The sequence below is a fragment of the Rhodococcus sp. NPDC019050 genome (assembly GCF_055664235.1).
The window spans coordinates 19,945-77,615 of record NZ_JBVOON010000001.1; the positions used below are offsets into that span (position 1 = coordinate 19,945).

Here is a 57,671-nt window from a genome sequence, read left to right on the forward strand (position 1 = left end):
TCGGATCGCACGGACCGGGCACTCCGGAGGGACAGTTGGTGTCGTAGTAGCCGAGTATGCCGACGAGATCTCCGTTGAGCGGTCCGCCGGGCCGGCCACTGTGGATGAACGTGCAGCTTGTGGATCGTTTCCCGATTACATGTCCGAGATCGCCTCCAGCGGCGGTGTCTTCGCCGCGCGGTTGCCGGGCCAGAGAGCAGCGAGAACACCGATGAAGGCGGAGGCCACCAGCATGCCCACGACCTGCGCCCACGGCACCGAGATGATGTCGAGCCCCTGGTCTGCAAGGGTACGCACGAATGCCCATCCGAACGAAAGACCCAGCACCACACCGACGATCGCACCGAAGACCGCGATCAGGAGGGACTCGAGATAGATCGTGCGCCGCACCTGCATGCGTTGCATTCCCACAGCACGCAGCATGCCGATCTCACGTCGCCGTTCGACCACCGACAAGGCAAGAGTGTTGACGATGCCGAGGATCGCGATGACCACTGCGAGAGCGAGCAACCCGTACAGGATGGCGAGCAGCATATCGATCTGCTGTGCCTGCTGGCCCTTGAACTGCTCACGGTCGAGAACCTGGACGATCACGTATTCCTTGGTGGCGGCCTCGAGCCCGGCCCGCACGGCACTCGGGTCCGCCCCGTCCGCGACGTTCATCAGCACGACGATCGCCGACCGGGTCGCCGGGGGCGTGAACTGCTCGTAGATCTGCTGGGACATCACCCAGGGGCCGATGATCTGACTGTCGTTGTAGATACCGGTCACGGTCGCGTCCACGGTGTTGCCGTCACGGCTCGTGACCGGGACCGTCGAGCCGACCGTCCAGCCCTTCTCACTCGCGGTGCTCTGGTTCACGAGCATTTCGTTGCCCGTGGCCTCCGGCGCCCCTGCCACCATCTGCAGATCGATCACATCGTCGAGCACGCCCGTCACCGCCGTGCCGAAACCGTCCTCTCCGTCGAGGTTCGCCCGCACGCCGTGGACCGGCACCACCTCGACCACACCCTCGACCCCTTGCGCCGCATCGGCTGCCGGGAGCGGAACGCCGAACATCTGCGGTCCGGTGAGCATGAAGTCGGCTTGGACACCGTTGTCGACGGCAGCGTCCACGCTGGCCTTCGCCGACGAGCCGAAGACACCGATCACGGACACGAGCATCAGGCCCAGCGTGAGAGCGAATGCGGTGGCTGCGGTGCGGCGCGGGTTGCGCGTCGCGTTGGTGCGTGCCAACCGGCCGACGGCGCCGAACGGGCGGGCGAACACCGCACCGAGAGCACCCACGACTGGCCGCGACAGCGCCGGTGAGGCAAGCATGACCGCGACGACGAGCAGGAACGCCCCACCGCCCACGGCGGAGGCCGCCCCTCCACCGGTGCCCTGCGCGCCGAACACGACGAGCACGACACCCACGACCGCCGCGACAATGCCCACGATCGTGCGTACCCGGAGGCCTTCGACGGTCCCGGTGGACTCCTCCCGCATCGCGGCGACAGGCGGCACCCGGGTCGCGCGGCGTGCCGGGGCATACGCGCTGATCGCGGTGACAACGACCCCGACGATCAGGGCCACGAGGACCGTGCGCGGCGCCAGTTGCAGCGGACCGGACGGCAATCCGAGGTCCGCGGCGTTCAGTGCGGCACGCAGGCCGTACGCGAGCGCGACACCCGCGGCGATACCGATGACGCTGCCGATCAGTCCGACGACGAGCGCCTCGAGCGTGACGGAGCGGCCGACCTGTTTCCGGCTGGCCCCGACGGCTCGGAGCAACGCGAGTTCGCGGAGTCGCTGCGCGACGATCATCGAGAAGGTGTTGTAGATGATGAACGTTCCCACCAGCAACGCGATCGCACCGAACGCGAGCAGGAAGTAGTTGAGGAAGTTCAGCGCTTCCGAGACCTCCGACTTGGTCTCTTCGGTGACCTCCGCCCCGGTCTGCACCTTCATGCCCGGCACAGCGGCCGCGACCTCGTCCCGCAGTTCGTCCGGGGACAGGGAGCCATCGCCCGCGATGTTGAGGAATCCGACGTGCCGGCCATCGGTGAACAGCGACGACGCCTGCGATTCGGTGAACATCGCCCCGACGTAGCCGCCGGTATCGGTCTCGAGGTTGTAGATGCCGCTCACCGTCACGGGGACCATGCCCTGCGCGATGGAGAGGATCGAGGTCTGGTCTCCGACCTCGAGGCCGCCGCGCTCGGCGGCGCTGGCGTTGAGCGCGATCTGGCCATCTTCGGCGGGCGGAGTGCCCTCGATGAACTCCTGCGATTCGCCGACGAATTCCTCGGGCGGGAAGTACGCGTAGCCCTCCACCGGGGCGCCCCCGGTCTGGATCGCGGCACCGTCGGAGCCGAGAAGGACGAGCGTACCGCCGATGTACGGGGTGGTTCGGTCGACGGCCGGAAGCGCCTCGACCGCCGCGATGTCCTCGACCGGCACGCCGCTCGAACCGGATTCCTCGGCGCTCACGCGAACATCGACGCCCTGCGCGACGTCGCCGAAGATACCGTCGAACGTGCGCTGCAGCGTGTCGGTGAAGACGAACGAACCGGTGATGAACGCCGTGCCGAGCACGACGGACAGCACGGTCAGCGCAAGTCTCACCTTGTGCGCGGCAAGGTTGCGCAATGCCACCTTGCGGATGGGGTTTCCACTCATGCTCGGAACGCTCCTACTTCGCCAGAGGTGACATGGCGGCAGGATCGAACTGCTTCATGCGATCCAGGACCGAGTCGGCGGTGGGGTCGCGCATCTCGTCGACGACACGGCCGTCGGAGAGGAACACGACCCGGTCGGCATACCCCGCAGCACGCGGGTCGTGCGTGACGATCACGACCGTCTGCCCGAACTCGTCCACCGAGGCGCGGAGGATCGACATCACCTCTCCGGACGAACGGGAATCGAGGTTGCCGGTGGGCTCGTCGCCGAAGATGATCTCGGGACGGCCGGCAAGTGCGCGGGCGCACGCGACACGCTGCTGCTGTCCACCGGACAATTCGCCAGGGCGGTGGCCGAGACGGTCGCCGAGACCGAGACGCCCGACGATGGTGTCGAGCCACTCCTGGTCGACTTTCCGTCCGGCGATGTCGACGGGCAGCGTGATGTTCTCGAGCGCGGTGAGCGTCGGGACGAGGTTGAACGCCTGGAAGACGAAGCCGACGCGGTCGCGCCGCAACTGCGTCATCTCCTTGTCGGACAAGGTCGTCAGATCGGTGTCACCGATGAACACCTGCCCGGAGGTCGCGCTGTCGAGACCGGCGAGGCAATGCATCAACGTCGACTTGCCCGATCCGGACGGGCCCATGATGGCGGTGAATTCACCGGCGGCAAATTCCACCGTGACACCGTCGAGTGCGTGAACGGCGGTTTCGCCGGTTCCGTAGATTTTCTTGAGATCCTGGGATCGGGCTGCGGGAGCCGAGTTCGATGGCATGTAACCATCTTCCTCGGCCGGACCCGCTCGCACCATCGGGGAGGACCCTGATCCCCATTTGAGGGATTCTGCGGATATAGCGCCTCGCGCCGGCGGGCGGATCAGGCCCAGCGCGCCTGGCCACCGTCGAGCGGCACCGTCGCGCCGGTCAGGTAACGGGCGTCGTCGCTGACGATCCACGCGATCGCCCGGCCGATGTCTTCCTCGCAGTCGCCGATACGACCCAACGGGATGGTCGCGACGAACTCCGCGGCTTCTTCGGGCCGGTTCTCCGTCCACCACGCCAATCCCGGCGACATGGCGTGAGGTGCGACGGCGTTGACGCGGATACCGTCGACGCCCCATTCGGATGCGGCGGCCCGGGTCAGCGACCTGAGTGCCTCCTTGACCGAGGCATATCCGCCGTATCCGGACATATCCCAGCGCACGGCCGCGGAGCTGACCATGTTGACGATCGAACCCCCTCCACGCGCCTTCATCAGGGGATACACGGTCTGCATCGCGTGCAGGGAGGCTACGGGACCGGTGCGGTAGGCCTTCTCCATCACCTTCGCGGTGAGGTCGAGAACCGGTCCGAGCGGGTTGAGACTCGCGTTGTTCACGAGGATGTCGACGCCCCCGAGCAACTCGGCTGTCCGCTCCACCGTGGCGGTGATCTGGTCGAGGTCGGCGATGTCGCATCGGAGAGGCTCGGCGGTGCCGCCCACCTCCCGGATCAACCGGACCGTGTCGTCGAGTTTGCTCTCGGTGCGGCCGGTGACCGCGACAGCGGCGCCCTCGCGGGCGAGAGCCAGCGCGACGCCCTGCCCGATTCCCTGCCCGGCACCGGTAATCAGTGCAACCTTCCCGTCCAGCTTGCCCATCAGATCTCCCTGTCGTCGGCGGTCGCCCCGAATCAAGCAGATCCCCCGACCGCACGCGGCAATGCCGTCCCGGTGACCGGGAAGCTCCCCTACCCTGGGTCCATGCGGATAGGCGCGCACGTCCGTCAGGACGACGACCCCATCGGACAGGGTGAGCGGCTCGGCGCCGACCTGGTGCAGCTGTTCCTCTCGGACCCACAGAAATGGGACACCCCGGGTGAGCACCCGAAGAGGGACCAAATTCTCGCCTCGGACATCGACGTGGTCGTGCATTCGCCGTACGTCGTCAACGTCGCGAGCCTCAACAACAGGTTGCGGATGCCGTCCCGCAAGGCCGTCGCCGAGCATGCCGAGGCCGCATCGCAGATCGGTGCGTTCGGACTGGTGGTGCACGGTGGTCACGTGCGCGACGGTGAGAACGTCGCCGCGGGTGTCGAGAACTGGCGGAAGCTGTTCGAACGCCAGGAGGACAAGGGCGGGTTCCCGGTTCCGATTCTGGTGGAGAACACCGCCGGTGGTGACTTCGCGATGGCCCGGTACATCGACGCGATCGGCCGACTGTGGGACGCGATCGGCGACTACGGCGCCGGCTTCTGTCTCGACACGTGCCATGCGTGGGCGGCCGGGGAAGATCTCGTCGGTGTGGTCGATCGGGTCAAAGCCGTCACCGGCCGAATCGATCTGGTGCACCTGAACAACTCGCGGGACGAATTCGATTCCGCGCGCGACCGGCACGCGAACCTCGCCGACGGCACCATCGACCCGCAGTTGCTCGCCGACGTCGCCGTCGCGGCCGGGGCGCCCGTCGTCCTGGAAACGCCCGGCGACGGTATCGCCGACGACATCGCGTACCTGCGCGAACACACCGGCTAGGACGACGCGGGATCGCTGCTCCATTGCCCGATGCCGACCACTCGCAGCAGCGCGAGGGCTTCCGCTGCGGGCGTGCCGGGAGCCGCGGAGTAGACCAGCACCGACTGGTCCACGTCCGGCACATGCAGCGTGTCGCAGTCGAGCACGATCGGACCCAACTCGGGGTGATGCACCGTCTTGGTGTGGCTGCGCCAGCCGCCCGCCTGCGCTGTCGACCACAGCGCGTCGAATTCCGGTGAGCCCGCCCGGAGATCGTCGACCAGACGCCGCAGTGCGGAGTCGCGGGGATACCGTGCGGACGTCGCCCGGAGGCTCGCGACGGACTGCTCCGCGGTGGCGGCCCGTTCCTCGTCGGAAGCACCGACCGTACTGCGGGGAGGATCCGCGGGGTCGGGCAGGAACAGCAACCGGTTGATGTTCCGCCGCGCCGGCGGCAGCGCGGCCCAATCCCCGTGCAGCGCAGAGGCCATCGCGTTCCACGCCAGCACGTCCCCTTTGGCGCTGGTGACCACGACGGGCAGGTCCGCGAACCGATCGATGAGCCGCAGCACGCTCGGCCGCACGTGGACGTCGATGGTGCCGGGCGCCGGTGGCGCGGCCCCCGCGAGATGGAACAGTTCGTCCCGGCCGGCCAGGTCGAACCGGAGCGCCCGGGCGAGCGCACCGAGGACCTGCGCCGACGGCACCGGGCCACGACCCTGTTCGAGGCGCACGACGTAGTCGACGCTGATTCCGGCGAGCATCGCTACTTCTTCACGCCGCAGACCCGGCGTCCGCCGATGCGGACCGTTCGCCAGTCCGACGTCACCCGGCCGCACCCGCTCACGGGCCCGCCGCAGCACCCGGGCCAGTTCGGTGCGATCGATACTCATGCACCCAGCATCGCGCAGACAGCCGTCGTGTGGATAGGACCGCCGATCCCACGATCGTCCGGTCCTGGTGCGAACGCGCTCGCACGCCGAACCTGGATACATGACAACACAGCAACAGAAACCGCTCACCGTTCTCGTCACCGGCGCCACGGGAGGTCTCGGTGCCGAAACCGCACGTCGCCTCGCCGATGCCGGGCACATCGTCTGGATGGGTGCTCGCGACATCGCGGCGGGGAACGAGACTGCAGCGAAGATCCGTGCCGACCTACCCGACGCGGACCTGCGGGTGGTGCGCCTGGACGTCACCGACAACGAATCCGTGGACCTCGCGTGCAACCTCGTCTCCGAATCGGGCACCGGTCTCGACGTCCTCGTCAACAACGCCGGGATCGCCGGCAGCGCCAAGCCACCGGCAGATACGGTCGCCGAGGATTTCCTGCCGGTGTTCGGGGTGAACCTCCTCGGTCCGGTGCGCGTGACCCACGCTTTCCTCCCGCTGCTTTCCGCATCGGCGTCTCCCCGGCTGGTCATGGTGTCGAGCGGGATGGGCTCGTTCGGAATCACCAACGATCCGTCACGGCTCGAGTCCACCCTGCACGGTCTCGTGTACTCGTCGTCGAAGGCGGCCCTGAACATGGTGACCTCCGTCTACGCCAAGAGCCTCCCCGGCGTCCGCGTGGTCGCCGTCGATCCCGGTTACACGGCCACCGGGCTGAACGGATTCTCGGGCACCCAATCCGTGAAGGAAGGCACCGACGCGATCGTCGGGGCGTGCCTCGACGACACGGTGGACGGTGTTTTCGTCGACCGCTTCGGGAAACTGCCGTGGTGACCCGGCCGGGGTCATCCGGTCGGGGTCAGCCGATCGGCAGCGCACCCGTCAGGTACCGCTGGAGTGTGGGACCGACGATCTCCACGACCTGCTCGGTGGGGAGCGACGCCAGCGGTTCGAACGCGAGGATGTAGCGGATAAGCATGACGCCGGTCATCTGCGTCGCGACGAGTTCCGCACGCAACCGTCCGGTTCCCGCGGGTCGGTCGATGCGCGGGATCAGCGGTTCGAGCGCGACCTCGAGGAGAAACGCTCGGATCAGTCCTCCTTCGCCGCCCGCGATCTCGGAGCGGAACATCGCCACGGCGGCGTCACGGTGCGGGGAGTCCCACACCCCGAGGACCGCGGTGGCGAGGGCGCGGCCGAGGTCGTCGTCGCGCGCCGCGTACACGGGTGCGAGGACCTCGCGCGGATCGACCGGCAAGGCGATCGACGCGGTGAACAGGTCGACCTTGGTACCGAAGTAGTGGTGCACGAGGGCAGGGTCCACCTCGGCCCGGGCTGCGACTACGCGAATGGTGGTCTTGTCGAATCCGTTGGATGCGAACAGCTCTCGCGCAGCACCCAGGATGGCGTCGCGCGCGCCGGAGGTTCCCGGCCGCCGCCCCGGCCGCGGACTCACCGCGTACGAAGACGGAGGGTCGCCGCCCCGAGTGCCAACGCCACCGCGACGAAGCCCACGACGACGAGAAGATCGCGGATCATCAGGCCCGTGGTGCCCGGATGATCGGCCACCTGCTGCAGCGCTTCGACCGCGTAACTGAGCGGAAGAACGTTGCTGATCCAGCGAAGCCAGTCCGGGAGATCCTCACGCGCGACGAGCAGGCCGCACAGCAGGAACTGCGGGATCACGAGCACCGGCATGAATTGGACGGCCTGGAACTCGGTGCGGGCGAACGCGCTGCACAACAATCCGAGCGAGACCCCGAGGACCGCAACGAGGATCGCGATCACCAGCACCCAGACGAGAGGTCCTGTCGCGCCGACCCCGAGGAGTCCGAACGCGACGACACATGCCAGGCCGGCCTGCACGACCGCCGCCGCGGAGAACGCGCTCCCGTATCCGGCGAGGAGATCGAGTTTCGCGAGCGGGGTGGCGAGAATCCGCTCCAGAGTTCCGGAGACTCGTTCGCGTTGCATCGCAATGGAAGTCACGAGAAACATGACCACGAACGGCAGTATCCCGAGCATGACGATCGCGATGCGATCGAACAGGGTCCGGCCGTCGGGGCCGGCCGGGGTGTTCTGGTACATGAAGTAGAGCAGGATCATCAGAAGGCTCGGTACCAGGGCGATCATCACGACGGTGCGGTGATCCGCCTTCAACTGCCGCAGGATTCGTTCGGTGGTCGCCGCATACGCAACCGCATTCATGACGGTGCCTCCGTGCTCGTACGGATCAACCGGAGAAACGCGTCCTCGAGGCGGGTTTCGCCGGTCCGGTCGCGCAACTGCGCAGGGGTGAGTTGACCGACGAGTCGGCCTTCGCGCAACAACAGCAGGTCGTCGCAGCGGTCGGCCTCGTCCATCACATGACTGGATACGAGCACGGTGACGCCACGTCGCGCGAGTGAGCGGAAGTGTTCCCACAGTTCGACTCTCAGCAGCGGGTCGAGCCCTACGGTCGGTTCGTCGAGCACCAGGAGTTCGGGATCCCCGACGAGCGCGCACGCGAGCGACACGCGTCCGAGTTGCCCACCGGACAGCGCGTCGGCGCGCGTACGCGCATGACCGGTGAGCCCTACCGCGTCGATGGTGGCGCCTACCGTGGCACGAGATCGGCCGTAGAGGGACGCGAAGTAGGAGACGTTCTCGGTGACGGTGAGGTCCTGATAGACGCTCGCCGCTTGCGTGACGTATCCGACCCGGCGGCGCAGTTCGGCGGTCCCGGCGGGGAGATCGAGCACGGTCACGGTGCCGGATTCGATGATCTGGCTCCCCACGATCGAGCGCATCAGCGTGGTCTTTCCGCATCCCGACGGGCCGAGCAATCCGGTGATCGACCCGCGCTGCGCGGTGAAGTCGACCCCGTCGAGGGCGAGGTGCGGTCCGCGGCGGACAGACAATCCGCGCACGTTCACGGCAGGGGAACTCGATGGTGAGTTCATGGATACTCAATTCATCGAGCGTTGAAATGTGCGTAGGGATCACTGTCCGCCGTGATCGGATCGACGTCAAGCCCTCCCGAGCGCCTGCCCGATCTGCAGCATTCGACGCCGTACCATGTGCCCCATGATTCGCACCCGTATCAGCCTCGCCGTCACAGCCGCCGCGTTGGTCCTCGCGGGTTGCTCCGCCTCGGACGGCGACCCGGCGCCCGCGCCGGCCGTGTCGGTGAACACGCCGACCTCGCAGGCAGCCGAGCCGGAATCCGCGAACCTCCCCACCGACACGGCCGACAAGGTCTCGCCCGCGGGCGCGGAAGCGAAACTCACGGTCACCGACATCCGCACCGGAGTGCACGAGAACTTCGACAGGGTGGTCTACGAACTCGACGGTGAAGGCACACCGGGCTGGCGGGTCGGCTACGTCGACGAAGCCGTCCAGGACGGGAGCGGTAACGAGGTCACCGTCGCCGGCGACGCCGTCCTGCAGGTACTGATCGATGGATCCGCCTACCCGTTCGACAGCGGCGTCGAGCAGTACGACGGGCCCGATCCCGTCCTCGCCGCGCCCGGCGGTTCCGTGGTCGAGGTCAGCGGCTCCGGCGTCTTCGAAGGCGTCACCCAATCGTTCGTCGGTGTCTCCGAAGCCGGCACCCCGTTCGCGGTCTATTCGCTCGCCGATCCGACGCGTGTGGTGATCGACGTCGCCCGCTGAGGCGGAGTGAGCAAAAACGATTGGGTCTCCCATCTCCCGTAACCCTAGGCTTGACCTCTAGCGCACTCGAGGTTCTACCGTCGGGTGCGAGCTGAGGAGGCCCCGTCCATGAGCATGGAAATCACCGCGTGGAACGCGATGTACAACGCGATGCACGCAGAGAGCGATCGACGCCCGTTCTCGCGGGCCACGCTGAAGCGGATCGCGGCGTTCGCCCGCCCGCACCGGCGGAACATCACGATCTATCTCATCCTCAGCGTCACGATCGCCGCGCTCGGCGTCGCGACCCCGGTGCTCGCCGGGCGCGTCGTCGACGCGATCGTCGACAACGCCGCGTTGTCGGTGGTCGTGTGGCTCGCCGTGATCATCGCCGCGATCGCCCTCGTCGAGGCCGGACTCGGGATCGCCAATCGGTGGTTGTCGTCGAGCATCGGTGAAGATCTGATTCTGGATCTGCGCACCACGGTGTTCGACCACGTGCAGCGCATGCCGATCGCCTTCTTCACCCGCACGCGTACCGGTGCCCTCGTGTCCCGGCTGAACAACGACGTGATCGGTGCGCAGCGCGCATTCAGCGACACGCTCTCCGGCGTCGTCGGCAACCTCGTCACCCTCGTCATCACGCTCGTGGTGATGCTCGGAATCTCCTGGCAGATCACGCTGCTCGCGTTGCTGCTGCTTCCCATCTTCATCGTGCCCGCCCGCCACATGGGCGCCCGGTTGGCGCAGCTCAGCCGTGAAGCGGCAAACCACAATTCGGTGATGAACACTCAGATGACCGAGCGGTTCTCGGCACCCGGCGCCACGTTGATCAAGCTGTTCGGCCGGCCCGCCCAGGAGTCCACCGAGTTCGCCGTCCGGGCGCGCCGGGTGCGCAACATCGGCGTGCGTACCGCAATGCTCCAGAGCGTGTTCGTCACCGCGCTGACCCTGGTGTCCGCGCTCGCGCTCGCGCTCGTCTACGGGCTCGGCGGCTTCTACGCGCTGCGCGACCAACTGGACCCCGGATCGGTCGTCGCGATGGCCATGCTGCTCACGCGTCTCTACTCGCCACTGACCGCTCTGGCCAGCGCCCGCATGGACGTGATGAGCGCGATGGTCAGCTTCGAGCGGGTCTTCGAAATCCTCGATCTCGAACCTCTCATCAAGCAGTCCCCCGACGCCCGCGATGTGCCGAAGGGACCGGTGTCGGTGGAGTTCCGCGACGTGAGCTTCGCGTATCCGTCGGCCGACAAGGTGTCGCTCGCATCGCTCGAGGAGGTCGCGGTGCTCGACTCCCGGGGCGGCGACACCGTCCTGCACGACGTGTCGTTCCGAGTGGAACCCGGGCAGATGGTCGCACTGGTCGGATCCTCCGGCGCCGGAAAATCCACAGTGGCCCAGTTGATTCCGCGGCTCTACGACGTGGACTCCGGGGCCGTGTCACTGGGCGGGATCGACGTACGCGAACTCACCTCGGACTCCATCCGTGCGACCGTCGGACTCGTCACCCAGGACGGGCATCTGTTCCATGACAGCGTGCGCGCGAACCTGCTGCTCGCCCGGCCGGACGCGACCGACGAGCAACTGTTCGACGCACTGCGCCGGGCCCGTCTGGCCGACCTGATCGCGTCGCTGCCCAACGGACTCGACACCGTGGTGGGCGAACGCGGATACCGGCTCTCCGGCGGGGAGAGGCAACGGCTCACGATCGCACGGTTGCTGCTCGCCCATCCCCAGGTCGTGATCCTCGACGAAGCGACGGCCCACCTCGATTCCACCTCCGAGGCCGCCGTGCAGGAGGCGCTCACCGAAGCTCTCGCGGGACGCACGTCGGTGGTCATCGCGCACAGGCTGTCCACCATTCGGGCCGCCGATCAGATCCTGGTGGTCGAGGACGGCCGGATCGTCGAGCGGGGTACGCACGCCGAGTTGCTGGCGGCGGGAGGCCGGTACGAGGAATTGCACCGGACCCAGTTCGCGGATTCAGGACCGCACTCGTCCGCATTGGTTCCGACACTGGAGTCATGACCACAAACGAAACAGAACTCATCCTCTCGCTGCTCGACAACCAGTACGCCGCGGTGCGAAACACCGTGGCCGACCTGAGCGAAGATCAGGTGCGCAGTGTGCCCAGTGCGTCGTCCATGAGCCTCGCGTCGCTGTTCAACCACCTCGTGTACGGGAACATCTCCGGCGCGGACCGAATCGCGGGCACCCAGACCCGCGACCGTGATCCCGTCGCGGAGTGGCAGGCGGCCTGGCTGGTCGATGAGGGCGACAGCGCGGCCGGCCGTCTCGCACGACTCGACGCCGCCGTCGACCGGTTCGCGGCGGTGCTGCGCGCCGAGCCCGACCTCGATCGCGTCGTGGATCTACCGCCGGAGGTCGCCCGGTGGCTGGTACACGACGGCCCGCTCACCGTCCGGTTCCTGGCTCTGCACCACCTGGAGGAGTGGGCGCGCCATGCCGGCCACGCCGACGTGCTTCGCGAATCCATCGACGGCGCGACCGCCGACAAGCTCAGCGGCGCAACCTGGTGATCCGGCCGCCGGACACGACGATGCCCCGGCAGCCGAGGGCTGCCGGGGCATCGAGGTAGTTCAGCGTCGGATCATCGACGGTCAGTCGCGACGGCCGCGGAATCCACCGCCGCCGTGCTCGCGACGATCGCCGCCGCGATCCTTGCGGTGGGTGAAGTCGCCGCTGCGGCGTTCTCCGCCTCCACGACGGTCGCCGCCGCGGTCTCCACGATCGTCACGGCCGCGGTAGTTGCTGCTCGGGCGGCCTCCGGGGGCACCCGAATCGGGCTGCAACTGGATGAGAACACCCGAGATCCGGGTGGCACGCAGTGCTTCGAGAGTCTGCGGCGACAGATCCTTGGGGAGTTCCACCAGGCTGTGATCGGCACGGATGCTGATGTGCCCGAAGTCGCCGCGGCGGAGGCCACCCTCGTTGGCGATGGCTCCGACGATCGCACCCGGCTGGACGCGGTGCCGCTTGCCCACGGAGATCCGGTAGGTGGTCAGCTCCTGGCCGTCGCGGCCCACCTTCGGGCCGTCGTCGAATCGACGTGCCGGGCGCTCACGCGGCTCGCGCGCGTCGCGCTCGCGGCGCGGCTGTGCGACCGGTTCGGGCTCGACCTCCATGAGGAACGACTCACCGTCGCGGGACATCACGGCAAGTGCTGCCGCGATGTCGGCGAGCGGTACGTCGTGCTCACGCTCGTAGTCCTCGATGAAGGTCCGGAACAGTTGGAGGTTCTCGGACGCGAGCGCCTCGGTGATCGCGTCGTAGAACTTGGAGACGCGCTGCGCGTTGACGTCGTCGACGCTGGGCAACTGCATCTCGGCGACCGGCTGCCGGGTGGCGCGCTCGATCGACTTGAGCAGGTGGCGCTCGCGAGGGGTGACGAACAGCAACGCGTCACCGGTGCGACCGGCGCGACCGGTACGGCCGATGCGGTGCACGTACGACTCGGTGTCGTGCGGGATGTCGTAGTTCACCACGTGGCTGATGCGTTCGACGTCGAGGCCGCGCGCCGCCACGTCTGTCGCCACGAGGATGTCGAGCGCACCGCTCTTGAGCTGGCCGATGGTGCGCTCACGCTGCGCCTGGACGATGTCACCGTTGATGGCGGCAGCGGAGAATCCACGGGCCCGCAGTTTCTCGGCGAGATCTTCGGTGGCCTGCTTCGTGCGGACGAAGATGATCATCGCCTCGAACGACTCGACCTCGAGGATGCGGGTCAGGGCGTCGAGCTTGCGCTGGTGGGATACCGACACCCAGCGCTGGGTGGTGTTCGCCGAAGTCGTCGTCTTCGACTTGACGGTGATTTCCTGCGGGTTCTTCAGGTACTGCTTCGACAGGCGGCGGATCGCGCCCGGCATGGTCGCCGAGAACAACGCGACCTGCTTGGTGTCCGGGGTATCGGCGAGGATGCGCTCGACGTCTTCCTGGAAGCCCATCGTGAGCATCTCGTCGGCCTCGTCGAGGACGAGGTAATCGAGTTCCGAGATGTCGAGGGTGCCCTTGGCAAGGTGATCGATCACACGTCCGGGCGTACCGACGATGACCTGTGCGCCGCGGCGCAATCCTGCCAGCTGAACACCGTATGCCTGGCCGCCGTAGATGGGCAGCACGTGCAGCCCGGGGATGTGCGTGGAGTACTTGCCGAAAGCTTCCGCGACCTGCAGCGCGAGCTCGCGGGTCGGCGCGAGGATCAGCGCCTGCGGGCGCTTCTTCGAGGTGTCGATCCGGGAGAGGATCGGCACCGCGAATGCGGCCGTCTTGCCGGTGCCGGTCTGTGCGAGACCGACGACGTCCCGTCCCTCCAGCAGTGGGGGTATGGTCGCCGCCTGGATCGGCGACGGGGTCTCGTAACCCACATCCGAAAGGGCCTGCAGCACACGGGGGTCGATGTCGAGATCGGCAAACGTGATAGCTGCGGTCTCCTGATTGGGGGCGTCTTCGATTTCACTCATTTGACCAGCAGTTTATCGGATCGGGGACCCGGGCCGCGCCATACCCCTGCTATGAGAGTGCTTTCACCTCGTGTCCAGGGCGTGTTCGCTCACACCCACGGGCACACTGATGGCGTTTCACTCCACGACGAGAGGACCCTGCTGTGCCGGACTCCCAGTCCATCCCGACCCACTGGTACAACATCGCCGGAGACCTGGACGTCGCGCCTCCACCGCACCTCCACCCCGGCACCCGGGAACCCGTCACCGCCGACGATCTCGCGCCGCTGTTCGCCAAAGGGCTGATCGAACAGGAGTTGTCCACCGAGACGGACATCGCGATCCCCGAACCCGTCCGCGAGGCATATGCGAGTTACCGCACCACTCCCCTGATCCGTGCGCGCTCGTTCGAGAAGGCGCTCGGCACCCCGGCGCGCATCTACGTCAAGTACGAGGGTGTCAGCCCCGTCGGCAGTCACAAGGTCAACTCGGCACTCGCGCAGGCCTATTACAACTCGCTCGACGGGGTGACCCGCCTCACCACCGAGACGGGCGCCGGGCAGTGGGGGTCGGCCCTCGCGTTCGCGTGCGCGAAGTTCGGTATCGATCTCGAGGTGTGGCAGGTGCGGGCCTCGTACGACGGGAAGCCGTATCGGCGCTTCCTCATCGAAACGTACGGCGGCACAGTGCATGCGAGCCCGTCCGAACTGACCGAGGCAGGACGTGCGGTACTCGCCCGCGATCCCGGGACGCCCGGTTCGCTCGGCATCGCAGTCTCCGAGGCCGTCGAGGTCGCGGTGAAGGACCCGCAGGCCCGCTACACCCTCGGCAGCGTCCTCAATCACGTGGTGCTGCACCAGACTGTGATCGGCCTCGAGGCGGTACAGCAACTCCGCGCCGCAGGCGAGGACAACGCCGACATCGTGTTCGGTTGCGCGGGAGGAGGTTCCAACCTGGCCGGTCTGGCCTTCCCCTTCATCCGCGAGGTTCTCCACGACCGCGCGAAGACGCGCGTCGTCGCCGCCGAACCCACCGCGTGCCCGTCCATCACGCAGGGCACGTACCGGTACGACCACGGCGACATCGCCGGGCTGACGCCGCTGCTGAAGATGCACACCCTCGGGCAGGACTTCATTCCCGATCCGATCCATGCCGGTGGACTCAGGTACCACGGCATGGCGCCGCTGCTCAGCCACACCGTCGAACTCGGATACGTGGAGGGCACGGCGGTCCGCCAGACCGACGCCTTCGCCGCCGCGGTGGAGTTCGCCCGGAACGAGGGCATCGTGCCGGCACCCGAGGCGTCGCATGCGATCGCGGCGGCCGCGGAGTACGCACGGGGACTCACCGAGCCGGAGGTGATCGTGATCGGACTGTCCGGCCACGGACAGCTCGACCTGCCCGCCTACGACGCCTATCTCTCCGGACGTCTCACCTGATCGATACCGCCTCACCTGATCGATACGTTCGGGTGTCGGCCGAAGACGTACCCCTCGGCCCATACTGAGGAGGTGCGGTATGCCTCCCGTGAGGACGCCGGGCGACACCTCGCCCGGGTGGCATCGCACCTGCGCAATGCGCCCCGCCCCCTCGTGCTCGCTCTCCCGCGCGGCGGGATCCCCGTCGCGCGGGAACTCGCCCTCGCCCTGGACGCTCCCCTCGACGTCCTGGTGGTGCGCAAGCTGGGGGTGCCGTGGCATCCCGAACTCGCGATGGGTGCCATCGCGGAGGGCGGTTTCCGGGTGCTCAACGAAGATGTCGTCCGCAGGGGCGGGATCGGGGACGACGCGATCGAAGCGGTCGAGGCGCGGGAGCGCCGCGAACTCGCGCGACGCGCCACATTGCTGCGTGCCGGGGCGGCGCGCATCGAACTGCCGGGCCGCACGGCAGTGATCGTCGACGACGGCATGGCCACCGGCGCGACGGTTGCGGTCGCCTGTGCAGCCGCCCGGGCCGGCGGTGCCGAGAGCGTGATCGTGGCGGTGCCCGTCGCGTCCCCCGAGGCCGCCCGCCGGGTCGCTCCCGTGGCCGACGAGCTGCTCTGCCCGTGGATACCGCGAGACACCGACAGTGTGGGAGCGGCGTACGAAGACTTCCATCAACTCGAGGACGACGAGGCCGTCCGGATCCTTCACGACCGCCGCCTGTGATCTGTACCTCATCCGCCATGTAGGATCGTGGCCATTACCCGGCATTGGGACATGTAGCGCACATCACGCTTATCGGACTGTAAATTATTCGCAAATCGGACACCCGGGTAATGCGAATTCAAATGAACTGTGATGCAATGCACACTGAAAGTTCAAAAAGATGGAGGGGTCACAGTGAGTGAGATTGCCGTGCCGCAGACGTTCTCGATTCCGGAGAACGTCTCGATGGCCGATTCGGTGTTCCGGCACGAGAAGGAGTCCCCGGACTTCGTCGCCTTCGAGCGGCCCGTCGACGGCCAGTGGGTGAAGGTCTCGGCACGAGAGTTCGCCGACCAGGTCCGCAGTGTCGCGAAGGGCCTGATGGCTTCGGGCATCGAACTCGGCGACCGCGTCGCGATCCTGTCGGGGACCCGCTACGAATGGGTTCTGCTCGACTACGCGATCTGGACCGCGGGCGGCGTCACGGTGGCCATCTACGAGACCTCTGCCGCCGACCAGTCCAAGTGGATCCTCGAGGACTCGGCCACGTCGATGCTCGTCGTCGAGAAGGACGAGTACGCCGACGTCGTCCGTGAGGTCGCCGACGCCGCACCCGCACTCCGCGAGATGCTCACGATCGAGCCCGGCTCCGGCGGCAAGAGCGCCGTCGACGAGCTCATCGCCCGTGGCGCCGCGATCACCGACGAGCAGGTCGAGGAACGCCGGGCGCAGGTCGTCGCAGAATCCGGCGCGACCCTGATCTACACCTCGGGCACCACCGGCCGCCCGAAGGGTGTGCTGCTCAAGCATCGTCACCTCTACGCAGAGGCGACAGCCTGCGCCATCGCCCTGCCCGAGAGCATGCAGGCCGGCCGTCGCACGCTGCTCTTCCTGCCGCTCGCGCACGTCTTCGCACGCCTGATCTCCTTCTCGGCCTTCGACAGCCGGGTGACGGTCGCGCACACCTCGGACCTGACCACCCTGCTCGACAAGTTCGCCGAGTTCCAGCCCGACTTCATCCTGTCGGTGCCCCGGGTCTTCGAGAAGGTCTACAACTCCGCGAAGCAGAAGGCCTACGACGGCGGCAAGGGCAAGATCTTCGAGAAGGCCTCCGACGTCGCGATCCAGTACAGCCAGGCGCTCGAGACGGGCGGACCGGGCCTGGGCCTGAAGATCAAGCACGCAGTCTTCGACCGGCTCGTCTACGGCAAGCTGCGTGCTGCCCTCGGCGGCAAGGCCAACATGGCCGTCGCCGGTGGTGCCGCACTCGGCGCTCGCCTCGGACACTTCTTCCGCGGCGTCGGCGTCAACGTGCTCGAGGGTTACGGACTGACCGAGACCACGGGCGGCATCATCATGAACACCCCCGCCGCGCAGAAGGTCGGCAGCGTCGGCAAGCCCTTCGACGGGTGCGCCGCGAAGATCGCCGAAGACGGCGAACTGCTGCTCAAGGGCCCCCAGGTCTTCGAGGGCTACTGGCAGAACGACGAAGCCACCAAGGACGCGATCCGCGAGGGCTGGTTCCACACCGGCGACATCGGAGCGATCGACGAGAACGGCTTCGTCTCGATCACGGGCCGCAAGAAGGAACTCATCGTCACCGCGGGCGGCAAGAACGTCGCTCCGGCGATCCTCGAGGATTCGCTGCGTGCACACCCGCTGATCAGCCAGGTGCTCGTCGTCGGCGACTCGAAGCCGTTCATCGGTGCGCTGATCACGATCGATCAGGAGGCGCTGCCGGGCTGGCTCGAGCGCCACGACCTGCCGGCCGGCACGCCCATCGGCGACCTGATCAAGAACGCAGATCTGATCGCCGAGATCGACACCGCCGTCGCCGAGACCAACAACAAGGTCTCGAAGGCCGAAGCGATCAAGAAGTACCGGATCCTCGATACCGACTTCAGCATCGAGACAGGCGAACTGACGCCCACGCTCAAGCTCAAGCGGAACATCATCCACGAGAAGCACGGCTCGGAGATCGCGTCGATCTACAACTGACCCGACTCGTCCCTGTCACGCACACTGCGCCCCTCGCCCACACGGCGAGGGGCGCAGTTCGTTCTATCCCCGGTGCCCTTGGGACATCTCGAGCACGAACTCGGCGATGTCGCCGGTCACCTGCCCGTGCACCCGCTCGTGGAGTAGGTCGTGCCCCGCGTCGGCATACTCGCGCCATCGCAGCGCGGGCACCGACCCGGCCCACGCCCGTACCGGCTCGACGGGTGAGATCCGGTCGTCGACCCCGTGGACAGCCAGCACCGACAGCCCGGTCGCGGTGAGCACGGCGGCGGTCTCCGGTACGGCGGCACCCTGCGGCGTGCCGCACAGCACGGCCCCATCGAACCGCCGGGCATCGGACCGCACCAACGCGAGCGACGCCACCGCGCCGAGGGAATGCCCCATGAGCACCAGCGGGACTCCGCTCGTCTCGGCGATATCCGTGAGGGCCGCGAGATCCGCTGCGTAGTCCGCGATGCTCCCGGGTTGTCCCGGAGTGCCTTCCGACAAGCCGTGCCCGGCGAGGTCGATCCCCCACATCGCGACACCGTGCGCGGCGAGACCGCGGGCGAACCGGTGGTAGTGCCCGGTGTGCTGACCCATTCCGTGGGCGAAGACCACCCCGGCTCGGGGTGCGGCGACGGGCCGGTGCCGCCAGTGGATCCGGCCCCCGGCGCCCGGGAAGAACGGCGCGGCTCAGACCCCCGCGGCGGGGGTCACCAGCACCGGCCCTCGCCGCGATAGGTCGGTGCTTCCACGCAGGTGTCGCCGTCCACGAGGTACAGCCGGTCGAAACGTTCACACAGTTCACCGGCCTTCGCGTGCCGGAACCAGACCCTGCCGCCGATCGGAACGTCTGCGGCGCCGCGACCGGTGACGGGTGTCTGTACTTCTCCGGCGCCCTCGTTGCGCAGCAACTTCAGTCCGGCCGGCCGCACCGGACGGGGAACTCGCGACGCCGACGCCGGACCGGAAGCGATGTACCCACCGCCGAACAAGGTCGTGATCGCCGCCGAGGGTTTCCGCACGGCGGGCAGGGCGAAGAAGATCGACGGGTGGGCGGTGAAGGCACGGTAGTCGTCGAACAGCGTGGGCATATAGAGACCGGATCCCGCGGTGACCTCGGTGACGACCGGATCGGCGGAACTCACTTCGAGAGAGCCGGTTCCGCCGCTGTTGACGATTTCGAGGTCGCCGGTGACGGACCGTACCGCGTCGACCACGGCACCACGCCGGGTCGCGAGTTCGGACGCGGACGCGCGCTTGACCCAGCGCACCGGCGCGGAAGAGTCAGGGAGACCTGCGATCTGGGCCTCGTAGAACATCACGCCCACTACGGCGAATCCGGCGGCTTCGGCGCTGCGTGCCAGCGCGGCAACCTGGTCCGGGGTACGCAGCGGGGAGCGCCGCACCCCTAGATGCACCCGCCCGACACGTAGAGAGGCGTCCACATCCAGGCACACCCGGACCCGTATATTCGCTGACCCCAATGCATTTCGGATCAAACTCAGGTGATCGACGGAATCGATCATCAGGGTGACGGATTCGAGAGCGGTGGGATGAGCGCCCAATTCGGCGAGTGCGCCGCGATCGACGGTGGGATAGCCCAGCAGGACGTCGCGGGCGCCGAGGTCGACGAGCCACAAGGCCTCGCGCAGGGAATACGCCATGATCCCGCGAAATCCTTCTCCGCCGGTCAGCGTGGTACCGAGGGCCTCTTCCAGGATTGCGCGGCAGCGCACCGACTTGCTCGCGATCCGGACGGGTGTTCCCCCTGCGCGACGAAGCAGATCCTGCGCGTTACCACGCAGGGTCGGCAGGTCGACTGCGGCGAAAGGCGGATCGAGCGCGGCGGTGGCGGCGGAAAGTCGGTCGAGGGCGGCGTCGAGGGCAGCGTGGGGCAAGGCACATCCCATTCGGTTGTCGGTCGGGAACGTCGGGCGGTAGGTCAGGGTCGTTCTGTGGCGTGGGAAGCGATGATCCCCGCCAGGTTGTCGAGTTCGATGATCACCGCGTCGCTGTCCTGATCGACGAGCCAGCGGAGTACCAGTCCGTCGAGCAGCGCCAGCGACAGTCGCGACAGACTGGACACCGGTTCGATCCACTCCGTCCCCGAGCGTTCGGCACACGCCAGCAGGAATCGTCCCGCGTGCTCGTCCATCCGCTGGTATTGCAGCCTTGCGATGTCGCCGCTCGTGACCTGACCGTCCGCGCCGGCCGACTCCGTACCGGGGGCCCGGTGCCGCAACGAGTACGCGGTGATCTCGTAGGTGAGCAACTGGCGCCCGTACCCGAACTCGAGAGCCGGCCACATCGCGGTGAGACCGGCATGGAGCAGTTGCCGCAGTCCGGTCAGCCCTTGCGGGGCGGGGCCGTCGTCGGGAAGGTCGAAGGCGGCGTTCATGGCCTCGCCGAGTTGGTCGATGAGCGTTTCCGCCATGGCCACCACGAGCGCTTCCTTGCTGTCGAAGCAGTAGTGCACCACACCGAGGGAGACACCGGCGTGCTCCGCGACGGCGCGGACGGTCACCGCCCCCACTCCTCCACGCTCGGCCAGCGCGAGCGCCGATTCGACGAGTTGCGCCCGCCGCTCGTCCGCAGGCAACCGGTTCAACATGATTCGATCGTAGAACGCGAGGGCGGTCCGGTGGCACTATTGACCTGGACGGCCGTCCAAGATCATGATGTTTCCATGGCAACGTGGCGCAACTGGGCGCGAACCGAAACGGCGTCTCCTCGGCGATTCGACACCCCGAGCACCGTCGACGAACTCGTCGCCGTGGTCACGGGCGCCTCCCGGCGCGGCGAACGCGTGAAGGCGGTGGGCGCAGGCCATTCGTTCACGGGTGTCGCCGTCACCGACGGCACGCTGGTGTCGCTCGACGCGATGTCCGGAATCGTCTCGGCGGAACCGACTGCCACCGGGGCTCTCGTCACCGTCCACGCGGGCACCCGCCTGCACGACCTGAGTGCGCTGCTGTGGACCATGGGCCTGGCGCTCCCCAACCTCGGCGACATCGACGTCCAGTCGATCGCGGGTGCCGTCTCGACCGGAACCCACGGCACCGGAGCGCAGTTCAGCGGCCTCGCGGCGTCGGTCCGGGCGTTGACCCTGGTGCTCGCAGACGGAAGTGTCGCCGAATGTTCACCCGAGCACGATCCGGCACTGTTCGAAGCGGCACGACTCGGCCTCGGCGCCCTGGGCGTGCTGGCCACCCTCACCCTCGAATGCGTACCGGCGTTCCGTCTACATGCGCACGAAGCACCGTCGTCGTTGCGAGAAACCCTCGCCGACCTCGACTCCTTCCGGGCCGGCGTCGACCACTTCGAGTTCTACTGGTTTCCCCATACCGACGGGGTATTGACCAAACACAACACGAGACTCGAAGGGCCGTCACCGGTCCGGCCGGTCGGCCGGATTCGGGGCCTGGTCGACGACGAACTGCTCTCCAACGGTGTGTTCTCGGCTGTGCAGCAGGTCGGTACCCGCGCACCCGGCCTGATTCCCCCGCTCAACAGGGTGGCGTCGCGCGCCCTGTCCGAACGCACCTACGTCGACCGCAGCTACAGGGTATTCGCGTCCACCCGGCGCGTCCGGTTCCGTGAAATGGAATATGCCGTACCCGTCGAGGCACTCGAGGACGTGATCCGGGAGATCGAATCCTGGCTGCAGGCCGGTGACACGCGGATCGGTTTTCCCGTCGAAGTCCGCTTCGCCGCACCGGACGACGTCTGGTTGTCCACCGCATACGGTCGTGAGACTGCCTACGTCGCCGTGCACCAATATCACCGGCGCGACCACCGCGCGTACTTCGACGCGGTCGAGTCGATCATGCGCGCGGTGGACGGCCGTCCGCACTGGGGAAAGATGCACGGACGCGCCGCCGCCGACCTGCGTGCGGCCTACCCACGATTCGACGATTTCCTGGCTGTCCGCGATCGCGTGGACCCCGCCCGCATGTTCGCCAATCCGTATCTCGACCGAGTGCTCGGCGCATGACCGGCGCCGCCGCGCTCAGGTGAACGCGGCTCGGATCGAATTGCGGGCGAGGAGCTTCCGCTCCTCTTCGGTGAGACCGAGCTCGTCGTGCAAGGCAGCGAACACGTCGTCGACGTAACCGCCGAAGTACGCCGGATCGTCCGAATTGATGGTCACCGCCAGGCCTGCATCGAGCATCCGGTGCAACGGATGCACTGACAGCGACTCGACGACGTGCAACCTCACGTTCGACAACGGGCAGGTGGTGAGCGGGATCTGCTCCTCGACGAGGCGCTCGACGAGAGCAGGGTCTTCCAGCGAACGAATCCCGTGGTCGATGCGTTCGGCCCCGAGCAGATCGAGTGCCTGCCACACGTACTCGGGCGGCCCCTCTTCGCCGGCGTGCACAGTGATGTGCAAACCCTCCGCCCGGGCGCGCGCGAAGACGTCTTCGAAGAGTGACGGCGGGTACCCGACCTCCGCCGAATCGAGGCCGAGCGCGACGATCGGGGCCTGAAGCCGCATCAGCTCGCCGAACATCGCGTGGGCGTCCGGTACCGGATGGTCGCGCACGATCGAGGCGATCATGGCCGCGTCGACACCGAACTCCCGGCGGGACACCGCGACGGCATCGGACAGTCCCTCCACCACGTCCTCGAGCGGGACTCCGCGCACCACATGCGCCTGCGGATCGAAGAAGAACTCGGCGTGGGTGATCCCGGCGCGTGCAGCGCGCGCAAGGTAGCCGCGCGCGAGATCGGAGAAGTCCTCGGCGGTACGGAGAACCTCCATGTTCGCGTAGTACAGATCGAGAAACGACTGCAACCCCGAGAACTCGTGCCCGGACAGAAGGTAGTCGACGTCTCCGTGCGGCAACGTCACGTGGTTGCGTTCGGCCAGTTCGAGCATCAGTTCCGGCTCGAGCGTGCCCTCGATGTGCACGTGCAGTTCGGCCAGTGCATCTTCCGGCGACGCGTGCCGATCCACGTCGCCGAGATCGTCTCTCGATGTCACGGGCGTGTCCTCTCTGTCGGCTCTTCCGGCCCTGCTCAGGGCACTAGCGGCCCTGCCACACGGGTGGCCGCTTTTCCGCGAATGCCGTCGCACCTTCGCGCGCATCTTCGGAGACGAACACGGGAGCGGCCAGCTCCATCTGCTTCGAGAACGCTTCGTCCGCCGCCCAGTCCACCGACTTGGCGATGATCTCCTTGGTCACCGCCACCGCGAGCGGACCGTTCGCGGTGATGCGCTCGGCGAGTGCCAGCGCGCCCTCGAGGGCGCCACCGGGCTCGGTCAGCGTGTTGACGAAACCGAATCCGTGGGCTTCTTCCGCGGTGAAGGAGTCACCGGTCAGGGCCAGTTCCATAGCCTTCTGGTACGGAATGCGCGACGGCAGGCGCAGGAGTCCACCACCGGCCGCCACCAGGCCTCGTTTGACCTCGGGGATACCGAACTTGGCGTTCCGCGCCGCGACCACCAGGTCGGTGGAGAGAACCAGTTCGGTGCCGCCGGCCAGCGCGAAACCCTCGACGGCGGCGATGAGCGGCTTGCGAGGCGGAGCCTCGGTGAAGCCGAGTCCCTTGCCGGGAATCGCTACATTCTCGCCCGCGACGAATGCTTTGAGGTCCATTCCCGCGCAGAAGTTCCCGCCGGCACCGGTCAGCACGCCGACCGACAATCCGGCGTCCTCGTCGAGGATGTCGACCGCGTCGGCAAGGCCCCGGCTGACCGCCGCGTTCACCGCGTTGCGCGCGTCGGGCCGGTTGATGGTGATGACGAGGACTCGGCCACGACGCTCGAGCAGGACTTCGTCGGACATGCAGACATCCTTCTGTTGTGGGGCGCGGACGGTCGCCGCTCGCCCGGCCGGAGATTTCGGTTATCGGGTGTATACCCGACCTCCGCTCGTGTGGCAGTTCCTCGGTCCCACCGGTCAGGCCACTCGCACTGCCACCGGATAGACGAACCCTTCGTCGTCGATGTACACCTGGTCGCCGGTACGGAACCACCCGGCGTCGGAGAACGTCTCGGCCGTCGCCACCGGGTCGTTCCAGTACCGCCTCGCGACGCTGGGGCCGCGGCACAGCAACTCACCGACACCGTCCTCGGCGCCGGGGCCGAGCAGCGCGACTTCGATTCCCCCGAAGGGAACCCCCACGCTGCGCGGATGCTCTTTCCGGCACTCGGTGGGCAACAGCAGTCCGATCCCACCGGTCTCGGCCACACCCCACCCGCGGACGCACTGCGCCGACGGGAAGGACGCGCGCGGATGCCGCCACGGCACCCTGATACCGCGCGATCCCGACGCGACGACCGTGCCGCCGAACGCCAACGTGGGCAGCAACTGCACACTGCATCCCACCGCCGTCGACAGAGGCGCTGTGATGACGGTGCGTGCGCTCTCCCCCGCGAGGTTCATCGCGTGTGCGACGGCTTCGATGGTCGAGAGGACGTTGGTGTTCGTCAGTTCGACGCCGTGCATGCCGCCACCCCACCTGCGCACGTAGTACAGCAGGGCGAGTTCGTCGGGCGAGGCTCCGCCGTCGAGAAATGCGAGACCGTCGGGCAGCGTGTCCTGCAGGCAGAGCACGGCACCGCTGTCGGAGACGATCCAGTCGAGTTCGGTATCGCTGCACGTCGGATCGGGCAGAACGGGAACGGCACCGGCCAGGACGACACCGAGAAAGCCTCTCAGCCACTCGAAGCCGTTGCAGTAGTGCACGACGACACGGTCGGCCGGTCCGACACCTTGGTCGAGCAGACCTCCCGCGACCCTCGCCGCGGCCGTCCACAATTCGCGATACGTTACGGCGCAACCCGAACGATCAATGGCTGCAACGTTGTTCGAGAATCTCAGCGCACTGCGATCGAGAAGTTCTGCCAGGCACGACTCCAGTCCTTCGTACTGCAGGATGCCGCCGGACCGGCGCGTGACACGCTCGTCCCTCAACCATCCGACCCCAGCGGGAATCTCCACCACCGCCAATGACATGCCACCTCCCACGGCTGCGCGTGGTTGCACTATATGGCGTGCGTCACAGTCGGGGGGCACGAACGACAAAGCAGCAGAGAACGCATCCGCGGGTCAGAAAGAAGCACTTTCCGGGGCCGTCGCGCGGGGGGCCTCGCGTCGCCGAATCTGGCTCCGCGGACGTTCGAAAGCCAGCGATGCGACGAGGCCCACCAGCAGAACCGACATCGGCAACCACATCGACTCCGCCATCGCGGTCGCGAACGGCTCGCGCAGGAATAGAGGTAGTTCGAGGGCATCCATTCCGGAAGATCCACCGCTCCCCAACCCGTTTGCCGACAATCGTGCTGCCATCAGCGACCCCAGGGCCGCACTCCCGAGCACGGCTCCGACCTGTCGCGTGGTGTTGTACACGCCGGACCCGGCACCCGCGAGGTCCGGCGGGAGGTGGTTGGTGGCCGTCGCGGACAACGGCGACCAGATCGCGGAACTCGCGATACCCATCAGCCCGATGGGCAGAAGCAACTGGAGAGTGGAGGCCTCGGGAGTCATGACCAGGGACAACCAGGCGAAGGCGACGGCCAGGAGCAAGAACCCACCGGACGCGATCACTCTCGGATGCACCCGGTCGACGAGGCGGCCCACGCCCGGTGCGAGCACCCCACTGAGCACCGCCATCGGAATCATGAGCACCGCTGCGCCGGTCGGGCTCAGCCCCCGCACCGCCTGCGCATAGAACATGAACGGCAACATCACGGACGTGATCGCGAACCCGATCGAGGCGATCCCGACGTTGGCGAGACAGAAGTTCCGGTCCCGGAACAGGACCAGCGGCACGAGCGGCTCACCGCGGGTGACCGCCTGATATCGGACGAACACCACCAGCAACGCGACGCCTGCACCGATCAGCCACCACACCCTCGCGGACCAGTCGTACGAGTTGGCTTCCTGGATACCGAACACCAGACAGAACAAGCCCAGCCCGCTCAGGACCACGCCCGCGATGTCGAGCCTGTGCGCATGCGTGGGCAGGACGGGGACATACCGGAGGGCGAGCAGGAATGCCACGACGCCGACGGGCACGTTCACGAAGAAGATCCATTCCCAGCCGAGGGAATCCACCAGAACACCACCGGCGAGCGGGCCGGCGAGCGTCGCGATGCCCGCCACCGCACCCCACAGCCCCATCGCGCTGCCGCGCCGGTCCGGCGGAAAGATTCTCGTGATCACGGCCATCGTCTGCGGCGACATCATCGCCGCGCCGAACCCTTGGAACACCCGCGCCACGATGAGCATCTCCACCGTCGACGACATTCCGCACCACAGCGACGCGGCGGTGAAGACCACCAGCCCGCCGAGGTACATCCGCCGGGGTCCGAGCTGATCACCGAGGCGACCGGTGACGAGCAACGGCACCGCATATGCGAGCAGGTAGGCGCTGGTGACCCACACGACGCTGTCGATGTCGGTCTCGAACGCGTGCATGATCGCCGGGTTCGCGACAGCGACGATGGTGCTGTCGACGAGGATCATGAAGAACCCCAGACACAACGCGGCCAGCGCCGCCCACTGCCCTCCGGTCTCCCCCGACCGTGGCGCCTCGGCTCGCTCGGTAACACCACTCACGAAAACCCCTCCGCTCCTCGAAGGACTACGGTAGCCCGGTGGACCCGCATCTCTCGAGCATCGCGACATTGGCCTGGTGCCGGGTACTCGGACTCGCCGACGACGCACTCACGACCCCGGGTTCGGTACTGCGCGTGGACCCCACGACCCGGACCCTGCGCATCCTGCGCGTGGGCGACGCCGTCGCTGTGGTGGGCCCGGAGTCCGCGGTGTCGGCGATCGAAGACCTTCCACCCGAACGCATCGACGAAACATCGGTGGGCGCCGCGACCGGCGGGCACGCGGTGCGTATCGAGAAGCTCGGGCTGTGTGCCGACTGGGTGGACGCGACCCGCGTGCGTGATCCGCTGATCTCCCACAGCACCGAAGACCTCGCCGAACTGCTGCGGCACTGTCCGCCCGACGACGTCACGGAAACCGACCTGTCGCTCGCGCGCCCGGCCCGCTCGTTCGTTCTGCTGGACCCCGATCATCGACCCCTGGCCGGAGCCGGCTACCGCGAGCTGCATTCGCTGCTCGCCGATGTCCGCGTGATCTCCACACCGGAGAACCGCAGACTCGGCCTCGCCGCCACGGTGGCAACTCTTGCGACACACGACGCGCTCGACGCGGGTCTGATCCCCATGTCGCGCGTGCGCCGCGACAATCTCGCCGCGCGCGGGCTCGCGGCGGTGTCGGGGTACACCGAATGGGGAACACAGATGACCGTGCGACTCCCCGCCTGCCCGTGAACCCGGCGCCGGCCCGAAATCGAAGTGAAGGTACGCCCGTGACCGACCGACGCGAACACGAGAACAAGACCGGCGGCACCTACGTCGAGCCCGGTTCCGGCTTCACGCGTGACACCCGGTACATCGACACCCGCATCACCGCCGACGGCCGCGACGGCTACCCCGTCGAGGCCGGACGCTATCGGCTCGTCGCGGCGCGCGCATGCCCGTGGGCGAACCGCGCCATGATCGTCCGGCGGCTCCTGGGGCTCGAAGACGCACTGTCGCTCGGGTTGTGCGGCCCCACCCACGACGAGCGCAGCTGGACCTTCGATCTCGATCCGGGCGGCGTCGACCCGGTACTGGGCATTCCGCGTCTGCAGGACGCGTACTTCGCCCGGTTTCCCGGATACGACCGGGGCATCACCGTTCCCGCGATCGTCGACATCCCGACCGGCGCAGTCGTCACCAACGACTACGCGCAGATGACACTGGACTTCTCGACGGAGTGGACGCGGTATCACCGCGAGGGAGCGCCCGACCTGTATCCGGAGAAATTGCGCGGCGAGATCGACGAAGTTGCAGACGCCGTGTACCGCGACGTGAACAACGGTGTGTACCGATGCGGGTTCGCGGGGTCGCAGGCGTCGTACGACCAGTCGTTCGACAGATTGTTCGCGCGCCTCGATCAACTCGAGGAGCGGTTGGGCACCCGCCGCTACCTGGTGGGCGACTCGATCACCGAGGCCGACGTCAGGCTGTTCACCACGCTCGTTCGCTTCGACCCGGTGTATCACGGGCATTTCAAATGCAACCGCAATCCGCTCACGGCGTTCCCGGCGCTGTGGGGTTTCGCCCGGGACCTGTTCCAGACGCCCGGTTTCGGTGACACCGTCGACTTCGTGCAGATCAAGCAGCACTACTACCTGGTGCACACCGACGTGAATCCCACCCGGATCGTGCCGAAGGGACCCGACCTGTCGAACTGGTCGAGTCCCCACGGCAGGGAAGCGCTGGGCGGAAGGCCCTTCGGCGACGGCACTCCTCCGCCGCCGCCGCGTGCGGCCGAGAGGGTACCTCCCGGCCACACGCCGCTCCGTTACTCGGCGGAACCGTGACCCCGGTAGGTGCCGATGCTGAAGAACACCCCGTGCGGGTCGCGGCAGGTGAACCCGTGCGACCCGTAGTCCTCGTCGCGTAGTTCGATGGTGACGGTCGCGTCCGAGGCCACCACCTTGCGATGGAGATCGTCGGCGACGGAGTCCTCCGGTACGACGAGGTACACCGAACCGACGTCGGGGTGTGCGCTCAGCGGGCTGTCCGGTTTGCCGGACCCGAGCATGAGTCCGCCGCCGTACGGCCATGCCAGTTCGGCGTGGTCGACGCGTTCGCCCTCCCCGTACACGGCGCTCTCGGTGAATCCGAGGGTGTCGACGAGGAATCGGATCGCGGCGCGCGCGTCGCTGTAGATCAGGCAGGGCCACACTCCGGGGGCGTTTCCGAGGGAGGCACTGCCGGTGGTTGTCGGATTTGCTGTGGTCTGCGATGTGTTCGTCATGGCACCGAGTCTCCGCGTGCCGGGCTCACTCGTCTTGGACAATTGGGAACAGTTCTTCAGCCATCCACACGGACGGGGGCACACCCGCGAGGGCGCGCCAGTCCCGGGCCAGATGCGCCTGGTCGTAGTAGCCGCACACGGCTGCGACGTCCGAAAGGCGGTGCGATCCTGCGGTACGCAACAGGGTTCGCGAGCGGTGGAAACGCGCGACCCGCGCGACCTCTTTCGGCGCGAGGCCGAATTCCGCGACGAACCGTCCCGTGAGATGTCTTCGGCTCCAGCCGATTTCGTCGGCCACCGCCCGCACCGGGCGTCCGGGATCGGACACCAGCATCCGCCACGCCTGCGAGAGTGAGCCCTCTATTTCCGTGTCGCCGCTCGCCGCGAGCCGTCGGGCGAGGACGCGATCGAGAATCGCGAATCTCTCCGGCCACGTGGGCGCACCGGACAGAGAGTCGTTCAATTCCCGATAGTCAACCCCCAGCACGTCCTCGAGATCGACAGCCCACGATCCCAGTGCGGCGGCGGGTACGCCGAGCAGCGCGCGGGCGCCCGAGGGCGTGAGCGACAACTGGATCCCGTGCTGGAAACCGGTGTGCGCGATGATCACCGGCACGGACGACAAACCACTCGCGAGTGCATCGAAGGTGGCGGGCGGTCCGGCGTCGGGAAGCAGGTTGATCGGCTCGCCAAACGTGATAATTACCGTAACTTCCGGTGACGGCATACCGCGATGGATTCCGGGTGGGAAGCCCGAGAGCCGATATCCTTCGTACCAACGCACAAACGGTCTCAGCAGCGGCGCGGGCCGCTGCCGAGCACCTTGGGAAACCCCGACTGCTCCAGATGAGCCGGTCACCCGACAAGCGTAACCAGCTCCCGCGGGAAAGAGGACAGAAGCCGAATGAAGGACACCACGGGACCCGTCGAGAAGATGCTCGTGCCGTTGCTCGACAACGGCAGCAGGCTGCAGGGACCCGCAGTTGCGAAATACGTCGATCTCCTGCGTCGTGCGCACCCGGACGAATCCCCCGCGCAGATCATCACTCGTCTCGAGAAGCAGTTCCTGCTCGGCGTCACGGGCAGCGGATCCGCGGTGGGCGCGACCGCCGCGTTCCCCGGCGTGGGCACCGTCGCGGCGATCGGCGCAGTGGGCGCGGAGACGATGTTCTTCCTCGAAGCGTCGGCGCTGCTGACCTTGGCGATCGCTGCCGTACACGGCATCGAGCCCCACGATCACGACCAGCGACGGGCACTGGTGCTGTCCGTCGCGCTCGGCGACACCGGCAAGGAGATCGTCGCCGCAGCCACCGGCACCTCCATGAAGAACTGGCCGAAGGCACTGACCGGCCAGCTCGACAACAAGCAGTTGAAGGTCGTGAACAACTCGCTCGTGAAGGGGTTCGTTCGCAAGTACCTGGCCAAACGGAGCGCACTGGTGCTGGGCAAACTGGTCCCCGCCGGAATCGGTGCGGCGATCGGTGGCGCGGGCAACCGCGCTATCGGCAAACGCACCATCGCGAACGCGCGGGACGCCTTCGGCCCGCCGCCCGCGACGTGGAGCGAACTCCGGACAGTGCCCCCCGTGGTCTGACGGTCGATGTTCCGACGGTGAACGGAAGCGCGGGATACGGCCGGGATCAGCTGCGCACGAGAGATACCGAAACCTCGCTGAACCCGCCGGCCGGATAGGTGGCGTAGACCGACCGGGTGCCCTCGGCCGCGGTCAGCGAAATCGTGGCAGCGAGCAGTTCCTCGACGAGCACGGTCAGTTCGAGTCGCGCGAGCGGTGCCCCGGGACACGCATGGACGGCACGTTTCCGTTCACCCGTACGAATATCGCCGGTCTGCCGAGCGATGAACGATGTGGACGTCCTGAGCGGTCGCGGGTCCTGCACGTAAGCTCACGAAGGCTCGTGGCGCCGTGCCGCGGAGTCGCGACGAAGGGGGTTCCCACCAGTGACAACACCGTCAGCGCAGACGCCGTACGGCGGGGCCGAATACGGTGGGCAGCCGCCCACGCGGCCCGCGGGAATCGTCGTGCAGGGGCTGACCAAGATGTTCGGGAACCACCCCGCGGTGACCGACCTGAGTTTCACGGTGTCGCCCGGGTCGATCACAGGCTTCCTCGGTCCCAACGGTTCCGGTAAGACGACCACGCTGGGAATGCTCCTCGGTCTCATCCGTCCGACCTCCGGCGGCGCCTACGTCGACGGTGTGCGGTTCACCGACCTCGAGCACCCCGCACAAGTTGTGGGTGCGGTGCTCGAGGCACGCAGCGCGCATCCGAAGCACACGGCGCTGACACACCTTCGTGTGTACTGCGCGGCGATCGGGGTTCCGGATGCTCGCGCCACCCAGATGCTCGACCTCGTCGGGCTGACACCCGCCGCGAAGCGTCGGATCGGCGAATTCTCGTTGGGTATGCGGCAGCGTCTCGCGCTCGCGACCGCCCTGCTGGGCCAACCGCGGTACCTGGTACTCGACGAACCGGCCAACGGTCTCGACCCCGAAGGCATGGCGTGGCTGCGCGACTTCCTCGTCGCCTACGCCCGCAACGGCGGGACCGTCCTGATCTCGAGCCACATCCTGCGCGAGGTCGAGCAGATGGCCGATCACCTGGTCATCATCAGCAACGGAACACTCGTGGCCGCGAACAGCATGGACGACCTCCGCGCGGCGTACCGGCCGCGGGTGCTGGTTGCAGCGTCGGACCCGGCCCGCCTCGCCACGGCCCTCGCCGCGGCGGGACACACCGACGCGCAGGTGCAGCCCGACGGTCGTCTGGCGGTCGTGGGGGCGAATGCGGAACAGATCACCGCGATCGCCGCGGACAGCGGCGTCACGCTCTTCGGTACGACTGTCGAGAGTGTCGACCTCGAGCAGGTGTACCTGTCGATGACGGCTGGTCGTTACGCGGCGACGCCACCGGGTCCCGGTGGTCCGTGGAGCGGTCCCGGCTGGGGGCCGGGCGGGCAACCACCCGGGCAGTATCCGTCGCAGCCCCAGTATCCGTCCCAGCCGTACTCCGGCCCCCAGCAGTACCCCGGACAGCAATACCCCGGACCCCAGCACCCCGGGCCGCAACAGCAGCAACACCCCCAGCAGCCCTACTACGGTCCCCCGCAGCAGTACGGCCCACCACAGCAGTACGGCCCACCGCAGCAGTACGGGCCGCCTCAGCAGTACTACGGCCCACAGCAGCAACAGCCGACCGGATCCGAAGGACCCTCCGCATGACCGCGCTCCTGACCGCCGAGTTCCGCAAAGTGCTGAGCCTGCGCTACTGGTGGATCCTCGGCATCGCGCCGCTGCTCGTCGGACTGTTCTGCGGTGCCCTGACGTTGCCGGTGATGCGCCAACTCGAGGACGTCGTCGGCGAGGACTTCGCGGAAGCCGCCGCGGCCGCGGTCGGAATCTCGCTGGCGCTGGCCCTGGTGTTCCTGTTCTCCGCGTTGTTCGGCGTCGTCAACACCGGCAGCGAGTTCCAGCACCGCACCGTGATCACGACGCTTCTTACTACGCGGGGACGCGACCGGATACTGGCGACGAAACTGGCGGTCGCCACGATCTTCGGTCTGGCGTACTGCCTCATCGCAGAGGTCGTCTCCGCGCTGACCATCTTGATGTTCGGCGGCGGGTTCAGCGGCGCCGACTTCGGAACCGTCGGTGCGGTACTCGGCACCGGCCTGCTCTGCGCCGCACTGTGGGCGCTGATCGGCGCGGGCCTCGGACTGCTGACCGGCTCGATGACTGGAAGCGTCCTCGCGATCTGCGCATGGATCCCGTTCGGTGAACTCATCGTGTCCCTGGTCCTGCACGGGATCGGATTGGGCGCCATCGCGCAGTACCTGCCCGGACAGGTCACCTGGTACACGCTGTTCTCGGTGGTCGAGATGCCGGACGACGTCGAAATGGCCGTACGGTGGCCGCTCGCGCCGCTGGTGCTGATCTTCTGGACCGTGCTGTTCTGCGGGCTCGGCTGGTGGCGGACCCGTACCCGCGACTTCGTCTGACCCCCTGCGCGACCACCGGTGTCACCGGGCGGCGATAGTGTCGATCGAATGGCACACGTCACCGCATCGGAGTCACCTGCGGCGGGCTGGATTCGCCGGCTCGGCGGCGAAGCGCTGCGCCACCGCAAAGAAGCCTTCGGTGCGCTTGCGGTCACCGTCGTCGCGGCCCTGATCGACATCGCGTTCCCACTGCTGACGAAGGTCGCGCTCGATACCGCGACCGGGGAGGGCGACGTCGCCCCGGACGACACGCGGCTGATCGGTCTCGCCGCGGCCGCGATCGCCGTCGGCGCCGTCGTCCGGTTCGGATGTCAGTACGGCCGGCGGATGATGGCCGGAAGGCTGTCGCTCAACGTTCAGCACGATCTGCGGCTGCGCCTGCTCGGATCGTTGCAGCGGCTCGACGGGCACGGCCAGGACCGGATCCGAACCGGTCAAGTCGTCTCGCGCTCGATCACCGACCTGCAACTCGTCCAGGGACTCCTCGCGCTCGTGCCGATGTCTGCGGGTGCGCTGCTGCAGTTCGTCCTCACGATCGTGATCATGACCGTGCTGTCCCCGTTGCTGACGCTCGTCGCGGTGGTGACGGTGCCGATCATCGTCGCGGTCGTGCGCGTCGTGCGCCCCAAACTGTTCGCGGCCACCTGGTCGGCGCAACAGCGGGCGGCCGACCTCGCTCAGCACGTCGAGGAAACCGTCACCGGCGTCCGGGTGGTCAAAGGATTCGGCCAGGAGAGCCGCGCGGTCGACCAACTCGAGAGCCACGGGCGCCGCCTGTATTCCGAGCGGCTGCGGGCGGCGCGCGTGAACTCCCGGTTCGCCGCGCCGATGGGAGCGATCCCCCAGCTCGGACTGGTCGCGACCATCGCGCTCGGCGGATGGCTGGCGCTCGAGGGCACCGTCACCGTGGGCACGTTCGTGGCGTTCACCGCCTATGTCGCCACGATGACCGGGACCACGCGAACCCTCGCGCAGGTGGTGATCATGGCGCAACTGTCCCGCGCCGCGGTCGAGCGCGTCTACGAGGTGATCGACACGGAGCCCGACGTGGCAGATCCTCCGCACCCGGCGCCACTGCCCGACGGACCGCTGGGACTCGCCTTCCGCCATGTCACCTTCGGATTCGAACCGGGCCGCGATGTGCTCCGCGGCGTCGACCTCGAACTCTCCCCCGGTGAAACCGTCGCGGTGGTCGGGCCGGCCGGGTCCGGAAAGACGGCCATGTCGCTGCTCGTGCCGCGTTTCTACACACCTCACACCGGATCGGTGTGCCTGACGTCCGACGGCGTCGACTACGACGTCGCATCCCTGTGCGCCACGCAGTTGCGCGCGGCGGTGAGCCCGGTCTTCGACGAGCCGTTCCTGTTCTCCGACACCGTCGCGTCCAACATCGCACTGGGCCGCCCCGACGCCACCGACGCGGAGATCCGCGCGGCCGCGGTCGCGGCCCGGGCCGACGAATTCATCGAGGCGCTGCCCGACGGTCACGACACGGTCGTCGGGGAACGGGGCCTGACCTTGTCGGGCGGACAACGTCAGCGGGTCGCGCTCGCGCGGGCCCTGCTCGTCGACCCGCGGGTGCTCATCCTCGACGACGCGACGTCGGCGGTGGACGCCGAGACCGAAGGTGCCATCTACGCGGCGCTGCGGGCACAACCACAGCGCACCACGCTCGTGCTCGCCCACCGGCGGTCCACGCTGGCGCTCGCCGACCGCGTCGCGGTTCTCGACGGCGGCCGGATCGTGGACGTCGGCACCGCGGAGGAACTCGACGCGCGCAGTCCCGTCTTCCGTCGTCTGCTGTCGGGTAACGATGTGCTCGAGGAAGACCGGCCCGACGAGCCCGAGTCCCTCGACGGTCACGTGCTCTGGCCCGCCGACTTCGAGTCGGAGGGCGAGGGCGGCGGTGCGCGCACCGCCGGATCGCCCCCTGCTGCCCCGCGCGGACCCGGTGGCGGCGGCCCGGCAAGCGGGGCGCTCGGTGCGGTCGCACCGACTCCGGAATTGCGGAAGGCGGTGGCCGCGCTGCCACCGGCCACCGAGACGCCCGGCGATGCACCGGCGTTGCAGTCCGCCGCGCTCCGCCGTCCCGATCCCGAATTCCGCCTGTGGACCACGCTGCAACCGGTGCGGTTGCTACTCGCCGCCGTGGCCCTGTGCCTGACGGTCGAATCGCTCGTCGGCATCGCGTTCCCGTCGATCGTCCGGTTCGCCGTCGACCGCGGCGTGACCCCCGGCAACACCGGTGCGCTGTGGGAGGCCGCGGCCGCGGGCGTCGCCCTGGCCCTCGTGGGCTGGGCCGCGGTCGCGGTCTTGACGGTCCTCACGGCCCGCGCCGGTGAACGGGTCCTGTTCGGCCTGCGCGTCCGCAGCTATGCGCATCTGCAGCGCCTCGGCCTCGACTACTACGAACGGGAACTGTCGGGCCGGATCATGACCCGGATGACGACGGACGTGGACGCACTGTCGCAATTCATCCAGACGGGGTTGTCGACCGCGGTGGTCAGTGTGCTGACGTTGACGGGCATCTCCGTCGCGCTGATCGCGACCGACCAGTCGCTGGCACTGGTGGTCCTGGCTGCGATTCCGATCCTCGTCGCGGTGACGTTCTGGTTCAGGTCGGTCTCGCGTGATGCCTACGCCCAGTCGCGCGAGCGCATCTCCCAGGTCAACGCGATGTTCCAGGAGAACGTGACCGGTCTGCGCGCCGCGCAGGCGTATCGCCGCGAGGAGAACGCCGCCCGGTTGTTCGCCGAGCGTGCCGACTCGTACCGTCGCAGCCGCATGCGGTCGCAGCGCGCGATCTCGCTGTACTTCCCGTTCATCTCCCTGTTGTCCGACCTGGCGCTGGCGGCGGTCGTGTTCGTGGGCGCACGGGAAGTCGCGTCGGGTTCGGCCACCCCGGGTGTGCTCATTGCCTTCGTCCTCTACCTGAACCTGCTGTTCGCGCCCATCCAGCAGTTGTCCCAGGTCTTCGACGGCTACCAGCAGGCCCGCGTCGGTCTGCGCCGGATCGGCGATCTCCTGCGCACCGAGAGTTCCCTCGAAACCGGACCGACCGGCGACATCCCCGTCCCGGGTCGTCTGCGCGGCGACGTGAATCTTCGCGAGGTCGGGTTCCGGTACAGCGGTGCGGACAGCGACGCGCTCACCGATGTCGATCTGGAGATCCCCGCCGGTGCGACCGTCGCCCTGGTCGGCCGCACCGGTGCGGGGAAGTCGACGGTGGTCAAACTGCTGGCACGGTTCTACGACCCGACCTCGGGGTCGGTGCGCGTGGACGGCACGGATCTGCGGCGATACCGCCTTCCGGAGTATCGCGCGAGGCTGGGTGTCGTCCCGCAGGAGGCGCACCTGTTCACGGGGACCGTCGCGAGCAACATCGGGTACGGCCGTCCCGACTCGAGCCGGGAACGCATCGAGGACGCAGCGCGGGCGGTGGGTGCGCTGGACATGATCGCCGGCCTCAGCGGCGGCATGCACCATCCCGTCGGCGAGCGCGGCCAAGGCCTGTCCGCAGGGCAACGACAGCTCATCGCACTCGCACGCGCCGAACTGGTCGATCCCGACCTGCTGTTGCTCGACGAGGCGACCGCCACGCTGGACCCCGCGACCGAGCGCGCTGTGCTCGAAGCCGGCGCGACGGTGACGCGATCGCGGACCGCGGTGATCGTCGCGCACCGTCTGGCGACCGCTGCGCGCGCCGACCTGATCGTGGTCGTGGACGGCGGAAGGATCGTCGAAACGGGCCACCACGAGACGCTGCGACGCGCCGGCGGTCTGTACACCACATTGTGGCAACTGGCCAGCGGAGCACTCGTCCCGGACAATGCGGAGGACGCACTGCCGGAACCTGCCGCCGCACGAATCACACGTCAGTCCTCGCATTTGTAACGGGGTCCGTGCTGCAGCGATGCACGATTGAGGGAATAATCGGCGGTCGAGAACCGTCGTCGATGGTGACCCCGTCGACTCAAACTGTGAGGTGGCTCTCGGGTATGGATGATCAGTTCGGATCGTCACACGCCCACCAGCTAGCCTCATATACATAGGCGCTCCGATCGGGTACCGAAGAAAGAAACGAGGCGAACAACTGCCGTGAGCAGCAGCTCTACATCACAGTTCGGACAGAACCAGTGGTTGGTTGACGAGATGTACCAGCGGTTCCAGGACGATCCGTCGTCCGTGGATGCGAGCTGGCACGAGTTCCTCACCGACTACTCTCCCGAGGCAGCCGCGGCCGGAGGCTCGAACGGAGCCGAGGTGAAGACCACGGAGAAGTCCACCCAGTCCTCCACCAAGACGCCCCCGGCTACTGCGACTGCAGCGCCGAAGGCTTCCGCCTCGTCCACCACAACTCCGGCGAACTCTGCCGCGAAGCCGGCTGCTGCGCCGGCGAAGGCGAAGCCGGCTACCAACAACGAGCCGGCCGGCAAGACCACCACGGCCGCCAAGCCCGCACCCAAGGCCGCGCCGAAGCCGGCGAGCGGATCTTCGGACAAGAACGGCTCCGAAGAGACCAAGGTCCTCCGGGGCGCGGCCGCTGCCGTGGCAAAGAACATGAACGCCTCGTTGTCGATCCCGACGGCCACCAGCGTTCGCGCGGTTCCCGCGAAGCTGATGTTCGACAACCGCATCGTCATCAACAACCACCTCGCCCGTACCCGGGGCGGCAAGGTGTCGTTCACGCATCTGCTCGGCTACGCGATCGTCCAGGCGGTCAAGGCGTACCCGAACATGAACAACCACTACGCCGAGATCGACGGGAAGCCGAACCTCGTCACTCCGGCGCACACCAACCTCGGTCTCGCGATCGACCTGCCCGGCAAGAACGGTTCCCGTTCGCTCGTCGTCGCCGCGATCCGCAACTGCGAGACGATGAACTTCGCGCAGTTCTACGCGGCATACGAGGACATCGTCCGGCGGGCACGCGACGGCAAGCTCACCGGTGAGGACTTCTCGGGCGTCACCATCTCGCTGACCAACCCGGGCGGCATCGGCACCGTGCATTCGGTTCCGCGCCTGATGGGCGGCCAGGGCGCGATCATCGGCGCCGGCGCGATGGAATACCCCGCCGAGTTCCAGGGCGCGTCCGATGCCCGGATCGCCGAGATGGGCATCGGCAAGCTGCTGACCCTGACCTCGACCTACGACCACCGGGTCATCCAGGGCGCCGAATCGGGTGAGTTCCTCAAGACCATCCATCAGCTGCTGATCTCCGACGAGTTCTACGACGAGATCTTCCACACCCTGCACATTCCTCACGAGCCGGTCCGCTGGCGCAAGGACGTGCCCGAGGGCCTCGTCGACAAGAGCACCCGTGTGCTCGAGCTGATCGCCGCCTACCGCAGCCGCGGCCACCTCATGGCCGATACCGATCCGCTGCAGTTCGTGCGCGACAAGTTCCGCTCGCACCCGGATCTCGACGTGACGACCCACGATCTGACGCTGTGGGACCTCGACCGCGAGTTCAACGTCGGCGGCTTCCACGGCAAGCAGAAGATGAAGCTGCGCGACGTCCTGTCGGTGCTGCGCGACGCGTACTGCCGCCACGTCGGCGTCGAGTACACGCACATCCTCGAGCCCGAGCAGCAGCGCTGGATCCAGGAACGCGTCGAGGCGCACCACGTCAAGCCGACGGTCGCCGAGCAGAAGTACATCCTGAGCCGCCTCAACGCCGCCGAGGCGTTCGAGACGTTCCTGCAGACCAAGTACGTCGGCCAGAAGCGTTTCTCGCTCGAGGGGTCCGAGTCGGTCATCCCGATGATGGACGCCATCATCGATCAGGCCGCCGAGCACCAGCTCGACGAGGTCGCCATCGCGATGCCGCACCGCGGCCGCCTCAACGTGCTCGCCAACATCGTGGGCAAGCCGTACTCGCAGATCTTCACCGAGTTCGAGGGCAACCTGAATCCGGCTGCCGCACACGGCTCCGGCGACGTGAAGTACCACCTCGGCGCCGAGGGCACCTACATCCAGATGTTCGGCGAGAACGACATCAAGGTGTCGCTCACCGCGAACCCGTCGCACCTCGAAGCCGTCAACCCGGTCCTCGAGGGCCTGGTCCGCGCCAAGCAGGACATCCTCGACAAGGGTGAGGGCGGCTTCACGGTTCTCCCGCTGCTGCTCCACGGCGACGCCGCGTTCGCCGGTCAGGGTGTCGTGGCCGAGACGCTCAACCTCGCGTTGCTGCGCGGGTACCGCACCGGCGGCACCGTGCACATCGTGGTCAACAACCAGGTCGGCTTCACCACCGCGCCGGAGCACTCGCGGTCGTCGGAGTACTGCACCGACGTCGCGAAGATGATCGGCGCGCCGATCTTCCACGTCAACGGTGACGACCCCGAGGCCTGTGTGTGGGTTGCACAGCTCGCCGTGGACTTCCGCGAGAAGTTCCACAAGGACGTCGTGATCGACATGATCTGCTACCGCCGCCGCGGCCACAACGAGGGCGACGACCCGTCGATGACGCAGCCGGCGATGTACGACGTCATCGACACCAAGCGCAGTGTCCGCAAGAGTTACACCGAGGCACTGATCGGCCGCGGGGACATCTCGCTCAAGGAAGCCGAAGACGCCCTGCGCGACTACCAGGGTCAGCTTGAGCGGGTCTTCAACGAGGTACGTGAACTCGAGAAGTACCAGCCGGAGCCGTCCGAATCGGTCGAGCTGGACCAGACCCCGCCGACGCGTCTGAAGACCGCCGTCGACAAAGAGGTGCTCGAACGGATCGGCGACGCCTTCGCCGACGTGCCGGAGGGCTTCAGCGTGCACCCGCGCGTCAAGCCCGTCATCGAGAAGCGCCGCACGATGTCCCGCGAGGGTCACATCGACTGGGCCTACGCCGAACTGCTCGCCTTCGGTTCGCTCGTCGAGCAGGGCGCACTCGTGCGTCTGGCCGGCCAGGACTCGCGCCGCGGCACCTTCACGCAGCGGCACTCGGTCCTGATCGACCGCAAGACGGGCGAGGACTACAGCCCGCTCGCAGCGGTGGCAGCCGAAGCCGGCAACGGTGGACGCTTCATGGTGTACGACTCGGCGCTGACCGAGTTCGCAGGCCTGGGCTTCGAGTACGGCTACTCGGTGGGCAACCCCGACGCGCTCGTGCTGTGGGAAGCGCAGTTCGGTGACTTCGTCAACGGCGCGCAGTCCATCATCGACGAGTTCATCTCGTCGGGTGAGGCCAAGTGGGGTCAGCTCTCCGACGTCGTGCTGCTGCTGCCGCACGGCCACGAGGGCCAGGGCCCGGACCACACGTCGGGTCGTATCGAGCGCTGGCTGCAGCTGTGCGCCGAGGGCTCGATGACCGTGGCCATGCCGTCGACCCCTGCAAGCTACTTCCACCTGCTGCGGCGTCACCACCTGGACGGCATCCGTCGCCCGCTGGTGGTCTTCACGCCGAAGTCGATGCTGCGCAACAAGGCTGCGGTCAGCAACATCGAGGACTTCACCGAGGGCAAGTTCCGGTCGGTTCTCGAGGAGATCCCGTTCGAGAACAACGAGGCGGACCGCTCGAAGGTCAAGCGCGTCCTGCTGACCTCCGGCAAGATCTACTGGGAACTGCTGGCCAAGAAACAGAAGGAAGGCCGCGACGACGTCGCGCTCCTGCGTGTCGAGCAGCTGTACCCGGTGCCGCGTCGCCGGATCGCCGAGACGCTGGAGATGTACCCGAACGCGTCGGAGTTCTTCTGGGTCCAGGAGGAGCCGGCTAACCAGGGTGCATGGCCGTTCCTGGGTCTGGCGCTGCCCGAGATGCTCCCGGAGAAGCTGGCCGGGATCAAGCGGATCTCGCGGCGTGCGATGTCGGCGCCGTCTTCGGGTTCGAGCAAGGTCCACGCTGTCGAACAGCAGGAGATCCTCGAGAAGGCCTTCGCACAGTAGAAGCCCCGTTTCGGTCCCTCACGGGGGCCTGACGGTTCTCATGCGAGCCGGGTCGGTTCGTCCTACGGGACGACCGGCCCGGCTCGCGGCGTTCCGGGGCGCGACCGGCCGCCGGTGGAACTAGCCGCTGGAGGCGAGCTGAGCGGACGCCACCACCGCCGGCAGAGCGGCGACCGCGAGGTCGACGAACTGTTCGCGTGTGAGTGCGGTGGCGCCCTCCGGTGAGGCCTGCGAGTCCGTTCCCGGCGTCAGCGATATCCCCTGCTGTTGCAGCCACGCGATGGTGATGTCCTCGACGAACGCCACCCAGCCGCGGACCGCGAGCCGGACCGCGGCGTCGGGTTCGATGCCGATGCTGGGCAGATGGGTGACGGTGCGCTCGACCAGCACGCGCCGGGTGTCTTCGAAGACCGCCCGCATGTCCGGGTCGGCGCCGGCCGAGCCCCGCAGCATCGACACGTACGTGTCGGGGCGCTCGGTGACGTAGTCGACGTACGCGACGACGGTGCCGCGCAGCATCTCCATCGGGTCGAGGTCCTCGTCGGGCGCGGTGCGTTCGATCATGTCGCGACTGATGTGCTGCGCGACTGCGACGTGGAAGTCGTGCTTGGACGCGAAGTAGTGGAACAGCAGTCCGCGCGACACTCCGGCCCGGTCGGCGATGTCTTCGACGGAGATCTGATCGAGCGAGCGACTCGCGAGGAGTTCCACCCCGAGTTCGATCAGTTGCGCGCGGCGTCGCTGCGGGCTCAGGCGGGTACGCCGCCCTCCTTTCCCGGAACTGTTGCCGCTCACGGTTCCCATGCAAGCATCCTTATTGAATAATCGTCAACAAAGTGTTGACCACACCCCCTCGACGCCTTAACCTCAAATACATGAGTCTTCCGGTTACAGACACCTCCGCCGGTGATACCACGCGCCGGATCGATACGCTGATCATCGGCAGCGGGTTCGCCGGACTCGGCGCCGCCATCAAACTTTCCAAGGCCGGGAAGGAATTCCTCGTCCTCGAACGCGCGGACGAGGTGGGTGGCACCTGGCGCGACAACACCTATCCCGGCGCAGCGTGCGACGTCCCCTCGAACCTGTACTCCTACTCGTTCGCCCTCAATCCCGGCTGGACCCGCTCGTTCTCGCCCCAGCCCGAGATCCAGGCGTACATCACCTCGGTTGCCGACAAGTACGACGTCCGCCGGCGGACCGTCTTCGGCTGCGACGTGCAGGACGCACGCTGGAACGAGGCCACGCACCGCTGGGACGTCCGCAGCACTCGCGGCAACTTCAGCGCCAAGAACCTCGTGTCCGCGGTCGGCGCTCTCTGCGAGCCCGCACTTCCCGACATCGCGGGCATCGAGAGTTTCGGCGGCGAGATCTTCCATTCCGCCCGCTGGAATCACGACGCAGACCTCGCGGGCAAGCGAGTCGCCGTGATCGGTACCGGCGCGTCGGCGATCCAGATCGTGCCGGCCATCGCCGGCAAGGTCGCGCACCTCGACGTCTACCAGCGCACCGCGCCGTGGGTGCTCCCGCGCGCCGACCGCGAGTACACGAAGGCGGAGAAGTTCGCCTTCCACCGCATCCCGGGATTCCAGCGCCTGTCGCGCACTCTCCAGTACCTCATGAGAGAGACGCAGGTTGTCGGCCTCACCAAGGCGCCTGTGTTCATGAAGCCGCTCGAACTCGCCGCGCGCGTCCAGATCCGCCGCGGCATCTCCGACCGTGCGCTGCGCCGCAAGGTCACCCCGAATTTCGGTATCGGGTGCAAGCGCATGCTCATCTCGAACAACTACTACCCCGCCCTCGACCGTCCGAACGTCGACCTGGTCACCGATGGGATCGCCGAGGTCACCGCCGACGGCATCGTGACGAAGGACGGCACCACCCGCCAGGTCGACGCGATCGTCGTCGCCACGGGTTTCCACGTCACCGACTCGCCGATGTTCGCGGGGATCTTCGGCAAGGACGGGCGTTCTCTCGCAGACGTTTTCGACGACACCGGAATGCAGGGCTACAAGGGCACCACCGTCGCAGGGTTCCCGAATCTGTTCTTCCTCGTCGGCCCCAACACCGGACTCGGTCACACGTCCATGGTGTACATGATCGAATCGCAGCTCAACTACCTCGTCGACGCGATCGACACGATCGACCGGCACCGCCTCGGCACGGTCGAAGTGCGCCGGGACGTGCAGGACGAGTACAACCGCGGCCTCCAGGACGCGCTCAAGAACAGCGTGTGGAGCAACGGCGGTTGCGCGAGCTGGTATCTCGACAAGCACGGCAACAACACGACGCTGTGGCCGGGGTTCACCTTCGAATTCCGTCGCCTGACAAAGAATTTCGACCTGGACGCGTACTGCGCGGTCGCCGAGTCCGATCTCTCCTCCCTCGCGGCTCCCGAGTCCGCCGACACCCCCACCGAGCGCACCGAGCGCGAATCCCGGAAGGCTGCAATCCAGTGAGCGAATTCGAAGGCAGGGTTGTCGTCATCACGGGAGCCGGGTCCGGTATCGGGCGGGCGCTCGCGGTCGATCTCGCGGGTCGCGGCGCCAAGCTCGCGCTGTCGGACGTCGACGCCGTCGGCTTGGCGGAAACAGTGCGCCTGGCAACCGATCTGGGCGCGGAAGTGAAGTCCGACCACCTCGACGTCACGCAGCGCGAAGCGGTCCTCGCGTACGCCGACGCCGTCGTCGCCCACTTCGGCAAGGTCAACCAGGTCTACAACAATGCCGGGATCGCCTATCACGGCGAGTTCGAACGGTCCGAGTTCAAGGACATCGAACGGATCGTCGACGTCGACTTCTGGGGCGTGGTCAACGGCACCAAGGCCTTTCTCCCGCACCTGATCGCCTCGGGCGACGGGCATCTGATCAACGTCTCGAGCCTGTTCGGCCTGCTCGGCATTCCCGGCCAGACGGCGTACAACGCCGCAAAGTTCGCGGTTCGCGGATTCACCGAGTCGCTGCGTCAGGAAATGCTCATCGCCAAGCATCCGGTCCAGGTGACGTGCGTGCATCCCGGTGGCATCAAGACCGCCATCGCCCGGAATGCGGCCGTTCCCGACGGCGACGACCAACCCGGCTTCGCGCAGTTCTTCGACACCAAGCTGGCGCGGACCACCGCGGAGCAGGCAGCGAAGACGATCCTGCGGGGCGTCCGGAAGAATCGGGCACGCGTGCTCATCGGTGCCGACGCCAAGCTTCTCGACGGCTGGGTTCGGCTCGTGGGTCCGTCGTACCAGCGTGTCGTCGCGACCGTTGCCGGTCGCATCATGCCCAAGAACTAGGCTGCGCCGATGCCACAGCTTCCTCTGCGCCTCGTGCGGGCGACGTTGCGCCCCCTCTACCGGCTCACCCTCAATGCCCGGCTGCCCTACTCGGTACAGCGGCGACTGCTCGAGGCCGCCGCACCGATCCAGCCGTTGCCGAAGGGCACGGTCGTCCGCAAGGTACGACTCGGCGGGCGCCCCGCCGAGCGGGTCACCGTCGGGGCCACCGAACGTCCCACGGCGGTGCTGTATCTGCACGGTGGTGCGTACACCTGCGCCTCCCCCGCGACCCACCGATCGCTGGTCGCACATCTCGCCGCCGCGACCGGATCGGTCGTCTACGCGCTCGACTACCGCCTCGCTCCGGAGCATCCCTACCCCGCCGCGCTCGACGATGCGGTGGCCGCGTACATCGAGCTCATCACCGAGCACGGGGTCGAGGCGTCGAAGACACCGATCGCCGGTGACTCCGCGGGCGGAGGTCTGTCGGTGGCGACCGCACGCCGTCTCATCGACCGCCACGGGGTCGAGCCGGCCGCGCTGGGGCTGTTGTCCCCCTGGGTGGATCCGGGGTCGCGCACCGTGCCGTTCGATCGGGATGTCGTCGTCAACACCGCGTGGGCGTTCGCGTCCGCCGACGCCTATCTCGGCAGCGGGGACCCGACCGATCCCGGCTACGCGCCGCTACACGGGGATCTCACCGGACTTCCGCCCACACTGATCCAGGTGGGTACGAGTGAGGTGCTCTACCCGCAGATCCGCGAGTTCGCGGAAAAGCTGCGCGCCGCAGACGTCGACCTGGAATACACCGAGCAGCCCGAGTTGTGGCACGTGGCGCACCTGCAGGCGGGACTCGTACGGGAGGCAGCGGAGGCGGTTGGTGAGGTCGGAACGTTCCTCCGCACGCACATGGCCGGCGAAGCAGCCACCGGTGCACGCGACTGATCGGTCGCCGTCGGGCGCAGGATTTCCTATAGTGGGACCCGACAATTCGACCGGACGGCGGATCTGATGACGGACGACGACTCACGCTCCGAGGACATCCTGCTGAGTGACGACGAGCGTTTGCACGCGCTCAACGTGCTCGGTGAGCACTACGCCGCGGGACGACTCGACTCGTCGGAGTTCTACGACCGATCGGGCTGGGTTGCGCAGGCTCGCACCCTGCCCGACGCTCGGCCGGCGTTCGCCGGACTTCCCGGCGGCGTGCCGCTCGAGATCGCCAACGGGCACGTCCACGTCGTCGACACGCCCGCCGCAGCCCCGGCGGTGCGACGAAGTGATGCGCCCGCGCCGACCGACACGGAATCCGAACTCGTCTCCTTGCGCCAGCGCGGCAGGACCGTCGAGTCCCTCGACTGGATCATCATCGGCATCACGTTGATGACGTTCCTCGTGCTGCAGATGATCGTCGACTGGGACTACGCGTGGGTGGTGTGGCCGTCGCTCATCGTCACCCTCAGTGTGCCCCGCATGATCCTGGGTTTCAGCGACGAGGACGAAGAACTCTACGACGAACTCAAGGAGTCCGAGGCCGACGAGCGCAAAGCGCGCCTCCGGGAGGCCGCGGACCGGATCCGGCAGCTCGGGAGCGGCGACGACACACGCGGAAAGTGACGCCCGGGCCACCGATTCCGGGTCAGCGCGCGGCGAGCCAATCGCTCGCTGCGCGATCGGGTTCGACGTCGCCGCGGCGCACCGCGTCCTCCATCTCGGCGAGCTCATCGGTGGTTAGCTCCCCCGCCACCACGTTCAGTGCCTTCACCTGGTCCGGGGTCAGCGCACCGCTGCGGATCAGCGGTAGGACATTCGCCGCAGGCGCCGAACTGCCGTCTTCGCCGGCATCTCCCGCCCCGGGCTGCTCGGCGACCGCGTAGTCGGAGACCGAGAGTCCCTGCGGCAGGGATCTGTTCAGTTCCTCGAACACCTCGTCCGGTTCGATCACGGTGGCACCGGGCTGCAACCGCAACAGGAGCCCGCCCATGTATTCCGGCAAGACGTCGACCGCGCCGGCATCCAGTGCGGCGAGATCTTCGCCTTCGGCGAGTCCGAGGCGGGTGTCCACCGAGGCCCCGGTGCCGCGCAGCACCTCCGCGTAGATCTCCGCCAGGACGCGGCTGTCCGGTGACTGTCCGGAGCCGACGGTGATCCCGCCGGAATCCGGCTCGGTGGACAGGACCTGACCGGTCGAGCATCCGACGAGTGTCCCGGCCACAGCGGTCACCGCCGCCGCGGCACCCAGCATCCGAATCCTCACCGATCACATCTCCTCGAACCGACCGACTTCCAGGCGGGTCCCATCGTCCCATCCGCGTTCACGACGCCGAACGCCCGCCCGGGAATCCGGACGGGCGTTCGGCGTCTGTGAGCAGAACAGCTGGGATCAGGCGACGCCCTCGGCCTTGGCTGCTGCCGCAACGGCTTCCGCGACGGCCGGCTCGACTCGCGGATCCAGCGGGCTCGGCACGATCTTGTCCACCGACAGTTCGTCGGCGACGACGGAGAGGATGGCGTCGGCGGCCGCGAGCTTCATGCCCTCGGTGATCCGCCGGGCCCCGGCGTCCAGCGCACCCCGGAACACACCGGGGAACGCGAGCACGTTGTTGATCTGGTTGGGGAAATCGCTACGACCGGTTGCGACGATGGCGGCGTACTTGCGCGCGATGTCGGGGTGGATCTCCGGGTCGGGGTTGGACATCGCGAAGATGATGGAGTTGTCGGCCATCGTCGCGACGATCTCCTCGGGGACGGTGCCCGCGGACACGCCCAGGAACACATCGGCGCCGTCGAGTGCCTCGATCAGCCCGCCGCGACGGTCTGCCGGGTTGGTGCGGGCAGCCAGATCCGCCTTGATCGGGTGGAGGTCTTCGCGATCCGACGAGACGATGCCCTTCGAATCGAGCACCACGATATCCTCGACGCCCGCGGCGAGAAGGATGTTCGCGCAGGCGACGCCCGCGGCACCCGCGCCGGAGATCACGACACGCAGCGAGGTGATGTCGCGGTTCTGCACCTTCACCGCACCCTTGAGCGCGGCGAGCGCCACGATCGCGGTGCCGTGCTGGTCGTCGTGCATGACGGGGCAGTCGAGGGCCTCGATGACACGCTTCTCGATCTCGAAGCATCGGGGTGCCGAGATGTCCTCGAGGTTGACGGCACCGAAGCTCGGGCGCAGGCGGACCAGCGTCTCGACGATCGCGTCGGGATCCTTCGTGTCGAGCACCAGCGGAATCGAGTTGAGCCCCGCGAACTTCTTGAACAGTGCGGACTTACCCTCCATGACCGGCAGCGACGCGCGAGGGCCGATGTCGCCGAGTCCGAGGACGGCAGTGCCGTCCGACACGACCACGACGAGGCGGTTCGTCCAGGTGTAGCGCGCGGCGAGCGTCTCGTCGGCGGCGATCGCGCGGCTGACCTGGGCCACGCCCGGGGTGTACGCGATGGAGAGGTCGCGCTGCGTCTCGAGGGGCGCAGCGAGTTCGACCGAAAGCTTTCCGCCCACATGGCTGCCGAAGATCTCTTCGTCGGTCAGCTCGAGCTTCTCGGGGGTATGTGCATCAGACACAATTGACACGATGACACTCCTGCGTGTTCCGGGGCCAGTCCTGGCCCCGGTTACTGCGAAGATTCTGCATTCCAATGCGTTTCACATCGAACTACAGGGCTCCGCCAAGGACATATTCGATGAAGCATCCGGGCGCGATCATGGTTACGGCTGTGGAACGCTGTACGTCTTCCGGAGCGTGATGGCGCCGCGGCGGGTGGCCACGGCGACAAGCCCTCGAGCGGCTCTGCCATCCTTCTTCCGATACCGGAATGGTGACTCCGGCCTCGGTCGTGGTGGCGAGTTTGCCACCTTTACAGACCAACAATCAAATCGGCATCGATTGCAAAGGTTTCACCTTTTTACGGTCTCACCTGTGAGTTTCCGGTAACGCCGCGAAGCGCGCAACCCCTTTCCTGCGGATTCTCCGGTGCTACCGGCCGGTAGCACCGGATGACGGTGGTTCAACCCCACCACTGCGTGATCAGCAGAATCGATGCAGTGATGATGACCACACCACACGCCGCGAGGGACACCGCGCCCCTTCTACGGTCGGCCACGATCTGCGCGAGCACCGCCACCACGGCTGCGAAGAGGTGGGCCGACACGGATGTGGAACCCGGCCCGGGGAAGCCTCGCTCGCCGCTGAGGTACTGCGCTCCGAGCACCACCACGGCGAGAATCAGCACCGCGCCGGTGACCACCCCGGAGACGACCCGCCCCGCACGGACCGCCCACGGCGCCGTGCGCGCCGGGGCAGGATCCGCACTGCGGTCACTGCGGTTCGTCCTGTCGCTGCGGGTCGTCCTGTCGCTGCGGTACGTCCCGTCGTAGTACTCCCTGCGGTCGTACGCCTGATCGTCGTACGGCCGGCGGTAGTACGCACGGTTGTCGTAATGGCCCGGGGCCGCGCCGAATTCGTCGTCCGGCCCGGAACCCGGACGCGACGTGCCCGACACCCTCATCCCGAGACCACCTCGACTCCCTTCGCCCTGTCGAGCAGAGCCTCGTATGCGTCGGGGTCGGTCGTGAACCGTCCGAGCGCGATGTCCTTATTCTGTCCGTGATAGTCCGACGACCCGGTGACGAACAAGCCCAGGCGCTCGCCCAGGTCCCTCATCAACCGCGCGTCGGCGGCGCTGTGGTCGGGGTGGTCGGCTTCGAGTCCGCCCAGACCGATCTCCGCGAGTTCCTCGATCTGATCGAGGGCGAGCAGACGCCCGCGTGCGCGTGCCCGGGCATGAGCGATCACGGTGACACCGCCCGCCGCGGTCACCATCCGTACCGCGTCGGCGAGCGGGGTATCGACCTTCGAGACGTAATAGCGTCCGCGCGGCGACAACAGATCGGTGAAGGCCTCGCCGACGGTGTCCACCACCCCGGCGTCGACGAGCGCTCGCGCCAGATGCGGGCGGCCTGCCGCCGGCCCCGCCTGCGCGAGCACGGCGTCCGCATCGATCGGAAGACCGTCGGCGGCCATCCGTTCCGCCATCGCACGGAGGCGGGACACACGCTCACCGCGCAGACGGCCGAGTTCGGCGACGAAGGACGGATCCTCCGGATCGAACAGGTAGGCGAGCAGATGCACCGCGACGGGCAAGCCGTCCTCGCCCCGCCCGGTACACGACATCTCCATCCCCCGTACGAGACGCAGACCGGACGGCGTTGCCGCGACCGCCTCGTCCCATCCGGCGGTGGTGTCGTGGTCGGTCAGCGCCACCACGTCCAATCCCGACTCTGCGGCAAGGCGGACGAGTTCGGACGGACTGTCCGTGCCGTCGGACGCCGTGGAGTGGGAGTGAAGATCGATACGCACATCACCAGTCTGTCAGGTGTGGCGACTAACATGGCGGCGCGACATCTCGTGCCGCTCGACCACAACGGAGGGAGGGAGACCATGGCGGACCTGCCCTCCCGATCGGATCGGCACATCTCGGTGGCCACGCCCGAAGTGGAGGAACACCCCCAGCCGGTGCCCACCGAAGAGGCAGTCGTGGACTGCGCGGTCTATATCGACGGCCGGCGCGAACCGGGCAAGTACACGCATTCCGCCGCACTCGCGGAAGTGCGTCGCCGCGGAACCGGATTCGTGTGGCTCGGCCTGCACGAACCGGACGAACGACAGATGACGAGCGTCGCCCGGACGTTCGGCCTGCACGAACTGATGGCGGAGGACGCCGTCCACGCGCACCAGCGCCCCAAACTCGAACGCTACGACGATCTGCTGTTCCTGGTTCTGCGGACCGTGAGCTACATCGAGCACGAGAGCGTGACCACCACCAAGGACATCGTCGAAACCGGCGAGATCATGTTGTTCACCGGGCCGGACTTCATCATCAGCGTGCGGCACGGCGACCATTCCGAACTCTCCCGGGTGCGCAGCCGACTCGAGCAGAACCCGGCGCGGCTGATGCTCGGTCCCGCCGCGGTGCTGCACGCGATCGCCGACCACGTCGTCGATTCCTATCTCGCGGTCACCACCGCCGTGCAACCCGATGTCGACGATCTCGAAGAACTCGTCTTCACGCCCGACACGCATATCGCGGTCGAGCAGATCTACCTCCTCAAGCGCGAAATCGTGCAGTTGCGACGTGCCGTCGTCCCGCTCGCCGAACCGCTGCAAATGCTCATTCGGTCGCCGGGCAACCCCGTGCCGAAGGACGTGCGCCGCTACTTCCGTGACGTCGCCGACCACCACACCATCGTCTCCGACCGCATCGCCGCGTTCGACGAGACCCTCGGCACGCTGCTCGACGCGGCCATCGCGAAGGTCACCGTGCAGCAGAACACCGACATGCGCCGCATCTCCGCGTGGGTCGCGATCGCCGCGGTGCCCACGATGATCGCCGGAATCTACGGAATGAACTTCGACAAGATGCCCGAGTTGCATTGGGAATACGGATATTTCCTGGTGTGGGGTGTCATCGTCGTCATCACCGTGGGGCTGTTCGTCACCTTCCGGCGCAACAAGTGGCTGTGACGGCCACACTTTCCGAAAGCGGATCCGGAAGTCCTCGGGCGCAACAGGATCGGGGCCGGATGGTCCTGGTCGTCGCCCTCGCACTGGTCGCGGCCCAGGTGGTGTTTCGGACGGCGATCGCGGCCACGAGCGAGTTCTACTGGGACGACCTGATTCTCATCGGCCGCGCCGGCACCGAGCCGCTGCTGTCGGAGTCCTTCCTGCGGTACGACCACGACGGACACCTCATGCCCGGCGCGTTTCTCGTCGCAGGGCTCGCCACCATGATCGCCCCGCTGCAGTGGTGGCCCGCCGCGGTGACACTCGTGCTGGGGCAGGCGCTCGCCTCGCTCGCGGTGCTGCGCGTGCTGTGGCTCTTGCTCGGTGCACGGCGTGCCCTCTGGGCGCCGCTCGTCTTCTACCTGTTCACCCCACTGACCCTGCCCGCTTTCGCATGGTGGGCGGCAGCACTCAATTCGCTGCCGTTGCAGGCGGCTCTCGCCTGGGTCGCGGGCGACGCTCTGCAGTACGCCCGCACCGGCCGGCGCCGGCATCTCGTGAGCGGCGTACTTGTCACCGCTCTTGCCGTGGCGTTCTTCGAGAAGGCGATCCTCGTGCCGTTCGTCGCGTTCGCGGTGCTCGCGCTGACCTACCGCGTCGACGGACAGAAGCGCCCGGTGCGGACCGCGCTGCGACGAGCGGCACCGTTGTGGCTTGCGTCGGCGTTGGTCCTCGCGATCTGGCTCGGCTTCTATCTGTCGACCGTCGAGTCCCGGTTCGGTACACCCACCGCAGAAATGGCACGCGGGCTGAGCATCCACGGTCTGTCGTACGGACTTCTCCCGGCGCTGGTGGGTGGTCCCTGGCAGTGGGACCGGTGGAACCCCGGTCCGCCGTGGGCGGATCCACCGGCGGTTCTCGTCCTCGTCGCATGGGTCGCGGTGCTGGGAGCACTCGGCTGGAGCCTGCGCCGACGACAACGCACCGGGTTCGTGTGGGGCGCGGCCGCGGCCTATGTCGCGGCGTCGATGGTTGCCATGATCAGCACGCGCTTCGGCCCCGGCACCACGTACGAACTCGCCCAGACGCTCCGCTACTTCGCCGACTCCGCCGTCGTGGTCGCGATCGCCGCCGCGCTGGTGCTGCGCGCCCCGCTCCAGCCGGGCACGAGGCCGATCCCGGAGCCGATCGGACGGACGGTCGTCGCGACCGTCGCGGTGCTCTTCACCGCGAGTTCCCTGTGGTCCACGGCGACGTTCACCCGCAGTTGGACGGACAATCCGACCGGCGGCTACCTGGCGAAGGCGCGCGAAGGCCTGACGTCCCGGCCGGACGTCCCCGTTCTCGACCATCCCGTCTCGGTGTGGGTGCTGCTTCCCGTGACATTCCCGCACAACCTGCTGTCGTCGGTGTTCGCGGCGCTCCCGGACCGCTCCGGCATCGGCGACAGCACCACGGAACTGCGGGTCCTCGACGAGGCCGGCGCGCTCGTCCCCGCCGACCTGCTGGCGGTGCGCTGGGTCGATTCGGGGCCCGAGCCTGGTTGTGGACGTCTCGCGGAACCGGGCGCCGTCACGATGCTGCCCACCGGGTCGATGCTCGAGGCGACGTGGACTGTGCAACTGAACTATCTCGCGTCCGCCGACGGTGAGATCGAGGTGGGCTTCCCGTCGCGAGAGCCCGCCCGGGTCGCGGTCTCCGAAGGGCCGGGGACCGTCTACGTGCGGGTGCCCGGTGGCGGTGACGGTGTGCAGGTCCGGCCCACCACCCCTGGGCTGAGCGTCTGCTTCGGTGCAGGGCCGGTGGGGGTCGTCGTACCGCGCTGACGCAACCGGGTCAGAGACGAGCCTGCGCTCGCTTGGGATCTCGGAGATCGATGCCGGCTTCGGTCCACGCCTCGCGCAGTGCGTCGGCGCCGCGGAGGCGCTTCCAGGCCGCTTCGGTCCCGGTGAGGGGAATCGCGTCGAAGAACTGCACCGGATCGGCGGGTTCGGGCAACTCCAGATCCGGTACGTCCCCGGCCTCGAGCAACACCGCGGTGAACGGTGCCCCTTCCCAGAGCGGTTCGCCGAGATCGAGCAGGGCGTCCTCGGTGAGCACGACTCCCTCGACCGCCGGGAGCGCCGCGAGAAGCGCCAGTGTGCGGTGCACGCCGGTCGTGATGCCCTCCGCATTGCGCAAACTCAGCACCAACTCGGCGCGGGGGCCGCGCGTGGGGTCGGCGACCATATCCGTCGGATCGCCCATGGGATGCCGGGAACAACCGAGGGTCGCGAACCGCACCAGGCCGGTCTCGGCGCTGCGGAACCGCAGCACATCGATGGGTTCCAGTCCCAGGAACGTCACAGACGCAGACTCGGGTTCCCCGTCGCCCGGGCCGGAGAGGTTGGCGGTGAGGTGGGTGCGGACTGCGTTGAGCACGGCGTCGGTCACCCCTGCAATCTAGTCCGCGCCCGCGGCCGCGGTGTCGGCCCGTCTCGTCGTGTCACGTTCCGGCGTCCGGCAGGATCCGGACGTCGTGGTCGTCGACGCCGGGCGCCGAGAACTTCAGCAGTCGCAACCCTTCCGCCTCGATCGCAGACCGGTTCGCGGAGCTGAGCCGACGCCACGGAGTGACCTCGAGGATCGCCGAGCGGCGGGTCGTGGTGCGGCGGACGGACGCAGCGACCGTGCCGCCGACGAGCACGGTCGCGGCGACGATGCCGTTCTTCGTCACGAGGCGGCGACGGTCGGCGTCCGACACGAGCCGGGTGCGGTCGGCGAGGGAGAGCAGCACGTTGTCGTACTGGGCGAGGATGCGGACGGGCGCCGGTGTGGACGAGTCGGGACGGGGCGCCTCCGGCAGGTCGAACAGTTCGACGCCGTTCTCGGTGCGGAACACCACGAGTTCGGAGCGGAGCGCGTCGAAGATCTCACCCAGCCCTCCGAGGCCCGACCATGCCTGCGCATCCCGCACGCTCGCGGGTCCGAACGCGGCCAGGTAGCGGCGCACGAGCGTCGCCGGGTCCGCGACCCGCGACGGCAGCGTGGCGCTGCCGCGTCCGATCCAGTGGTCGAGGAGCGTGAGGCGCGGCTGACCGGCCCTCCCCCACAGCCCACGCGGTGGGACTTGCACCAGAGGGAGCAATCCTCGTACCGCGTAGGCGAGGTCACGCCGGTCGTGGCCGGGGAAATGCTCGGCGAGCAGCGACCCCAGTTCCTGTGGTGTCCGCGGGGCGTGGCGCACGAGTTCTCCGGCACACGCGGCGAGCGCCGTGTGGTCGATGCCGGCGAGTCCGGCGGCGTGTTGCCCGTCGGTGCGCAGCGCACGGGTCAGCAGCGGCTGTACCCACGGCCGCAGGGCCAGGGCATCTGAGGCGGTTACGGCAAAGACGGTGCCGCGCATCAACGCGATGCGGACGACCTCACGGGAGGCCAGGAGGTCCGAGAGCCGGTCGGGGGTGAATCCGCGCGTCCGCGTCCACAACGCGAAATACGGCGGCTCGGGTGCCTGCGCCTGCAGGCCGATCAGATGCTCGAGCATCTCCGTGGCCGAGAGGTCGCTACGCCGCAGCAGGTGCTGGCGGGCGAGGGTGGCGCGACCGAGTTCGCGAACGGTGAGGATCCGGTTCGTCACGGGTCGACTGTTCCACGGACTACCGACACGCAAGGATGGCCCGCGGGGGCTCGCCGCCCGGTACCGTCGAGGAATGGCGCGTGACACCGGGTTTCCGGTTTCCGATGCCGGCGACGATTTCGCCCGGCAGCGTCGCCGCGCCGAGTACGCCCGCCTGATCGCGTGGCTGCGACGCGAACCCGACGACGTCAACACCGTGCTGCCGTTCGACGAGGTCGTTCGTGCGCTCGGCAGGGTGGACGAGCGCCGTCTGGGTCTGCAGATCATCGAGGTGTCGTCGATCGTCGGGAGCGTGGATCGCACCGACGACTTCGATCGGCGGTTCCGTCCCACCTCTGCCCGGCTCCGTCAGCGCTGGGAGAGGATCGCCGTCGCACGCAGGCGGGGTGAGGCGATGCCGCCCATCTCGGTGTATCGGATCGGCTGGATGCATTTCGTGCAGGACGGCCATCACCGCGTGTCCATCGCGTACGCGCAGCACGACCGCACCATCGACGCCTACGTCACCGAGATCGTCACCCGGATCTCCGCCGACGGCATCACCGGCCAGTCGGACCTCGTCCGCAAGGACCACTACCGGATGTTCTGCACCCGCGTCCCCTTGCCCGACCACGCGGCGAACACCGTGCGTGTCACCGATCCCTGGGACTATGCCGAACTCGCCGAAGCGGTCGAGGCGTGGGGGTTTCGCCTGATGCAGGACCTCGGGGAGTTCCTCACCCGCGAGGAGGTCGCGCAACGCTGGTACGACGACGAGTTCCTTCCCGTCGTCGCGTTGGTCCGGGCCGCCGACATGCTGCCGAACCGGACCGACGCCGAGGCCTACCTCTGGATCGCGCGCGAACGCTATCGCCTCGTGCGGCGCCACGTCTGGAACGACGAGATCGTGGAGAGACTGCGACGGCGCCATCCCCGATGACGAGCCACGATCATGCGTCTCGTCCGCGCGCCGGGGACGTCATTCCGGCAAGGTGACGTTCGTCCCGGTCTCCTGATCGAACAGCGCGACCTTGGCGGGATCGAACCACAGGTCCACCGGCTTGTCCTTGGCCACTTGCGATTCGACGGGCAGGCGTGCCACCAGCGTGCCGCCCGCCAGATCGACCGAGGCTGTCGCGGCGGCGAGTTCGTCGAGTTCCTTCGACCGCACGTCGGGACCTTCCACGGTGAAATACGCGAACTTGTCCGACCCCATCGACTCGAGAACGTCCACGTCCGCCGTGAACGTCACCCCCTTCTCCCGCTGCCCCGGATCGAGCAGGGCTGCGTCCTCGAAATGCTCGGGACGGATACCGAGCACCACGTCGCGGGAGGGATTGTGCCGGCGCACCATCTCCCATCGGTCGTCCGGGAGTTCGAAATCCCCGAACGGGGACCGCACCTTCCCGGAGTCGAGTTGTCCCGAGGTGAAGTTCATCGCCGGCGAGCCGATGAACCCGGCTACGAACAGGTTCCGGGGATGGTCGTACAGGTCCTGCGGTGCGCCCACCTGCTGGACGAGTCCGCTGCGCATGACCACCACCCGGTCGCCGAGCGTCATCGCCTCGGTCTGATCGTGGGTGACGTACACGGTGGTCGTGCCGAGCCGCTTCTGCAAGCGGGCGATCTCGGTCCGCATCTGGACCCGGAGTTTGGCGTCCAGGTTGGACAGCGGTTCGTCCATGAGGAACGCCTTGGGATTGCGAACGATGGCCCGCCCCATGGCGACTCGCTGCCGCTGACCACCCGAGAGGTTGGCGGGCTTGCGGTCGAGATGCTGGGTCAGGTCGAGGATGCGGGCGGCCTCGTCGACCTTCTCCGCGATCTCGCTCTTGGGGATCTTCGCCAAAGTCAGTGGGAATTCGATGTTCTCGCGCACCGTCATGTGCGGGTACAGGGCGTACGACTGGAACACCATCGCGATGTCGCGGTCCTTCGGGGCCTTCTCGTTGACGCGCTCACCCGCGATCCGCAGTTCCCCGCTGGAGATATCCTCCAGTCCCGCAATCATGTTGAGCGTCGTGGACTTTCCGCACCCCGACGGCCCGACGAGGATGATGAACTCACCGTCCGCGATCGTCAGATCGACGTCGCTGACAGCTTTGGCGCCGTCAGGGTATTCCTTCGTCACCTTGTCGAGCACGATCTCGGCCATGACGCTCACCCCTTCACCGCGCCGGACGTCAGTCCGGCGACGATACGACGTTGGAAGATCAGTACGAACACGATGATCGGGATGGTGATGACCATCGCGGCGGCAGCGATGGAACCGGTCGGTTCTTCGAACTGCGAGGCACCGGTGAAGTTCGCGATCGCCGCCGGTGCCGTGATCGACCGCTCCGTCGAGGTCAGCGAGATCGCGAACAGCAGGTCGTTCCAGCAGAAGATGAACACGAGAATCGCCGCGGTGATGATGCCCGGTGCCGCCAGGGGCGCGATCACCTTCCGGAACGCCTGAGCCGGGGTGGCGCCGTCCATCTTGGCGGCCTTCTCGAGTTCCCAGGGGATCTCCCGGAAGAACGCCGAGAGTGTGTAGATGGCCAGAGGCAGCGAGAAGGTGATGTACGGGATGATCAACGCCGCCCAGGTGTCGAACAACCCGAGGCTGCGCATGATCTCGAACAGCGGGCTGACGAGGGAGATCTGCGGGAACATCGCGATGAGCAGCGCAACGCCGACCAGCACCTTCTTGCCCGGGAAATCGAGGCGCGCGACGGCATACGCGGCCATCGTCCCGAGGATCACGGCGACGAACGTCGCGATCAGACCGATCCCGATCGAATTGATCAATGCGCTCGTGAACGCGTTGGTCTTGAAGATGCCGCGATAGTTGTCGAGCGTCCACTGCTGCGGGATGAAGTTGCCGTCCTGGATGGTGCCGGGCGGCTTGAACGACAGGCTGGCGATCCACAGCACCGGTACGAGTGCATAGAGGAGAACGAGCACGTTGACCGCGGACCACGACACGGTCTTGTTGCGGTTGTCCGCCATCGTCATCGATTCCCTTCGTCCGACCCGGGCGCCGACGCACCGAACAACTTGATGAACACGAACGCGATGATGGCGACACACACGAAGATCAGGACGCTGATCGCCGAGCCGATCCCCAGGTTGAACGCCTTGAACAGGTTGTCGTAACCGAGGATCGACAGTGACCCGGTGCCGTTGGAGCCGCGGGTCAGCACGTAGATGTTGTCGAAGATCCGGAACGCGTCGAGCGTGCGGAACAGCAACGCGACGAGGATGGCCGGTTTCATCAGCGGCACGATGATGCGGATGAGCCTGGTCCACGCGCCCGCGCC

Annotated in this window: 51 protein-coding genes (1 of these 51 running past the window's edge); 23 read left to right on the forward strand and 28 right to left on the reverse strand. The window is 67.6% G+C overall.

Annotation, left to right across the window (positions count from 1 at the left end; genetic code table 11):
- Window positions 1-135: 135 nt before the first annotated feature.
- From AC0B44_RS00100 to AC0B44_RS00110, 3 genes are all read right to left on the reverse strand, one after another.
- Complete coding sequence (locus AC0B44_RS00100; RefSeq protein WP_471900911.1) at window positions 136-2,661, reverse strand: ABC transporter permease; 2,526 nt, start codon at window positions 2,659-2,661, stop codon at window positions 136-138.
- A 13-nt stretch (window positions 2,662-2,674) separates the two neighbouring features.
- The gene (locus tag AC0B44_RS00105; RefSeq protein ID WP_471900912.1) at window positions 2,675-3,436 is read right to left on the reverse strand and encodes an ABC transporter ATP-binding protein; all 762 of its coding nucleotides are present in this window, start codon (window positions 3,434-3,436) and stop codon (window positions 2,675-2,677) included.
- 101 nt (window positions 3,437-3,537) lie between these two features.
- On the reverse strand, window positions 3,538-4,299 hold the full coding sequence (locus AC0B44_RS00110; protein WP_471900913.1) for an SDR family NAD(P)-dependent oxidoreductase: 762 nt from the start codon (window positions 4,297-4,299) through the stop codon (window positions 3,538-3,540).
- Window positions 4,300-4,401: 102 nt separating this feature from the next.
- Between AC0B44_RS00110 and AC0B44_RS00115 the strand changes: the two genes are divergently transcribed.
- Window positions 4,402-5,172 carry a deoxyribonuclease IV gene (locus AC0B44_RS00115; protein ID WP_471900914.1) on the forward strand — a complete coding sequence of 257 codons (771 nt, stop codon included), beginning with the start codon at window positions 4,402-4,404 and terminating at the stop codon, window positions 5,170-5,172.
- On the opposite strand, the gene AC0B44_RS00120 is transcribed toward AC0B44_RS00115, so the two are convergent.
- Window positions 5,169-6,044, reverse strand: coding sequence for a helix-turn-helix domain-containing protein (locus AC0B44_RS00120; RefSeq protein ID WP_471900915.1), 876 nt, complete (start codon window positions 6,042-6,044; stop codon window positions 5,169-5,171). The two genes, AC0B44_RS00115 and AC0B44_RS00120, sit on opposite strands and share 4 nt — an antisense overlap.
- A gap of 100 nt (window positions 6,045-6,144) precedes the next feature.
- Between AC0B44_RS00120 and AC0B44_RS00125 the strand changes: the two genes are divergently transcribed.
- Window positions 6,145-6,876, forward strand: coding sequence for an SDR family NAD(P)-dependent oxidoreductase (locus AC0B44_RS00125; RefSeq protein ID WP_471900916.1), 732 nt, complete (start codon window positions 6,145-6,147; stop codon window positions 6,874-6,876).
- A gap of 25 nt (window positions 6,877-6,901) precedes the next feature.
- On the opposite strand, the gene AC0B44_RS00130 is transcribed toward AC0B44_RS00125, so the two are convergent.
- From AC0B44_RS00130 to AC0B44_RS00140, 3 genes are read right to left on the reverse strand one after another with little or no spacing between them, the layout of a single operon-like run.
- On the reverse strand, window positions 6,902-7,498 hold the full coding sequence (locus AC0B44_RS00130; protein ID WP_471900917.1) for a TetR/AcrR family transcriptional regulator: 597 nt from the start codon (window positions 7,496-7,498) through the stop codon (window positions 6,902-6,904).
- The gene (locus tag AC0B44_RS00135; protein ID WP_471900918.1) at window positions 7,495-8,250 is read right to left on the reverse strand and encodes an ABC transporter permease; all 756 of its coding nucleotides are present in this window, start codon (window positions 8,248-8,250) and stop codon (window positions 7,495-7,497) included. Before AC0B44_RS00135 ends, AC0B44_RS00130 begins: the two co-directional genes overlap by 4 nt.
- Complete coding sequence (locus AC0B44_RS00140; protein ID WP_471900919.1) at window positions 8,247-8,984, reverse strand: ABC transporter ATP-binding protein; 738 nt, start codon at window positions 8,982-8,984, stop codon at window positions 8,247-8,249. The genes AC0B44_RS00135 and AC0B44_RS00140 overlap by 4 nt, the downstream gene beginning before the upstream one ends.
- A 124-nt stretch (window positions 8,985-9,108) precedes the next feature.
- Between AC0B44_RS00140 and AC0B44_RS00145 the strand changes: the two genes are divergently transcribed.
- From AC0B44_RS00145 to AC0B44_RS00155, 3 genes are all read left to right on the forward strand, one after another.
- Window positions 9,109-9,696, forward strand: a complete 588-nt coding sequence (locus tag AC0B44_RS00145) for an AMIN-like domain-containing (lipo)protein (RefSeq protein WP_471900920.1) — start codon at window positions 9,109-9,111, stop codon at window positions 9,694-9,696.
- A gap of 108 nt (window positions 9,697-9,804) precedes the next feature.
- Entirely contained in the window at window positions 9,805-11,706 is a 1,902-nt protein-coding gene (locus AC0B44_RS00150) for an ABC transporter ATP-binding protein (RefSeq protein ID WP_471900921.1), read from the forward strand.
- Window positions 11,703-12,218, forward strand: coding sequence for a mycothiol transferase (locus tag AC0B44_RS00155; RefSeq protein WP_471900922.1), 516 nt, complete (start codon window positions 11,703-11,705; stop codon window positions 12,216-12,218). The genes AC0B44_RS00150 and AC0B44_RS00155 overlap by 4 nt, the downstream gene beginning before the upstream one ends.
- Before the next feature lie 81 nt (window positions 12,219-12,299).
- On the opposite strand, the gene AC0B44_RS00160 is transcribed toward AC0B44_RS00155, so the two are convergent.
- Window positions 12,300-14,159 carry a DEAD/DEAH box helicase gene (locus tag AC0B44_RS00160; protein ID WP_471900923.1) on the reverse strand — a complete coding sequence of 620 codons (1,860 nt, stop codon included), beginning with the start codon at window positions 14,157-14,159 and terminating at the stop codon, window positions 12,300-12,302.
- Between the two features lie 143 nt (window positions 14,160-14,302).
- On the opposite strand from AC0B44_RS00160, the gene AC0B44_RS00165 reads away from it, so the two are divergent.
- The 3 genes from AC0B44_RS00165 (at window position 14,303) to AC0B44_RS00175 (ending at window position 18,265) form a co-directional block, all read left to right on the forward strand.
- Window positions 14,303-15,577, forward strand: coding sequence for a TrpB-like pyridoxal phosphate-dependent enzyme (locus AC0B44_RS00165; protein ID WP_471900924.1), 1,275 nt, complete (start codon window positions 14,303-14,305; stop codon window positions 15,575-15,577).
- Between the two features lie 72 nt (window positions 15,578-15,649).
- Window positions 15,650-16,288: a phosphoribosyltransferase gene (locus AC0B44_RS00170; protein WP_471900925.1), complete on the forward strand. Its 639-nt coding sequence runs from the start codon at window positions 15,650-15,652 to the stop codon at window positions 16,286-16,288.
- A 174-nt stretch (window positions 16,289-16,462) separates the two neighbouring features.
- Complete coding sequence (locus tag AC0B44_RS00175; protein WP_471900926.1) at window positions 16,463-18,265, forward strand: AMP-dependent synthetase/ligase; 1,803 nt, start codon at window positions 16,463-16,465, stop codon at window positions 18,263-18,265.
- 63 nt (window positions 18,266-18,328) lie between these two features.
- On the opposite strand, the gene AC0B44_RS00180 is transcribed toward AC0B44_RS00175, so the two are convergent.
- Genes AC0B44_RS00180 through AC0B44_RS00190 form a run of 3 tightly spaced genes read right to left on the reverse strand, consistent with a single transcriptional unit; the run spans window position 18,329 to window position 20,882 of the window.
- A complete protein-coding gene (locus AC0B44_RS00180; RefSeq protein WP_471901346.1) occupies window positions 18,329-18,928 on the reverse strand; it encodes an alpha/beta hydrolase in 600 nt (199 codons plus the stop codon).
- Between the two features lie 53 nt (window positions 18,929-18,981).
- Window positions 18,982-20,169, reverse strand: a complete 1,188-nt coding sequence (locus tag AC0B44_RS00185; RefSeq protein WP_471900927.1) for an amino acid deaminase/aldolase — start codon at window positions 20,167-20,169, stop codon at window positions 18,982-18,984.
- 44 nt (window positions 20,170-20,213) lie between these two features.
- On the reverse strand, window positions 20,214-20,882 hold the full coding sequence (locus AC0B44_RS00190) for a TetR/AcrR family transcriptional regulator (RefSeq protein ID WP_471900928.1): 669 nt from the start codon (window positions 20,880-20,882) through the stop codon (window positions 20,214-20,216).
- 75 nt (window positions 20,883-20,957) lie between these two features.
- On the opposite strand from AC0B44_RS00190, the gene AC0B44_RS00195 reads away from it, so the two are divergent.
- Window positions 20,958-22,265 carry a D-arabinono-1,4-lactone oxidase gene (locus tag AC0B44_RS00195; protein WP_471900929.1) on the forward strand — a complete coding sequence of 436 codons (1,308 nt, stop codon included), beginning with the start codon at window positions 20,958-20,960 and terminating at the stop codon, window positions 22,263-22,265.
- A gap of 15 nt (window positions 22,266-22,280) precedes the next feature.
- On the opposite strand, the gene AC0B44_RS00200 is transcribed toward AC0B44_RS00195, so the two are convergent.
- The 4 genes from AC0B44_RS00200 to AC0B44_RS00215 all read right to left on the reverse strand — a co-directional run bounded on the left by AC0B44_RS00200 (window position 22,281) and on the right by AC0B44_RS00215 (window position 26,841).
- Complete coding sequence (locus AC0B44_RS00200; RefSeq protein WP_346765156.1) at window positions 22,281-23,258, reverse strand: adenosine deaminase; 978 nt, start codon at window positions 23,256-23,258, stop codon at window positions 22,281-22,283.
- A 43-nt stretch (window positions 23,259-23,301) separates the two neighbouring features.
- Window positions 23,302-24,063, reverse strand: coding sequence for a crotonase/enoyl-CoA hydratase family protein (locus AC0B44_RS00205; protein ID WP_471900930.1), 762 nt, complete (start codon window positions 24,061-24,063; stop codon window positions 23,302-23,304).
- A 114-nt stretch (window positions 24,064-24,177) separates the two neighbouring features.
- Window positions 24,178-25,236 carry a class I adenylate-forming enzyme family protein gene (locus AC0B44_RS00210; protein WP_471900931.1) on the reverse strand — a complete coding sequence of 353 codons (1,059 nt, stop codon included), beginning with the start codon at window positions 25,234-25,236 and terminating at the stop codon, window positions 24,178-24,180.
- A 93-nt stretch (window positions 25,237-25,329) separates the two neighbouring features.
- Window positions 25,330-26,841, reverse strand: a complete 1,512-nt coding sequence (locus tag AC0B44_RS00215) for an MFS transporter (RefSeq protein ID WP_471900932.1) — start codon at window positions 26,839-26,841, stop codon at window positions 25,330-25,332.
- 38 nt (window positions 26,842-26,879) lie between these two features.
- On the opposite strand from AC0B44_RS00215, the gene AC0B44_RS00220 reads away from it, so the two are divergent.
- Both AC0B44_RS00220 and AC0B44_RS00225 read left to right on the forward strand, forming a co-directional pair.
- A complete protein-coding gene (locus tag AC0B44_RS00220) occupies window positions 26,880-27,572 on the forward strand; it encodes a GNAT family N-acetyltransferase (protein ID WP_471900933.1) in 693 nt (230 codons plus the stop codon).
- Between the two features lie 38 nt (window positions 27,573-27,610).
- The gene (locus AC0B44_RS00225) at window positions 27,611-28,669 is read left to right on the forward strand and encodes a glutathione S-transferase family protein (RefSeq protein WP_471900934.1); all 1,059 of its coding nucleotides are present in this window, start codon (window positions 27,611-27,613) and stop codon (window positions 28,667-28,669) included.
- Here the strand turns inward: AC0B44_RS00225 and AC0B44_RS00230 are convergent.
- On the reverse strand, window positions 28,651-29,037 hold the full coding sequence (locus tag AC0B44_RS00230) for a VOC family protein (protein ID WP_471901347.1): 387 nt from the start codon (window positions 29,035-29,037) through the stop codon (window positions 28,651-28,653). The genes AC0B44_RS00225 and AC0B44_RS00230 overlap by 19 nt on opposite strands.
- Before the next feature lie 97 nt (window positions 29,038-29,134).
- Window positions 29,135-29,968 carry an AraC family transcriptional regulator gene (locus AC0B44_RS00235; protein WP_471900935.1) on the reverse strand — a complete coding sequence of 278 codons (834 nt, stop codon included), beginning with the start codon at window positions 29,966-29,968 and terminating at the stop codon, window positions 29,135-29,137.
- 45 nt (window positions 29,969-30,013) lie between these two features.
- Here AC0B44_RS00235 and AC0B44_RS00240 point away from each other — a divergent pair, with 45 nt between their 5' ends.
- The gene (locus AC0B44_RS00240) at window positions 30,014-30,703 is read left to right on the forward strand and encodes a hypothetical protein (protein WP_471900936.1); all 690 of its coding nucleotides are present in this window, start codon (window positions 30,014-30,016) and stop codon (window positions 30,701-30,703) included.
- 46 nt (window positions 30,704-30,749) lie between these two features.
- Here the strand turns inward: AC0B44_RS00240 and AC0B44_RS00245 are convergent, their stop codons facing one another.
- Window positions 30,750-31,007: a hypothetical protein gene (locus AC0B44_RS00245; RefSeq protein WP_471900937.1), complete on the reverse strand. Its 258-nt coding sequence runs from the start codon at window positions 31,005-31,007 to the stop codon at window positions 30,750-30,752.
- Window positions 31,008-31,068: 61 nt separating this feature from the next.
- On the opposite strand from AC0B44_RS00245, the gene AC0B44_RS00250 reads away from it, so the two are divergent.
- The 4 genes from AC0B44_RS00250 (at window position 31,069) to AC0B44_RS00265 (ending at window position 41,006) form a co-directional block, all read left to right on the forward strand.
- The gene (locus tag AC0B44_RS00250) at window positions 31,069-32,349 is read left to right on the forward strand and encodes an ABC transporter ATP-binding protein (RefSeq protein WP_471900938.1); all 1,281 of its coding nucleotides are present in this window, start codon (window positions 31,069-31,071) and stop codon (window positions 32,347-32,349) included.
- The gene (locus AC0B44_RS00255) at window positions 32,346-33,125 is read left to right on the forward strand and encodes an ABC transporter permease (RefSeq protein ID WP_471900939.1); all 780 of its coding nucleotides are present in this window, start codon (window positions 32,346-32,348) and stop codon (window positions 33,123-33,125) included. The genes AC0B44_RS00250 and AC0B44_RS00255 overlap by 4 nt, the downstream gene beginning before the upstream one ends.
- A 48-nt stretch (window positions 33,126-33,173) precedes the next feature.
- Window positions 33,174-37,019, forward strand: coding sequence for an ABC transporter ATP-binding protein (locus tag AC0B44_RS00260; RefSeq protein ID WP_471900940.1), 3,846 nt, complete (start codon window positions 33,174-33,176; stop codon window positions 37,017-37,019).
- A gap of 204 nt (window positions 37,020-37,223) precedes the next feature.
- Entirely contained in the window at window positions 37,224-41,006 is a 3,783-nt protein-coding gene (locus AC0B44_RS00265) for a multifunctional oxoglutarate decarboxylase/oxoglutarate dehydrogenase thiamine pyrophosphate-binding subunit/dihydrolipoyllysine-residue succinyltransferase subunit (RefSeq protein WP_471900941.1), read from the forward strand.
- A gap of 120 nt (window positions 41,007-41,126) precedes the next feature.
- On the opposite strand, the gene AC0B44_RS00270 is transcribed toward AC0B44_RS00265, so the two are convergent.
- Window positions 41,127-41,810 carry a TetR/AcrR family transcriptional regulator gene (locus AC0B44_RS00270; protein WP_471900942.1) on the reverse strand — a complete coding sequence of 228 codons (684 nt, stop codon included), beginning with the start codon at window positions 41,808-41,810 and terminating at the stop codon, window positions 41,127-41,129.
- 71 nt (window positions 41,811-41,881) lie between these two features.
- On the opposite strand from AC0B44_RS00270, the gene AC0B44_RS00275 reads away from it, so the two are divergent.
- The 4 genes from AC0B44_RS00275 to AC0B44_RS00290 all read left to right on the forward strand — a co-directional run bounded on the left by AC0B44_RS00275 (window position 41,882) and on the right by AC0B44_RS00290 (window position 45,888).
- Window positions 41,882-43,465, forward strand: coding sequence for a flavin-containing monooxygenase (locus AC0B44_RS00275; RefSeq protein ID WP_471900943.1), 1,584 nt, complete (start codon window positions 41,882-41,884; stop codon window positions 43,463-43,465).
- The gene (locus tag AC0B44_RS00280) at window positions 43,462-44,289 is read left to right on the forward strand and encodes an SDR family NAD(P)-dependent oxidoreductase (RefSeq protein WP_471900944.1); all 828 of its coding nucleotides are present in this window, start codon (window positions 43,462-43,464) and stop codon (window positions 44,287-44,289) included. Before AC0B44_RS00275 ends, AC0B44_RS00280 begins: the two co-directional genes overlap by 4 nt.
- 9 nt (window positions 44,290-44,298) lie before the next feature.
- Window positions 44,299-45,216: an alpha/beta hydrolase gene (locus AC0B44_RS00285; protein WP_471900945.1), complete on the forward strand. Its 918-nt coding sequence runs from the start codon at window positions 44,299-44,301 to the stop codon at window positions 45,214-45,216.
- Window positions 45,217-45,282: 66 nt separating this feature from the next.
- Entirely contained in the window at window positions 45,283-45,888 is a 606-nt protein-coding gene (locus AC0B44_RS00290) for a DUF1707 SHOCT-like domain-containing protein (protein WP_471900946.1), read from the forward strand.
- A 22-nt stretch (window positions 45,889-45,910) separates the two neighbouring features.
- On the opposite strand, the gene AC0B44_RS00295 is transcribed toward AC0B44_RS00290, so the two are convergent.
- From AC0B44_RS00295 to AC0B44_RS00310, 4 genes are all read right to left on the reverse strand, one after another.
- On the reverse strand, window positions 45,911-46,528 hold the full coding sequence (locus tag AC0B44_RS00295) for a glycine betaine ABC transporter substrate-binding protein (protein ID WP_471900947.1): 618 nt from the start codon (window positions 46,526-46,528) through the stop codon (window positions 45,911-45,913).
- Between the two features lie 126 nt (window positions 46,529-46,654).
- A complete protein-coding gene (locus tag AC0B44_RS00300) occupies window positions 46,655-47,845 on the reverse strand; it encodes an NAD(P)-dependent malic enzyme (RefSeq protein ID WP_471900948.1) in 1,191 nt (396 codons plus the stop codon).
- Between the two features lie 434 nt (window positions 47,846-48,279).
- Window positions 48,280-48,780: a hypothetical protein gene (locus AC0B44_RS00305; RefSeq protein ID WP_471900949.1), complete on the reverse strand. Its 501-nt coding sequence runs from the start codon at window positions 48,778-48,780 to the stop codon at window positions 48,280-48,282.
- The gene (locus AC0B44_RS00310) at window positions 48,777-49,631 is read right to left on the reverse strand and encodes a PHP domain-containing protein (RefSeq protein ID WP_471900950.1); all 855 of its coding nucleotides are present in this window, start codon (window positions 49,629-49,631) and stop codon (window positions 48,777-48,779) included. The genes AC0B44_RS00305 and AC0B44_RS00310 overlap by 4 nt, the downstream gene beginning before the upstream one ends.
- 81 nt (window positions 49,632-49,712) lie before the next feature.
- Here AC0B44_RS00310 and AC0B44_RS00315 point away from each other — a divergent pair, with 81 nt between their 5' ends.
- Both AC0B44_RS00315 and AC0B44_RS00320 read left to right on the forward strand, forming a co-directional pair.
- The gene (locus AC0B44_RS00315) at window positions 49,713-50,795 is read left to right on the forward strand and encodes a magnesium and cobalt transport protein CorA (RefSeq protein WP_471900951.1); all 1,083 of its coding nucleotides are present in this window, start codon (window positions 49,713-49,715) and stop codon (window positions 50,793-50,795) included.
- A 59-nt stretch (window positions 50,796-50,854) separates the two neighbouring features.
- Window positions 50,855-52,600 (forward strand): hypothetical protein, encoded by a 1,746-nt coding sequence (locus AC0B44_RS00320; protein WP_471900952.1) that lies wholly within the window; start codon window positions 50,855-50,857, stop codon window positions 52,598-52,600.
- A gap of 10 nt (window positions 52,601-52,610) precedes the next feature.
- Here the strand turns inward: AC0B44_RS00320 and AC0B44_RS00325 are convergent, their stop codons facing one another.
- Together AC0B44_RS00325 and AC0B44_RS00330 are read right to left on the reverse strand one after the other, a co-directional pair.
- Window positions 52,611-53,207: a suppressor of fused domain protein gene (locus tag AC0B44_RS00325; protein WP_471900953.1), complete on the reverse strand. Its 597-nt coding sequence runs from the start codon at window positions 53,205-53,207 to the stop codon at window positions 52,611-52,613.
- 52 nt (window positions 53,208-53,259) lie between these two features.
- On the reverse strand, window positions 53,260-54,390 hold the full coding sequence (locus AC0B44_RS00330) for a winged helix DNA-binding domain-containing protein (RefSeq protein WP_471900954.1): 1,131 nt from the start codon (window positions 54,388-54,390) through the stop codon (window positions 53,260-53,262).
- A gap of 73 nt (window positions 54,391-54,463) precedes the next feature.
- Here AC0B44_RS00330 and AC0B44_RS00335 point away from each other — a divergent pair, with 73 nt between their 5' ends.
- The gene (locus tag AC0B44_RS00335; protein ID WP_471900955.1) at window positions 54,464-55,309 is read left to right on the forward strand and encodes a chromosome partitioning protein ParB; all 846 of its coding nucleotides are present in this window, start codon (window positions 54,464-54,466) and stop codon (window positions 55,307-55,309) included.
- A 39-nt stretch (window positions 55,310-55,348) separates the two neighbouring features.
- On the opposite strand, the gene AC0B44_RS00340 is transcribed toward AC0B44_RS00335, so the two are convergent.
- The 3 genes in view from AC0B44_RS00340 to AC0B44_RS00350 are tightly spaced (at most 5 nt apart) and all read right to left on the reverse strand, a layout consistent with a single transcriptional unit that may run on beyond the window.
- A complete protein-coding gene (locus AC0B44_RS00340; RefSeq protein WP_471900956.1) occupies window positions 55,349-56,524 on the reverse strand; it encodes an ABC transporter ATP-binding protein in 1,176 nt (391 codons plus the stop codon).
- A gap of 5 nt (window positions 56,525-56,529) precedes the next feature.
- Entirely contained in the window at window positions 56,530-57,360 is an 831-nt protein-coding gene (locus AC0B44_RS00345; protein WP_471901348.1) for a carbohydrate ABC transporter permease, read from the reverse strand.
- Window positions 57,361-57,362: 2 nt separating this feature from the next.
- A protein-coding gene (locus tag AC0B44_RS00350; RefSeq protein WP_471901349.1) for a carbohydrate ABC transporter permease crosses the window boundary here: on the reverse strand, window positions 57,363-57,671 show its final stretch. 573 nt of this gene lie beyond the right edge of the window; the window shows 309 of its 882 coding nt (coding positions 574-882); its start codon lies beyond the right edge, outside the window; its stop codon occupies window positions 57,363-57,365.

Bases quoted from the DNA above. Each gene is read 5' to 3' on its own strand.
- AC0B44_RS00100 (WP_471900911.1), bottom strand. From the start codon at position 2,661: ATGAGTGGAAACCCCATCCGCAAGGTGGCATTGCGCAACCTTGCCGCG.
- AC0B44_RS00105 (WP_471900912.1), bottom strand. From the start codon at position 3,436: ATGCCATCGAACTCGGCTCCCGCAGCCCGATCCCAGGATCTCAAGAAA.
- AC0B44_RS00110 (WP_471900913.1), bottom strand. From the start codon at position 4,299: ATGGGCAAGCTGGACGGGAAGGTTGCACTGATTACCGGTGCCGGGCAG.
- AC0B44_RS00115 (WP_471900914.1), top strand. From the start codon at position 4,402: ATGCGGATAGGCGCGCACGTCCGTCAGGACGACGACCCCATCGGACAG.
- AC0B44_RS00120 (WP_471900915.1), bottom strand. From the start codon at position 6,044: ATGAGTATCGATCGCACCGAACTGGCCCGGGTGCTGCGGCGGGCCCGT.
- AC0B44_RS00125 (WP_471900916.1), top strand. From the start codon at position 6,145: ATGACAACACAGCAACAGAAACCGCTCACCGTTCTCGTCACCGGCGCC.
- AC0B44_RS00135 (WP_471900918.1), bottom strand. From the start codon at position 8,250: ATGAATGCGGTTGCGTATGCGGCGACCACCGAACGAATCCTGCGGCAG.
- AC0B44_RS00140 (WP_471900919.1), bottom strand. From the start codon at position 8,984: ATGAACTCACCATCGAGTTCCCCTGCCGTGAACGTGCGCGGATTGTCT.
- AC0B44_RS00145 (WP_471900920.1), top strand. From the start codon at position 9,109: ATGATTCGCACCCGTATCAGCCTCGCCGTCACAGCCGCCGCGTTGGTC.
- AC0B44_RS00150 (WP_471900921.1), top strand. From the start codon at position 9,805: ATGAGCATGGAAATCACCGCGTGGAACGCGATGTACAACGCGATGCAC.
- AC0B44_RS00155 (WP_471900922.1), top strand. From the start codon at position 11,703: ATGACCACAAACGAAACAGAACTCATCCTCTCGCTGCTCGACAACCAG.
- AC0B44_RS00160 (WP_471900923.1), bottom strand. From the start codon at position 14,159: ATGAGTGAAATCGAAGACGCCCCCAATCAGGAGACCGCAGCTATCACG.
- AC0B44_RS00190 (WP_471900928.1), bottom strand. From the start codon at position 20,882: ATGTTGAACCGGTTGCCTGCGGACGAGCGGCGGGCGCAACTCGTCGAA.
- AC0B44_RS00195 (WP_471900929.1), top strand. From the start codon at position 20,958: ATGGCAACGTGGCGCAACTGGGCGCGAACCGAAACGGCGTCTCCTCGG.
- AC0B44_RS00205 (WP_471900930.1), bottom strand. From the start codon at position 24,063: ATGTCCGACGAAGTCCTGCTCGAGCGTCGTGGCCGAGTCCTCGTCATC.
- AC0B44_RS00210 (WP_471900931.1), bottom strand. From the start codon at position 25,236: ATGTCATTGGCGGTGGTGGAGATTCCCGCTGGGGTCGGATGGTTGAGG.
- AC0B44_RS00240 (WP_471900936.1), top strand. From the start codon at position 30,014: ATGAAGGACACCACGGGACCCGTCGAGAAGATGCTCGTGCCGTTGCTC.
- AC0B44_RS00255 (WP_471900939.1), top strand. From the start codon at position 32,346: ATGACCGCGCTCCTGACCGCCGAGTTCCGCAAAGTGCTGAGCCTGCGC.
- AC0B44_RS00260 (WP_471900940.1), top strand. From the start codon at position 33,174: ATGGCACACGTCACCGCATCGGAGTCACCTGCGGCGGGCTGGATTCGC.
- AC0B44_RS00270 (WP_471900942.1), bottom strand. From the start codon at position 41,810: ATGGGAACCGTGAGCGGCAACAGTTCCGGGAAAGGAGGGCGGCGTACC.
- AC0B44_RS00275 (WP_471900943.1), top strand. From the start codon at position 41,882: ATGAGTCTTCCGGTTACAGACACCTCCGCCGGTGATACCACGCGCCGG.
- AC0B44_RS00285 (WP_471900945.1), top strand. From the start codon at position 44,299: ATGCCACAGCTTCCTCTGCGCCTCGTGCGGGCGACGTTGCGCCCCCTC.
- AC0B44_RS00290 (WP_471900946.1), top strand. From the start codon at position 45,283: ATGACGGACGACGACTCACGCTCCGAGGACATCCTGCTGAGTGACGAC.
- AC0B44_RS00305 (WP_471900949.1), bottom strand. From the start codon at position 48,780: ATGAGGGTGTCGGGCACGTCGCGTCCGGGTTCCGGGCCGGACGACGAA.
- AC0B44_RS00315 (WP_471900951.1), top strand. From the start codon at position 49,713: ATGGCGGACCTGCCCTCCCGATCGGATCGGCACATCTCGGTGGCCACG.
- AC0B44_RS00320 (WP_471900952.1), top strand. From the start codon at position 50,855: ATGGTCCTGGTCGTCGCCCTCGCACTGGTCGCGGCCCAGGTGGTGTTT.
- AC0B44_RS00335 (WP_471900955.1), top strand. From the start codon at position 54,464: ATGGCGCGTGACACCGGGTTTCCGGTTTCCGATGCCGGCGACGATTTC.
- AC0B44_RS00340 (WP_471900956.1), bottom strand. From the start codon at position 56,524: ATGGCCGAGATCGTGCTCGACAAGGTGACGAAGGAATACCCTGACGGC.
- AC0B44_RS00345 (WP_471901348.1), bottom strand. From the start codon at position 57,360: ATGGCGGACAACCGCAACAAGACCGTGTCGTGGTCCGCGGTCAACGTG.